The following is a 54,643-nucleotide window of genomic DNA, read 5'->3' on the forward strand; positions in this document are numbered from 1 at the left end:
TGATCCCGCAAAAATCCACTCAACAACTCACGACCCTCAACCGTACCTACAACAGCACGACCGTTCACAGTCATCGAGACCTGTGGCATGAAACCCTCCCTTTTTGATTGTCTTCCCTGCGCCGAGTTAAACACGGCAAATTCCGTTTGAGAACAAAAATATCGCGATGACCGGCCTTGCAGCAGTGCCACCCTGCGGCACGAAATCAGGCATTCCGCCCGGCACGCGGCTGCGGCCGGGTCGGGATTTCCTTGAGCAGTCCGCCGACCCCCATACAGGCGATATCGCGGCCTGATACCGGTATGCCACAGGCCACCCGGGACAGCACCCAATCCGCCCCGTTCAAGGCCGGAGACCGGGCGCAACCGGGCAGGCCGATGACCGGCCGATCCCCGAGTGTGCCCAGAAACAGGAGGTTGCCCGGGTCAACGGGCATGCCGAACCGTTCGACCTGTCCGCCCGCAAGGCGGAGTGCGGACGGCGCCACGTCCTCGGGATCCGAAGTGGCCGATCCAGTGAGGATCATCACAAGGTCTCCGCCTATGCCTGGCAGCACGGCGGCAAGTTCCGCCTGGTGATGCGCAACCGTGCGCACCTCGACCAGCGTCATGCCCAGCGCCTCGACCCGCCCCCGGATCGACGCGATACCCTTGTCATTGCTGGGCCCCCCGGGGATATCGGTGACGACAAGGCTTGCAGTCCTGTATACCGGCGCTGCAACGCGGATCGCCGCATGAGCGGCTGCGGCGGCCCGGTCGACATCCACCTGCGGAACTGCATAGGAAATGACCTTGATCGTCGCCACCATGCCGCCCGGCCCAATCTGCTGATATTGCGGCACCGTCGCCACGGTGATCATCGGATGCACCATGTTGAACCGTTCGATCGCATCGACATCCAGCATCACCACGCCCGGCCCGTCAGCCAGCAGGTTGACACGGCCAGTAAAGGCATCGGTCACGCGCAGACCCATCGCTGCCGGGTGAGGCGCCAAGGCCGCCGCCAGTTGGCGCGCGGCCGCGTCTTCGTGGCAATCGCCCGGATCAAGCCGGGCAGCGATCACATCCGTAATGCCAACCGCATTCAACTGCGCCAGATGGGCCGTTTCCAGCCTGAGCCCCTTGCGCAGCTTTTTGTCACCGGCCTTGACGGAATGCGCCAGGATCGCCCCTTCGGCATCGGCTATGGCCAGGGGACCAAACTTCATGCCCTGCCCCGCAACACGGCCGTCATCTGGGCCAGGGTGGCAACCGCGATCTCGGCCGGACCAGCGGCGCCGATATCCAGCCCGATGGGGCCGTGAATCCGCGCGATCTGCGCCTCGGTAAAGCCCGCCTGCCGCATACGCTCCACGCGTTTTGAATGCGTGCGTGTCGAGCCAAGCGCGCCGATATAGAACACATCTGCGGTCAAGGCTGCTTCCAGCGCCGGATCGTCCAGCTTGGGGTCATGGGTCAACAGCACCAGCGCCGTGCGCGGATCAAGCCCCAGTTGGGCCACCGCCTCGTCCGGCCAGTCATGCAGGATGGTCTCGCCCGGAAACCTGTTCTCGCTGGCAAAAGCTTCGCGCGGGTCGATGATCACCGGGTCATATCCCGCGATCCGGGCCATCGGCACCAGCGCCTGCGCGATATGCACCGCCCCCACAACGATCAGCCGCAGCGGCGGGTTGTGGACCAGCACGAATGTTTGGCCATCTTCTTCGAAACCCGAACGGTCCATCCGCATCCGGTCGGGATAGGCGCCGCGCTTCAACGCGCGGTGGCCGGTTGTCAGGTTCACCTCATAGGCCAGCGCCTCGCGGCGACCGCGGGCGGTAACCAGTTCTGCCAGCATCTCTTCCGAAAGGATCTTGCCGACCGGTTCAACCAGTACCCTGATGGTGCCGCCACAGGCCAGACCGACGGCAAATGCGTCTTCGTCGCTGACCCCGAATTCCAGCAACCGGGCCTCGCCCTCGTCCAGTGCTTCCAGCGCCTCGACGATCACCGCGCCTTCGACACAGCCGCCGGAAACCGATCCCTGAATGCGACCATCGCCCCCGATCACCAATTGCGATCCGGTTCGGCGCGGGGCGCTTCCCCAGGTCTCGACCACGGTGGCCAAGGCCGCACCCAGCCCTTGCCGGTGCCATTCCAGAGCTGTCTCCGGACAGTTGTCAAATCGTTCCATGCCTGCCTCCCCCCTGTAAGTATGGTGAGGAAGGCGACCAATTCAATGGTGCGAAAGTCGGCCTTGCCGTCTGTCGCAACAAAGGCCCGGCAAGAGTGGTCTCGCCGGGCCGGGAACGGGCATTGCCATCACCAATCAGCGCGAGGTCATACCTGACCTCGCCCGCGGCGCGGACTTGTTCATTCAGCCGGAGCCGGTTGCGCCACCTCCCGACGCACAAGCCGTTCCGGCAGCGCAAAGGCGAGCGCCACGAAACCGAGGCCCAGCACCAGCCCCAGGATATCGCCGGGAAGTGCGGTCAGACCTTCGTACTTGGAGCCGGGCACGGTTCCCAGCGTCACCGCCCCGCCTGCGATCTTGTCCAGCAAACCCGAAGCCTTCCACGCCGGGTAGGTCAGCATGTAGGCGGCCGCGCCGAGCAATCCGCCAGCGACGAAGAACAGCGCATCCTTGCGCCCCGAAGCCAGCGCCACCACACCGGTGCCCGGACAATAGCCCGAGGCGGCCCAACCGGCCCCCAGCATCAGCCCACCCAGGAACACGCCGACATAGGCAGTCTTGACCGACATATGGCCGACCTCGACCAGGCCCAGCATCTGACCCCCGAACATCAGCGCCGACCCGGTGCCGATGGCCAACAGAATCGACTTGGCCAAGCGCAGATCGGTCAGGTTCAGCATACGGTTGATCGCGTTGGGGTTAGAGGCGCCAACCCGATCCAACACGGCACCAAAGGCAGCCCCAATAACAACAGCGAGTAGAATCGAGGACATGGCTCAGGCCTCCTTGCGAAACATCAGGATGGAAACGGGAATCGCGGCGGCAAAGGCTCCGGCGGCAAAGATGTAGCCGCTCAGCGCGGTCTGCATCATTCCCGACATCATATGCCCCGAGGTACAGCCCCCCGCCAGCCGTGCGCCATAGAGCACGACGAACCCGCCCAGAAACGAAACCGCATATCGCTTGAACGTACTGTCCCCGAAATTGGCGCGCCACACCTCGGGAATGTTCCGTTCGCTTTGGCCAACCCCGCCGCGCGCCATCGCCGACAGGAACCCGCCCAGCATCATCGCCAGCACGAAGATGAAGGAATAGTTAAGCGGATCGGCTACCGACTTTGCATATTTGCCACCCGATTTCGCAAGATACGCGTTGGTCGAAGTAATGCCGTCATCGGTCTGGCTCACCAGATCCGGGTTCACCAGATCGCCAATGATCCCATCGACGATGACAAACTGTGTCGATACCCCGATCGGCTTGACCAGCAGGACGGCGGCAAAGAACACCAGCCCCAGCAGCAAGCCCCCCGCCTTCCAGTTCAAAGACATGTCTCTCTCCTCAAATCGCTTACATTCCAATTTTCGTATACCTTAATTATTCAAATGTTTGCATGACATAGATCAAATAGACGGATCGCTGGCGCTATGACATAAATCAAATACACTGTTTCAATCCCTCCCTATTGAGGGTCTTCACATTTACGTGAGAGAACCTGTTCGATCGCCAGAAAGGACCGAACAAATGAGGCCAGAATCCAGCCCAGCCACACCTTATACGCCGGCGAAACGCGACGAGCGTCGCGCCTTCATTGCCCTCGCGGTCTTTCTGGCGCCCGCCCTTGCGGTCGCCATTGTCGGAGGATTGGGCTTCATCATCTGGATGTCGCAATTGATCTACGGACCGCCTGCGGGCTGAACCCATGTCTGCTGCGCGTTTTGCAACATCCGGCCGCCGTTCCGTTCTGACCGGTCGCGGCGCCGTCATTCGCCCCCCCTGGAGCACCGAAGCCTCGGTCATGGAAAAGTGCACTAGTTGCGGGGACTGTGTCGCCGCCTGCCCCGAAGCAATCCTGGTGCCCGGCCCCGGACGGACACCTGTGGTCGATTTCAGACAGGGCGAGTGTACGTTCTGTGGTCGATGCGCCGAAACCTGCACCGAGGCGGTCTTTACCGACGTCAGCGAACGGCCCTGGACATTGGTCGCGTCCATTGATCCCGGCTGCATGATGACCTCGGGCATCAGTTGCCAATTGTGCCGGGACAGCTGCGAGGAACAGGCCCTGCGACTTGACTTTACTCAACGCCCCGTGGGCCGCATCGTCATAAAGGCAGAAGCATGCACAGGCTGCGGCGCCTGTCTGGCCACCTGCCCGGTGGACGCCATCACCCTGAGCCCGAACGAGACCGCCAATGTCTGACGTCACCCACATTTCCAGCCTCTTGCTGACCGCCGAACCGTCGCGCATCGCGTCTGTCGTTGCCGAGATCGAAACCTGCGCCGCGGTCGAAGTGGCGCTGACCGATCCGTCGGGCAAGATCATCGTCACGCTTGAGACGCCCAGCGAGGCCGAGATTGTCGGCGAGCTCAACAGGCTCAGCCTGATCGACGGCGTTGTCAGCGCCGCCCTTGTCTATCACCAGTCCGAAAGCGGACTGTCCCCAATCGGTCAATAGCCGGACCCCGAGGAGGTATCCATGCCAAACCTGACCCGAAGAGATGTCATCAAGGCCCAGGCGGTTGCTGCCGCGGCCGCAGCCGCTGGCCTGCCGATACCGGCAGCCGCCCAGAACCTGGTGACCGATGCCCAGTTGACCGATCTGAAATGGTCCAAGGCCCCTTGCCGCTTCTGCGGCACAGGCTGCTCGATCATGGTCGCGACCAAGGCCGGCCGTGTGGTCGCCACTCATGGCGACGCCGAGGCCGAGGTGAACCGCGGCCTGAACTGCGTCAAAGGCTATTTCCTGTCCAAGATCATGTATGGACAGGACCGTCTGACGCAGCCGCTGCTACGCAAGTCGAACGGCGCCTACGACAAGAACGGCGACTTCGAACCGGTTTCGTGGGACGAAGCTTTCGACATCATGGCCGAGAAGTGGAAAGCCACGCTCAAGGCCAAGGGACCGCAAGGGATCGGCATGTTCGGCTCGGGCCAGTGGACGGTCTGGGAAGGCTACGCCGCCTCGAAACTGATGAAGGCGGGCTTCCGCTCGAACAACATCGACCCCAACGCGCGCCATTGCATGGCCTCGGCTGTGGTCGGTTTCATCCGCACCTTCGGCATCGACGAGCCGATGGGCTGCTATGACGACTTCGAACACGCCGACGCCTTCGTGCTCTGGGGTTCGAACATGGCCGAGATGCACCCGATCCTGTGGACCCGCATCGCCGACCGCCGGTTCAGCCACCCGCATGTCAAGGTCGCGGTCCTGTCCACGTTCCAGCATCGCAGCTTTGACCTGGCGGATATCCCCGCCGTGTTCACCCCGCACACCGATCTGGTAATCCTGAACTACATCGCCAATTACATCATCCAGAATGGCGCGGTGAACCAGGACTTCGTGGCCAAGCACGTGAACTTTGCCCGCGGCGCCACCGATATCGGCTATGGCCTGCGCGACAGCCATCCGTTGCAACAGGCCGCTGCGAACCCGAACTCGGGCAAATCCGAACCGATGAGCTTTGACGAGTTCGCGGAGTTCGTCTCGGAATACACCCTGGAAAAGGCTGCCGAGATGTCGGGCGTTCCCGCCGAGACGCTGGAGAAGATCGCCGCGCTCTACGCCGACCCCGACACCAAGGTTATGTCGCTCTGGACCATGGGCGTGAACCAGCACACCCGCGGTGTCTGGGTCAACAACATGATCTACAACATCCACCTGCTGACCGGAAAGATCTCGCAGCCTGGCAACTCGCCCTTCTCGCTGACCGGCCAACCCTCGGCGTGCGGCACCGCGCGCGAGGTCGGCACCTTTGCCCACCGTCTGCCCGCCGATCTGCTGGTCGCCAAGCCCGAGCACCGGGCGTATGCGGAAAAGATCTGGAAACTACCCGCCGGTACCGTGCCGGAATGGGTGGGGGCCCACGCCGTCTTGCAGAACCGCAAGCTCAAGGATGGCGAGATCAACTGCTACTGGGTGCAGGTCAACAACAACATGCAGGCCGCCCCGAACATGATGGAGGAAGGGCTGCCGGGCTACCGCAACCCCGACAACTTCATCGTGGTCTCGGACGCCTATCCCACCGTCACGGCCGAAGCCGCCGACCTGATCCTGCCCACCGCGATGTGGGTCGAAAAGGAAGGCGCCTATGGCAACGCCGAACGCCGCACCCAGTTCTGGTACCAGTTGGTCAATGCCCCGGGCGAGTCCAAGTCGGACATGTGGCAACTCGTCGAATTCTCCAAGCGCTTCACCACAGACGAGGTATGGCCAGCAGAAATTCTGGACGCAAACCCCGACTACAAGGGCAAGACCCTGTTCGAGGTGCTGTTTGCCAACGGCCAGGTCGACAAGTTCGAAATGACCGAGAAAGCCAAGGAATACGGCAACCACGAAAGCGAGGATTTTGGCTTCTACATTCAGAAGGGTCTGTTCGAGGAATATGCCGAATTCGGGCGCGGACATGCGCATGACCTGGCCCCGTTCGACATCTATCACGAGGTGCGCGGCCTGCGTTGGCCGGTGGTCGATGGCAAGGAAACCAAGTGGCGGTTCAAGGAAGGGTCCGATCCCTATGTAAAACCCGGCTCGGATTTCGATTTCTACGGCAAGCCCGACGGCAAGGCGGTGATCTTTGCCCTGCCCTATGAGCCACCAGCCGAAAGCCCCGATGCGGACTATCCGCTCTGGCTCAGCACTGGTCGGGTTCTGGAGCACTGGCACTCGGGTTCGATGACCCAGCGCGTGCCGGAACTGCACAAGGCGGTGCCCGATGCGCTGGTCTATATGCACCCCGACGACGCCGAGGCCATGGGCGTGCGGCGCGGCTCCGCCGTCAAGGTCGAATCCCGGCGCGGACACATCATCAGCCGGGTCGAGACCCGGGGCCGTAACAAGCCGCCCAAGGGGCTAGTCTTTGTGCCCTGGTTCGATGCGCGGCAGTTGATCAACAAGGTGACGCTCGATGCCACCGATCCGCTGTCGAAACAGACAGACTTCAAGAAATGCGCCGTGCGCGTCGTGCCGGTGGGAGTGTGACCATGAAACGCAAACTGACCCTTGTCGCCGCCCTTGTCCTGGCTGTTGCCGGTTCGGCGATGGCACAAACCTCGATCGCGACCCTGCGCGGCGGCACGCCGCTTGACACTGAAAGCGAACCGCCGGCAATGGCAAAGGAGATCAACTCGGATCTGCGCCAGGTGCGCAACTATCCCGAGCAGCCGCCGCTGATCCCACACAAGATCGACGGCTACCAGATAGACCTTAACGCCAACAAATGCTTGTCCTGCCACAGCCGCGCGGCGGTTGAGATCAGCCAGGCGCCGATGATCTCGATCACCCACTTCATGAACCGGGACAACCAGTTCCTCGCCTCGGTCACACCACGCCGGTACTTCTGCAACCAGTGCCACGTGGTGCAGACAGACGCCCGGCCGCTGGTCGAGAACGGGTTTGTCGATATCGACCAGGTGCTGGACTATGTGAAGAACAACCAGGGGAGCTCTGACTGATGCTGGGGTTCCTGAAACGGCTCTGGGCCACGATACGGCGGCCAAGTGTCCATTATTCCTTGGGTTTTCTGACCATGGGCGGGTTCGTGATGGGCATCGTGTTCTGGGGCGGGTTCAACACCGCGCTGGAACTCACCAACACCGAGACCTTCTGCACCTCGTGTCACGAGATGCGCGACAACGTCTATGCCGAGCTGAAGACGACGATCCACTATACCAACCGCTCGGGCGTGCGGGCGACCTGCCCGGACTGCCATGTGCCGCATGACTGGACCAACAAGATTGCGCGCAAGATGCAGGCCAGCAAGGAGGTCTGGGGCAAGATCTTTGGCACCATCAGCACGCGGGAGAAGTTTCTCGACAAGCGGTTGGAGCTGGCGCAGCACGAATGGGCGCGGCTGGAGGCCAATGACTCGCTGGAATGCCGCAACTGCCATTCCGACGAGTCGATGGACATCACCCGCCAGAGCGCGCGGGCGGCGGACTTCCACCAGCGGCTGCTGTTCACCGGCGAGAAGACCTGTATCGACTGTCACAAGGGGATCGCCCACCAGCTGCCCGACATGGGCCAGGCGAGCCTGCTGATCGGCGCCGGATCGGCCCAGGAGGTAAGCAGCTATCTGGACCGTTGAGGTCGCTTGCCGGGCCAGCACCGGCGGGTTAGCATGAAACTGACACGGGCGGCCTCTGTGCCGCCCGTTTCCTTGTAATGCTTTGTTTTATAGGAGAAATAGAATGTACAAAAAGACGTTCGCAGCTCTTGCGATGGTCGGAACGAGTTTTGCCGCCACAATCGCCCTGGCGCAAGAATTCCAACCCTACGGCAGCGTCGAAGGCTGGAATGTCTTTGTCGACACGGCCAAGAAATCCTGCCTGATCGAGAGCGTGGATGCGGCCGAGAACGTGGTGCAGATGGGGCTGACCAAGGACCGGGGCGTCGCCTATATCGGTGTCTTCACCAAGGCCGAAACCGGCATCAAGAAGGGCGAAGCCGAACCCATCGCGATCCTGCTGGGCGAAAAGCTTTTCATTGGCGAGGCCACGGGGATGCGCGGCAATATTACCAAAGGATATTCAGGGGGTTACGTGTTGACCGACGATCCGTCGGTGGTCGAGGCGGTGGCCAAGGAATACGAGATGATCGTATTTCCGGAAAAGGCCTATACCTTTGCCGTGAACCTCACGGGCACCTACAAGGCCATCGAGATGGCGCGCGAGTGCAACGCCAAGCAACTGGAGTGAATGGCCCCGTTTTGACCGTTTTGTACCTGCGCCAGACGGGCGATTGACCGTTTTGTACAGCGCGGAACACACCCGTATTTTCCCGCCCTGGATACTCGGCTCTGAAACCCGGAGCCGAGAACAGGGGTCTCGTCAAATGGCGAGGGCCAACCGGACCCGCCACTTGCACCGAGCCAAACGGCGACCGGTTTGCAGGTATGGCGAACTCGCCTCGCGCCTATTCGGGTTTGCGACAAATGATCTGAACCGGTTGGGTCCTTCGCTCCTCGATATTCCGTGCGGCGTTCTTCACGATCTGGGGGGCCAGTTCACCCAAAAGAATATGTGTGCCGAAAACCGGCGCTTCACCCTTGGCCGCGAGCGCCATGGCGGCCTTGTATCCTTGCAGGTATTTCTCACCGGTATCCGTAACCTCGATATTCCTGAAACCGGTTTCCTTGAGGATATCCACCGTGTCCGACGGACGCATCAGATAGGCCCCGCTGCCGTCTTCGGACCAAGGCACCGGATGGTGCGGTTCGCCCACCGGGCCCAGCCCGTGTTCGGTGAGCGCAAAAAAGGCGCCGGGCTTCAGGACCCGAAAGGCCTCGGCGAAAAAGGTGGTCCGGTCCGGCACGTTCATCAGGACGTGCTGGCTGTATCCGCCGTCGAAGGTCTCGTCCTTGTAAGGGAGGTTCTGACCATCGCCATGTTGGCATCTCACGGCGTCCTGCATCGCGACCAATGCGCTTAGCTTGTTAGCGGCGTCGATGAAGGGCGCGGTGATGTCTATGCCCTCGACGCGACAGTTGAAACGCTTGGCCAGGTACCGGGCGGGGCCGCCAATGCCGCAGCCGATATCGACAAGGGTGTCGCCCTCTCGGATGGGTAAGGCATCTGCAAGCTCGACGGTGGCCGGGAACCCCCGCGCATGGAAATGGTCCACCGGTGCGAGTTGTTCGATGGTCAGAGTATTGGGATCAATCCCGGCCAGTTCCATCGTTTCCAGGATACGGGAATAGACATCTCCCTTGCCCCAATGATCGGAAATCTCTTGTGCTTTGGTCATTTGCCCTCCTGTTTGCAAAGTCACGATACCACAGTTTCGGAGGTCTTTGCAGGTCCGCACCTGAGCCGTTGCCCGGCGGCCAAACGGCATCAACCCGGCGGTGTGGTGACTTTGGCGTTAACCCTCGCGGATTGCCGCCATCAGCCGCGCCTTTTCGCCCACGTCGTCGGGGCGCGAGATGACTTCGGCCAGTTCTTCGAGCGAGGCGATGGAATGGCCCGCGCGGAAGCTGTCGACATGGGGCAGCATAGCGCGGATGCCGCGCGCCTTGGGGGCAAACTCGGACCAGCGCAGGAGCGGGTTCAGCCAGATCAGGCGCCGCGAGGACAGGTGCAGGCGCTCCATCTCGGCGGCAAGCGCGCCCGGGTCGTCGCGGTCGAGCCCGTCGGTGATCAGGAGCACCACTGCGCCCTGCCCCATCACCCGGCGCGACCAGTCGCGGTTGAAGGCGTGCAGGCAGGCGCCGATGCGGGTTCCGCCCTCCCAATCCTGGGCCTCGGCCCCGGCGGACTTCAGCGCGGCGTCGACATCGCGGGTCTTCAGATGCCGGGTGACATTGGTCAACCGCGTGCCAAAGGTGAAGGCATGCACCTTGGCCCAGCCCTGCCCCTTGGCGTTGGACACGGCATGGAGAAAATGCAGGATGATCCGGCTATATTGACTCATCGAACCGGAAATATCGCAAAGCACCACGAGGTTTGGCCAGCGCGGGCGCGGTTCGGCCCGGGCGATGCTGTGCATCTCGCCTCCCTGGCGCATGGCGGCGCGCAGGGTGCGGGCGCGGTCGATGCGGGGACCGAGAACTGCCGCCTGTTTGCGGCGCGAAGGGATCGGTTTCACCGGCAGGCTGAGACGGGCCAGCATGCGTTTGGCGCGGGCGACCTCCTCGGTGCTCATCTGCTCGAAATCGAGTGTCTTGAGCTTTTCCTCGGCGGACATGGTGAGCGAGGCATCAACCTCGATCAGGGTTTCCTCGCCCTCCTTGTCCGGTTCGGGTTCGGGCAATTCGGGCTGGATGCCGTCGAGCAGCGCCTCGGCGGCGCGTTTCTCGGCCGCCTGGGCGCTGCGTTCCTCCTGCACGCCGCGAATGGCGGGCAGCATCATCGACATCATGTGTTCGAGATAGCGCGGGTCGCGCCAGTAGAGGCGGAAGACCTGGGCAAAGACGGCGCGGTGTTCGGGGCGGTTCACGAAACAGGCGTGCAGCGTCCAGTAGAAATCGCGTTTCTCGGTAAACCCCGCCGCCTCGACCGCGCGCACCGCGTCGATGACGCGGCCCGGCCCGATGGGCAGGCCCGCCTTGCGCAAGGCCCGGGCGAAATGGATGATGTTCTGCGCCAGACGCGGATTTTCCGGCAGGACAAGCGGGGCGTATTCAGGCATGCGGCCTTCGCGGGGGCTCTGCCCCCGCACCCCCGGAGTATTTCGGACCAGAAAGAAGCATCAGGCGGGTTCCAAGGAGGCCTTGGCCTGGTCGAGGATGCGCTTGGCTTCGGAGCCTTGCAGTTTCTGGATATCGTCCTGGTATTTCAGGATCGCGCCCAGTGTGTCGGCAATGACCTCGGGGCTCAGGTCGATCACATCGAGTGCGAGGAGGCACTTGGCCCAGTCGATGGTCTCGGCCACGCCGGGTTTCTTGAACAGGTCCTCGGTGCGCAGGGTCTGGACGAAAGCCACCACCTGGCGCGAGAGGGTTTCGGCGGCCTCGGGCGCGCGGGCGTGCAGGATTTCGACCTCGCGGTCGAAATCGGGGTAGTCGACCCAGTGATAGAGGCAGCGGCGTTTCAGGGCATCGTGCACCTCGCGCGTGCGGTTCGAGGTGAGGATGACGATGGGCGGCTCGGGCGCCTTGACGGTGCCAAGCTCGGGGATGGTGACCTGGAAATCGGAAAGCGCCTCCAACAGGAAGGCCTCGAAAGGTTCATCGGTGCGGTCAAGCTCGTCGATGAGCAACACGGGCGCGCCCGCCGGGTCGGGGCGCATGGCTTGCAGGAGCGGTCGTTCGATCAGGAACTCGTCCGAGAACAGCTCTGTCTGGAGGGCTGTGCGGTCGGCGCCGCCAGCGGCCTCGGCGGTGCGGATGGCGACCATCTGGGCGGGGAAATTCCAGTCGTAGACGGCCGAGGCGGCATCGAGCCCCTCGTAACATTGCAGGCGGATCAGGCGGCGGCCCAGGGCGGCGGCGATGGCCTTGGCGATCTCGGTCTTGCCGACGCCCGCCTCGCCCTCGAGAAACAGCGGCCGGCCGAGGCGCAGCGACAGGAATACCACGGTGGCCAGCGCCCGGCCGCAGACATAGCCCTGTTCGCCCAGCATGCGCTGGACGTCGTCGATGGATTGGCCTTTGGTCATCTGCTGCCTCCGCTCGGGTTTCCCGCTCTGGCCCAATGGGGCATCACCCCGGCGCCGCCGTCAAGCGGCAGTGTCCCGGTTTTACTCCTGTCGGGATGCGACATAAGTCGAATGCTTAGGCGAATGTTGACGGTTGGGCGCTCAAATGGCATCACTTTGGAAACAACGAGGGGGCGGAAAAACCGTCCGCGACAGGCGATGACAGTGAGACTTGTATCAGTGACCCGCGGGTACGGGGCCGGTCCATGCGGATAACGGCCGTCACCTGTGTCAAGAACGAGGGGCCGTTCCTGCTGGAATGGATCGCCTTCAACCGGCTCTTGGGCGTGACCGATTTCCTGTTCTACTCCAACGATTGCAGCGATGGCACCGACCGGCTGCTGGATGCGCTGGCGGGGCGCGAGGATCTGGAGGCGCTGGCCGGGCGGGTGGTGCATCTGCCGAACCCCGCCGAGGGGCGCAATTACCAGATGGAGGCGCTGAAGGATGCCGCCCATCAGAAGGTGGTGAAGCGCGCTGAATGGGTCTGGATCGCCGATGTGGACGAATTTCTGAACATCCATGTGGGTGATCACACTATTCCAGCGCTGATCGAGGCCTGTGGCGATCCGGCGGCGATCTCGGTGCATTTCCAGTTTTTCGCCAACGATGGCATCGACGCATTCGAGGACCGGCCGGTAATCGCGCAATTCACCCGCAGCCACAATCCCGACATCTGGTGCGGCGAGACCGCGATCGAGGTCAAGTCGCTGACGCGCAAGGATTTCCCCTTGCAGTATTATGGCGCGCACCGGCCGTTTTTCAGCGAGCGCAAGGGCGACAAGAAGACCCTGGCCTGGACCGACGGATCGGGGCGCAAGGTGCCGCACCGGTTTCTGGTGGCTGCCAATCCGCGCCGCATCCGCAAGTTCCCGGCAAAGGGCGCGCGCGATTTTGCGACGCTGAACCATTACGCGCTGCGCTCGCTGGACAGCTACCTGGTCAAGAACGACCGGGGCGACGTGAACCGCGAGAACCGGGCGTTTGACGATACATACTGGCGCGAGCGCAACGATCCAGCCTGGCAGGATGCCAGCATCGCGCGCTATCTGCCCGCGCTGGAGGCGGCGCTGGAGGCGCTGAAGGCCGATACCGAGATCGGCGCGCTGCATGCCGAGGCAGTGCGACTCCATCGCGAGAAGCGCGATGCGCTGCTGGCGCAGCCCGCCTATATGCAGATGCAGGAGCAGCTGCGCCGGGCCCGCACGCTGCCGCCCGAGGAAGAGGCGATGCTGCTAGAGATGGGGATGCTCTGACGTGGCACGTCTGAGGGTCATCAACCTGGGCCTGCCCAAGTCGGGCACCACGACGTTGGGCGTGGCCCTGCGCGCCTCGGGGCTGAAGGTGGCGGACTGGAAGGTGCGCAAGTTCCAGTCGGCCAACCCCGAGGTGGCGCGGCATTTCCTGGGCGATCTGATGTATCGCGGCTATTTCGAGACCGGCGATCCGCTGCACCTGCTGGGTGAATTCGACGCGCTGAGCGAGATCAACGTGGTGGGTGGCGATCTGAACCGCTGGCCGCAAACCGACTGGGGCCTGTTGTCGGCGATCATAGAACGGCATCCGGGGGCAAAATTCATCCTGTCCTATCGCGATGCCGAGGCGCAGGCCGACAGCATGATCCGCTGGACCAACCTGGGCCGCAAGCGGTTGAAGATGTTCGATGTTCCGGGGCTGCCGGGGACATATGGGCGCGAACCGGGGGATCTGGTGCGCTGGATCGACGGGCACAACCGGTTCTGCCGTCAGGTGTTTGCGGGCAATCCGAGTTTTCTGGAATACGACATTCTGGACGAGGAAGCGCCGCAGAAGATCGGCACATTTCTGGGCCTGCCGATCCGGTGGTGGGGCAAGGTCAACGACAATCCGGCGGACGAGGCGGCGGAACCCGCCCCGGCCGCGGGCGACAGTCAGGACGAGTGATGCGGATCATCCTTCATATCGGGCCCGAGGTGGCGGGTGCGGCGCGGATACAGGGCATTCTGGATGCCAAACGCGATGTGCTGCGCGCACAGGGCGCGCTGTTCGCGCGCAGCCCCGGCACCCGCAATCACATGCGGCTGGCGATGGCGGTCAGCGATCCGGGCCATGTGGACCTGTTCCGCTATAACCGGGGCTTCACCGCGCCCGAAGCGCAGGAGAAGCTGCGTGAGGGCGTGATTGAGGCGCTGACGCGCGAGGTGGAGGAGGCAAAGCCCGAGACGCTGATCCTGTCAGCGGCGCAGATGGCGACTTCGTTGCATCGCCCGTCGGAGATTGCGCGGCTGCGCGAGATGCTGGCGCCCTTGTCGGAGGATATCGAGGTGGTGGCGGTGGTGGGCGATCCCGCCCGGCTGTTGCTGGCGCATTACGCCGCCCAGGTGTCCGAGGGGCGGGCCACGCCGCTGGACCAGGAGCTGGCGCTGGTGGCCGCGCCCGACTGGTGGAATACGGCGCTGGCGGGCATGCCCGCGATCGAACCGCTGAAAGGCCAGTTCGAGGAGACGCAAGGCCCGGCCTTCTGGCTGGATTTCACCGCGCTCGAGGCGCTCTGGGAAGAGGGGTTCGGGCCGGGTTCGGTCCGGTTCCTGCCCTTTGACCCGGAGATTCTGGCCGGGCATGGGACCACGGATTTCGTGCGCGCCATGTTCGGGATCGAGCGCAACATAGGGCGTGCGGCTGTGGCCGAGATGCCCGCCCTGCCCCCGGCGGCGACGCTGACGCGGCAGCGGCAGTTCAACGAGATCCTGCTGCGCTATATCGCCAGTGGCGACAAGGTGGTCACGCGGCAATTGTGGCGCGCGCTGTTGGATGAGGTTGCGACCGACGGCCCACCGCCCGACGCCGGCGGGCTGGCGGCCCTGTCGGCGCGGTTCCGGGCGGCCAACGCGGCGCTGACGGCGCGGCATCCGGCCCTGACCGAGGCCTGTTTCGCACCGCCGTCGGCGCCTGTGGCCTGGGTCGAGGCGGACCCCGAGCGCGGCTATCGCGCCTCGCAATACCTGCTGGCGGCGCGCTGGCGGATCGACAAGACGACCGAGGAGCATCTGAGCGCGCGGGCCGAACAGATTACCGCCGCCCCCCTGCCCGAGCCGCTGGTGCGGGCCGAGGAGGTGGTTGCGGAAGACGCGCCCGAGGATGGCACGCTGAGCCCGGCGGCGCGACGGCTGATGCCGCCGGCGGCGGTGGAGAATTACGAGAAGCTGCGCAAATCCTCCTTTGCCCCGCATAACCGGATCGGCGCGGTGGACGAGGAACAGCTGGCCGCCGCCTTCACCCCCGCCAAGCCGCGCAAGTTGGCCAAGGGTAAGACCGGCAACCTGATCGTGGGCTGCATGAAGAACGAGGCGCCCTATATCATCGAATGGGTGGCCTATCACCGGGCGATCGGGGTGGATAATTTCCTGATCTACACCAACGACTGTTCCGACGGCACGGACGATATTCTGGGTCGATTGCAGGAGTTGGGTGTCCTTCAGCACCGCAATAACGACAAGTGGAAGGGCAACTCGCCCCAGCAATACGCGCTGAACCAGGCGTTGAAGGAACCGGTGCTGAAGAACAGCGACTGGATCATCCATATCGACGTGGACGAGTTCATCAATATCCGCTGCGGTAATGGCACGCTGGATGATTTCTTTGCCGCCGCGCCGGATGCCACCAACGTGGCGATGACCTGGCGGCTGTTCGGCCATAATGGCGTGACCGGGCTGAAGGACGAGTTCGTCATCGACCAGTTCGACGCCTGCGCGCCGAAATACTGCCCCAAGCCGCACACGGTCTGGGGGTTCAAGACCATGTTCCGCAATATCGGCGCCTATGAGAAGATCAGCTGCCACCGGCCCAACAAGCTGGACGAAGAGTTCAGTGACAAGGTGAAATGGGTCAATGGCTCGGGTCAGGACATGACCGGAGAGGTGCTGAAATCGGGTTGGCGGAATTCCAAGAAATCCATTGGGTATGATCTGCTCCAGCTCAATCATTACGCGCTGCGCAGCGCCGAGAGTTTCCTGGTCAAGCGCCAGCGCGGGCGGGCACTGCATGTGGATCGCTCGATCGGGCTGAACTACTGGATCCGGATGGACTGGAACGACCACCGCGATGTCACGATAAAGCGCAACCTGCCGCGACTGCGCGAGGAATACGACCGGCTGATGGCCGACGACACGCTGCGCGCGTTGCATCAGGCCGGGCTGGACTGGCACCGCGCCAAGGCCGAGGAGCTGCACGGGATGCCCGAGTTCGAGGAGCTTTACGAACAGGCGCTGGAGGTGCGGTTGAGCGGAACGGAACGTGTCGCTTATGCGCTGGCGCTGGATGTGGAGAGCTGAACCATGGCGGACGGGACCCGGACGGACGACGGCAAGTTCATCACCTCGCGCGGGATGCGGTTTCCGCTGGATGCGGATATCCTGCCGAAACGGGTGCGGGTGCTGCTGCGCACCGATGGCTACGAGGCCAAGGAGGCGCGCGCGGCCTATCGGCTGGTGCAGGAAGGCGACGTGGTGATGGAACTGGGTGCGGGCATCGGGTTCATGTCGACGCTGGTGAGCACCAAGACAAAGGCCGCTGCGGTGCATTGTTTCGAGGCCAATCCACGCTTGATCCCCTATATCGAGGCGGTGCATGCCGCCAATGGCGTCACCAACGCGCAAATCCATCATGCTCTGCTGGGGACCAAACCGGGGCGGCGGGCGTTCTATCAGCGTGCCTCGATCCTGGACAGTTCGCTGGAGGTGCTGCCCGAGGATGACGACACAGTGGATAAGGTGCCGGTGCCGGTAATGGACGCCGCCAAGGCGCTGGCACGGATCAAGCCCAGTGTGCTGATCTGCGATATCGAAGGGGCCGAGGCCGATCTGTTGCCCGAACTCGACCTGAGCGATCTGCGCGCGGTGCTGATCGAGCTGCATCCGCAATGGATCGGTAAGAAGGGGATCGCCCGGGTGTTCGAGGCAATGAGCCGCGCCGGTCTGGTCTTTTTCCCGCGCTGGTCGCAGGGTAAGGTTGCGGTATTCCGCAGCGATTGGTGAGGGCGCATGCGTATACTGGCCGTTCTGACCGTGCGCAACGAGGCGGCGTTTCTGCTGGAATGGCTAGCCCATCACAGGGCGGTTGGCTTTACCGATTTCTTGGTGTTTTCGAACGACTGCCAGGATGGCACCGACGCAATGCTGGACCGGCTGGCGGAAATGGGTCAACTGGTGCATCTGCGCAACGATGGCCCTTATGACAAGGGCGGCATCCAGTTCACCGCGCTGAAATCCGCGTCCAAGCACAAGCTGGTGAAACAGGCAGACTGGATCCTGCCGCTGGACGTAGACGAATTCGTCAATATCCACGCAGGTGACGGAACCGTGCCCGACCTGCTGGCCGCCCTGCCCGAGGCAAGCGCAATCACCCTGACGTGGCGGCTTTTTGGGAATGCCGACATCACGCGCTTTGTCGATGAGCCGGTGACGGGCCAGTTTACCCGTTGCGCGCCGGAAATCCTGTTCTGGCCATGGCGGGCGTCGATGTTCAAGACGCTATACCGCAACGATGGCATTTACCGGAAACTGGGCGTGCACCGGCCGCGCAACCCGGTGACCGAGCGGCTGGAGCAGGCGCGCTGGTTCGACAGCCACGGGCGCGAGCTGGATGCGCAGTTTCGAGAAAGCCGCATCTTTTCCAGTTATGGCCGAGCGAATTACGGGCTGGCGCAGCTGAACCACTACCCGCTGGGCGCAATGGAAAGCTATGTGCTGAAGGCTGACAGGGGCCGCGCGGTGCATTCCGACCATATGCTGGACGTCGATTACTGGGTCGAGCGTAATTTCAACACCGACATGGATACCTCGATTGCCCGGATGGCGGAGCGATCCGAGCCGATCCGGCGGGAGTTGATGGCCGATACAAAACTGGCGCGCCTGCACAAGCGCGCGGTGGCCTGGCGGCAGAAACGCTTTACCGAGCTGATGAAGCAGGAGCCCTATCGCGCGCTTTTCGCGCGACTTTTGATGACGCCGCCATCGAGGCTGATCAACGCCGCCTCGGCCCGCACGCTGGTGGGGTTTGCCAATCTGGGCCGGATGGAGGCCGCCGGGAACGGCCCGGAAAACGGCCCGAAACCGGCCTGAGATTTGCCCAATTTGGCCTCAATTCGTCGATAAATCTTGATCCCGTAACCGGTCCGCCGCGAGGCCGGAGGTTCGAGGATCAGTTATGCAGGACGCACAGACAAGCATCGACGACTCCATCGCCGGGTTCCGCCGCGAGGTCTGGAAGCAAAAACTTCTGGAACAGGCTGAGGCCGAAGGCATGGCACAGGACCTGGGCGAGCGTCATTTCGCGACCTTCATCGACCGTGATGCCACGCTGATCGTGACCTTTGAGACCGCCGAGGGCATCCGCGCCATGTCGGAATCCCATCAGCCGTTTGGTTTCGAGTTGGTGAAGTCCAAAGGCTGGTCGCATCTGTGCATCATTTCCGATGGCGATACCTGGTTCCGCGACCCCAAGGTCTATGGTTTCTTCGACCGGTTGATCGACGACGGCTTTTTTGAGGATTTCAGCCGGGTCGTGTTCTACGGCGCCGGTCCCTGCGGCTATGCGGCGGCGGCGTTTTCCGTGGCGGCGCCGGGTGCGACCGTGGTTGCGGTGCAGCCGCAAGCGACGCTGGATGCCCGCATGACCGAATGGGACGACCGGTTCACCGAGATGCGCCGAGTGTCGTTCACCGACCGCTATGGCTATGCCCCCGATATGCTGGACGCGGCCGACCATGCCTTTGTCCTGTATGACCCGGCCGAAACGTTGGACGCTATGCATGCGACCCTGTTCCAGAGGTCGAACGTGACCCGGCTACGGATGCGCTATATGGGCGCCGAGTTGCAGGCGCGGCTTTTGGATATGAGCCTGCTCTATCGCATCTTGATCCTGGCGGGATCCGGCAAGCTGAATTCGAGCAGCTTCTTTCAGCTCTACCGCGCTCGCAGGTCTTATCCTCGCTATCTCAAGGGCTTGGTGGCCGTTCTTGACCGACAGGGCCGACCCTATCTGAACATGGTCGTCTGCCGCAACGTGATTGCGCGGATGCCCGCGCGGCGGTTCCGCCGCCGTCTGGAAGAGTTGGAAGAAGACGCGCGCGCCGGAAAGTTCACGCCGCCCCCCGGTCAGGTCTGAGATTTCAGCAGACGCTTGCGGATGTGATGACGCCAGCGATGCGTGATCCGCAGCCAGAACAGAATCAGCGGCGCCATTGGGCCTGCTGCCTCGATCTCGATCCGGTCGATCAGGCGGGCGCGGCCGCCCTGCGACTGCACCTCCAACTCATGCACCATGCGGCGCATGCCATGGCCGATCTCCTCGGAGATCATGCGCCGAGCTGCGGCGTCGAACAGGGTCACGACCATCCGGTAGGGTTGCGACGGGAAGAGGCCCAGCAATGACAGGTCGACGTCGATGATCTGCCCCTGGCGGACCTGGCCGGAAGGCAGATGATCCAGCCGCATCCACGGCTGGATCACCGCATCCAGCGTGTCGAGATCGGTGACCAGCCGGAACAGCCGGTCTGGATCGGTGTCATAGGTATGTTCCAGTGTCAGCCTGCGGCGCATCACGTCCCCCTACCGGGCCAGACTGCCGCGCGCGCGGGTCACTGAGAACCGCGCAAATTGCCTCGCCCCCTTTCCCGAATGCCGCACCTGTGCTAGCGGGGCGGCATGACCCAGAGCCTCACGATCCGCCGCCCCGACGACTGGCACCTGCATCTGCGCGACGGCGCCATGCTGGCCGCCGTCCTGCCCGAAACGGCGCGCCATTTCGCCCGCGCCATCATCATGCCAAACCTGGTGCCGCCGGTGGTGACCGGGGCACAGGCCGCCGCCTATCGCGGCCGGATACTGGCGGCGCTGCCCGAGGACATGACGTTCAAGCCTCTGATGACGCTTTACCTAACCGAGCAGACCGATCCAGACGATCTGGCGGCGGCCCATGCAAGCGGGCTGATCACCTCGGTCAAGCTCTACCCGGCGGGTGCCACCACCAATTCCGCTAGCGGCGTGAAGAATTTTGACAAGGTGCGCCCGGTGCTCGAACGCATGGCCGAAATCGGCTGCCCGCTCTGCGTGCATGGCGAGGTCACGGATCGCGAGATCGACATTTTCGACCGCGAGGCGGTGTTCATCGACCGGGTGCTTGACCCGATCCGCCGCGCGACACCAGGACTGCGCGTGATCATGGAGCACATCACCACAAAGGACGGGGTCGACTATGTGGCATCGCACTCCGAGGGTCTGGGGGCGACGATCACGGTCCAGCACCTGATGTTCGACCGCAATGACATGCTGGTGGGCGGTATGCGCCCGCACTACTATTGCCTACCGATCCTCAAGCGCCGCCAACACCGCGAGGCGCTGGTCGCCGCCGCCACCTCGGGCGATGCCCGCTATTTCCTCGGCACCGACAGTGCGCCCCATCCGACCCACGCCAAGGAGGCAGAATGCTGTGCCGCGGGTTGCTTCACCGCGCCCATCGCGCTCTCCTGCCTGGCGCATGTGTTCGAACAGGCGGGCGCATTGGACAAGCTGGAAGGTTTCACCTCGCTGCATGGTCCCGCGTTCTATGGCCTGCCCGTCAATGACGACATGATCACGCTCAGCAAGCTCGACCCGCTCGACATCCCCAAAACCCTGCCCGCCGGGGACCACACCGTCACCGTGTTCGATCCCGGCGTCCCGTTGCATTGGAGCGTCTCCGCCTGACATTCAAAAATCGCGGCGAGTGCCGCGCCCGGTCCGACCAGTCCCGCGCAAAGTCGTGAAAGTCTGGCTAGGGCACGGCGCGTGCGCTAGCATGATGGCAATTCAAGCCACAAGCCCGATTTCGCACAATGCCTTCGCCAAAAACTCAGTAAATCCTCCAGATCGCGCAAAGCATCGCCTGCCAGGTCGGGCACGACATGCTGCGGCGGCTGATCGAGGCGCTGAGCTTGTATCTGGATACGGCCTTTGTCGCCGTCACCTATGGTGAGGGCGTTCCGCCCACCCACGCGCGCGCACTCTACGCGCTGCGCGGACAGCAGGCCGTGCATGATCTGCGTTACCGGCTCGAGGAAACCCCGTGCGCTCAGGTGTATCGCGGTGAAACCGTGACGATCCCTTGCGATATCGCCGAACTCTACCCGAATGAAGCCGCCTACGAAGGCTACATCGGCATCCCTCTGCGGGATACCGAAGAGCAAACGATCGGGCATCTCGCCATCTTTTCCAATGATCCCATTGTCGAGACAGAGTTGGCCACTGCCATCGCCCGGATTTTCGCCCAGCGCGCCGAAGCCGAATTGCGCCGATTGGCGTTCGAGGTCGAAAGGCAGGAAATGATCGCCGAATTATCCGACCTCAATGCCAGGTTGCAGCGCGGATTTAATCGGTTGCGACACGAGAACGCCCAGAAAACCAGCCTGATGGGCGTAATTGCCCACGACTTGCGCGGCCCGCTTGCGGCAATCATCGCCCAGGCTGAACTGGGTCAGCAACACGGCGTGATGGAAGTGCCCGATCTTGCCCGCATCGCGGTTGGTTTCGACAAGATTCTGAACGGAGCCGAACGAATGTCCGACCTGATCTTGGCGACACTGGAGCGGGTGCGTGCAGAAGGCGATGCCTTGGTGCTTTCGTATCGCACTGTCGATCCTTCTCGGCTGATCGACATTGCCGTCGCAGCTAATTGCGATGATGCGCGGCGCAAGAATGTTGCTCTTTCTTTCACTACGCCCGAGGACAGTTCCATTCAGGTCGAGGCCGACGATACCTACCTGATTTCTGCTGTCGATAACCTGATCCGCAACGCAATCAAATACACCCGCCCCGGCGGTTCTGTCGATGTCACCATGGCCGTTGCCGACGGGGAATTGTCGATTGTCGTCACCGATACCGGCCAGGGCCTGACCCAAAACGACCTGCAACTGGTCTTTGGCCGCTTTCAGACCCTGTCGGCCATACCCACCGGCGGCGAAACCGCGACTGGTCTGGGGCTAGCCAATGTGCGCCAGATCATGCAAGCGCATAATGGCGCCGCAACCGCGCACAGCGCTGGCCGCGACAAGGGAAGCCGGTTTTGCCTCAACCTGCCCTTGCGCCAACCTGAAACGCCAAAGCCTGCTTGAACATGGTAGGGTCGTCGGGCTATGCCAGCGCACGACACAGCGCCGCACAGATCCGAACCAGAGAACATTGCCATGATCCCCGCTTCCTATCCCACCCGCGAAGAAATTGCCCGCCTGTCCGCCCGCATGCTGCTGGAAATCGGCGCGGTGAATTTCAACACCAAAGAGCCCTATTTCCTGGCCTCGGGCCTGCCCTCGCCCAGCTATATCGACTGCCGTAAGCTGATCTCCTTTCCGCGCATCCGTTCGACCCTGATGGATTTCCTGACCGTTACCGTAATGCGCAACGCAGGGTTCGAGGCCTTCGACAATATCGCGGGCGGCGAGACGGCCGGTATCCCTTTTGCAGCGCTGGTGGCCGAGCGGATGGCGCTGCCGATGACCTATGTGCGCAAAAAGCCAAAGGGCTATGGTCGCAATGCCCGAATCGAGGGCGCGATGAGCGAGGGGCAGCGGGTGCTGCTGGTCGAGGATTTGACTACCGATGGCGGCTCGAAACTGTCCTTTGTCGATGCGATCCGCGAGACCGGCGCAAGCTGTGGCCATACGGCGGTGATCTTTTACTACGACATCTTCCCCGAGACGGAAAAGACGCTGGGAGATCACGGGGTTGCGCTGCATTACCTGTGCACCTGGTGGGATGTGCTGGCCGAGGCGCGCATCCAGGGCGCGTTTGACGCGACGACGCTGAACGGGGTCGAAGCGTTTCTCAAGGATCCGCGCGCCTGGCAGGCGGCCCACAAGAGCTGAGCCCGGACGTAAGGGAAACCGGGCGCCGCCTTGCCGGTTGGCGCCCGCATTCTACCATATGTTGACGCGCACCCACCTTTTCCGCCAAGATAAGGGGGTTCGGAGATATACACAGCATATCCCCAGAAAACATACATCTTGGCCGACTCGCGACGCTCGGCTATGACCTCTGACCCAAGAGGCGGTAGAGCAGCAATGAACGAAATCACCACAATCGGACAGACGTCCGCCGAGGTTCAGAACCCCGATACCATGCCGCATTCGGTCGAGGCCGAACAGCAGCTGTTGGGCGCGATCCTGACCAACAACGACCTTTACGACCGGGTCGCCAACATCATCGGGTCCGAGCATTTCTATGACCCGGTGCATGCCCGCATCTGGGAGGTGGCCGCGGCGCGGATCGCCAAGAACGCACTGGCCTCGCCTGTGACGCTGAAATCCTTCATGGCCGAGGATGCGGGGCTGGCGGAACTGGGTGGCGCGGCCTATCTGGTCAACCTTGCCGGTGCCTCGATCAGCGCATTCGCCGTGCGCGACTATGCGCAGATGATCTATGACCTGGCGATCCGGCGCGAGCTGATCCGGCTGGGCCGCGACATCTCGGACAAGGCGGCGCGCGTCGATGTGGCGAGCGAGCCCAAGGAGCAGATCGTCGAGGCCGAACAGAAGCTTTACAAGCTTTCTGAGCAGGGCCAGACCGACAGCGGTTTCAAGAGCTTTCTCAAGGCGGTGACCGAAGCGGTCAATGTTACCAACCAGGCCTATCAGCGCGGCGGCGGCATGGCCGGAATCTCGACCGGGCTGGTCGATCTGGACAAGCAGCTGGGCGGGTTGCACCCGTCCGACCTGATCATCCTGGCCGGGCGTCCGTCGATGGGCAAAACCTCGCTGGCAACCAATATCGCGTTCAACGTGGCCAAGGCGTATAAACGCGGATTGCGCCATGACGGCACCGAGGGCGCGGTGGATGGCGGCGTGGTGGGCTTCTTCAGCCTGGAAATGAGCGCCGAGCAGCTGGCGGGCCGGGTTCTGGCCGAGGCCTCGGAAATCTCCAGCCACAAGATCCGGCAGGGCGACATGACCGAGGGCGAGTTCCGCCGGTTTGTCAACGCCGCCAAGGATCTGGAGGCCTGTCCGCTGTTCATCGACGACACGCCCGCCCTGCCGATCAGCCAGCTTGCCGCCCGGGCGCGGCGGCTGAAGCGGACGCATGGGCTGGACCTGTTGGTGATCGACTATCTCCAGCTTTGCCGGGGCATGGCCGAGAACCGGGTGAACGAGATCGCCGAAATCTCGATGGGAATGAAGGCCATCGCCAAGGAGCTGAACATCCCGGTCATCGCGCTGTCACAGCTCTCCCGTCAGGTGGAGAACCGCGACGACAAGCGGCCGCAGCTGAGCGACCTGCGGGAATCGGGCTCGATCGAGCAGGATGCCGACGTGGTGATGTTCGTGTTCCGTGAGGAGTATTACAAGGAACGCGAGAAGCCCGGCGATCACGAGCTGGACAAGATGGAAGAGTGGAAGACCGCGATGGAGCGGCTACATGGCAAGGCCGAGGTGATCGTGGGCAAGCAGCGTCACGGCCCGATCGGCACGGTCGAGCTGTCGTTCGAGGCGCAGTTCACCCGCTTTGGCAACCTGGTAAAGCCCTGGCAGCAGGGCGGCGAGATCGAAGGATACTGAACTGTCGCGCGTCGGCCGCTGTAGGGTGGGCAGTTCTGCCCACCGCACGCACGGAGATTTCCCGGGAACTGGCAATGGTGGGCAAGACTGCCCACCCTACGGACCTGCTACTCAACTCCGGCGCAGAACTGACCAGGCGACCGCCCCGCCAAGCGCTATAAATACCATTCCAAAACAGGTGGTTATGGCGCGTTTTGCACGCGAAAACACGCGCATTGCCTGGCCGGTGGAGAACACCGTGGCGGTAATCGAATGCAGGCAGATCGCCAGCACACCACAGAAGGCGACGATCAGAACCAGGAACCAGCCGGGCGCACCTGCCGGGACCGCCGTGGTCATCACCGAGCCCCAGAACAGCGCCACCTTGGGGTTGGTCAGGCTGACGATCAGACCCTGGCGCAGACCGCGACCGGGGGCGGGTTCTGCCGCCACCACCACCTCTTGCCGCCGGGCGGCGGCGGCAAGGGATTTGCAGCCCAGCCAGATCAGATAAGCGGCACCGACAAGTTTCAGCATCAGCATCGTGCTTGGGACCAGGTCGAACAGGGTTGCCGCCCCGGCCACGGCCAGCCCGGCCCAGAGCGTTGCCCCGATCGACAGACCCAGCGCCAGTCTCAGCCCTTGTGCCCGCCCGTGGGAGAGTGACGCACTCATCACCGCCAGCATGTTCGGCCCCGGCGTGATCCAGCCCAGGAAGTTGACGATCAGGATGACACCGATGGTGTTGAGATTTTCCATGCGCGGGCTCCGAACCGTGCGTCAGGTCAGGATCGCAGGAAATAGAACAGGGTCAACAGGATACCAAAGCCAATGACCGCGCCCCGCAACAGGCTCTGCGGGATGTGCCGGGCCAGAGTGCCGCCACCATACCCGCCCAGCGTGGCGCCCGCCATCATCACCAGCGCCTCGGGCCAGGCGACGGCGGCGCTGAGGCCGTAGATTGCCACCGCCAGCACGCTGATCCAGCCGATAACCGCGTTCTTGACCGCGTTGGCCAGGTGGAAATCCTCGTATCCGGCAAGGATCAGCGCGGCGAGCATGATCTGCCCCAGTCCGGCGCCAAAATAACCGCCATAGACCGAGAACAGAAACAGCATCGCCCAGACGGCCCCCTGTCCCAGCGACCGGGCGGCGAGCCAGCGGCGCAGGCGCGGGGCAAAGGCAAAGAGCGCGGTGGCGCTGGCCATCAGCCAAGGCACAAGACGCTCGAAGAGGCCCCCACCCAACCCCACCAGCAACAGCGCGCCCAGCACCCCGCCCGCGCCGCAGACCGCCAGAAGCGGCCCGAGCGCGCGGCCGATGGCGCGCAGTTCGGCCCGATAGGCGGGCAGCGCGGCGAGGTTTCCGGGGACCAGCGCCACGAAATTGGTGGCATTGGCGACCATCGGCGGCAGGCCCACCGCCATCAGCGCCGGAAAGGTGAAAAAGGTGGCGCCCCCCGCCACGGCATTCAGCGCCCCGGCCAGCAGGGCCACGGCAAACAGCGCACCGGCAATGATCGGGTCAGGCAGGGCCATCCACCGCATCTGAGCGCCAAGCCGGCGCGCTGGCAAGGGGCTTGACGCGAACCCGACCGCTTGTCACTGATCGACATATGATGTTGCGTCTTTCCCCCTTGCCGCGCCGGGTGATCCTGGCCCGGCATTTCGGCCACCGCCGCAAGCGCTTTGCCGGTTAGCGACGGGTCTCGCACGCCCGTCCCCCCTGACCAGCAAAAAGAGAAAGACATGACCGAATTCACCGAAATCCCTGTCATCCGGCTGGGCCAGCGCCCTGACGCCGAGATCGCCGCCGATTTCCGCACCGCCTATGGCACCACCGGCTTTGGCTATATCACCGAGCATGGCATCGACCCTGACCTGATCGCGGCGCTGTTCGACGCCTCGCGCCGGTTTCACGCACTGCCGATGGAGCGGAAAATGGCGGTGGCCGTGGACCGCAGCCATCGCGGCTATATCCCGATCAACACCTCGACCGATGTGAACTCCACCCTCGCCACGGTGACCAAGCCAAACCAGTCGGCCAGCTTCATGATGATGCGCGAAGACAAGGTCGCCCGGCCAGAGGAATACCTGTCAGGCCCGAACCGCTGGCCCGAGCTGGAGGGGTTCCGCGAGGTGCTGGAAGCCTATGCCGGGGCGATGACGGCCCTTGGCAATCGGCTGATGAAGATCGCCCTGCAAGCCGCTGAAGTCACGGATATAAGCGTGATGCGCGCCTTTGACACCCCGACCATCTGGTTGCGCCTGCTGCACTATCCGCCCCAGCCTGCGGCCAGCCCCGAGGACCTTTACGGTTCGGCGCCGCATACCGATTTCGGCTGCCTGACCCTGTTGGTGCAGGACGATGTCGGCGGCTTGCAGGTCAAGACACCTGCTGGCAACTGGGTGGATGTGCCACGCCTGCCGGGGAGCATCGTGGTCAATGTCGGCGACATGTTGCATCGGATGTCGAACGGCCGGCTCTTGTCGACCCCGCACCGGGTGATCAACCGGTCAGGTCGCGAACGGTACAGTTGCCCGTTTTTCTACGATCCGCATGTGAACACGGTGATTGAACCGCTGCCCGGAACCGGAGCGCCAAAGTTTCCACCTTTGAAGTTCGCTGATTTTTTGCGATCGGAGTTGGAAGCGGCTTATGATGCGCATAAACCCGCCAACGATCAGGGTGTTTTCCCTTGACCTCTGGCCTTGCCATGGCATGAACGGAACATGAGCACCGCACATCTGACCATCGACCTCGACGCGCTTGCCGACAATTGGCGGGCGCTGGACGCACGCACCAAGTCCGAGACCGCCGCCGTGGTCAAGGCAAACGGCTATGGGCTGGGGGCGGGCCGCGTCGCGGCCCATCTGGCCAAGGCGGGCGCGCGCAGCTTCTTTGTCGCCGCCGCCGAGGAAGGCGTGGCGGTACGCGAGGCGGTTGGCCCCGGCCCGATGATCGGCGTCTTTTCCGGGCATATGGAGGGCGATGCCGCCACCCTGCGCGCCAATGCGCTGACCCCGATGATCAACTCGGTCGATCAGATGCTGCGCCATGTCGAGCGCCTGCCGGGCCACGGGTTTGGCATCCAGCTTGATACCGGGATGAACCGCTTGGGGCTGGAACCCGACGACTGGGCGCAACTACGCGAGATCGCATTGGGCCAGAAACCGGTTCTGATCATGTCGCATCTGGCCTGCGCAGATGAGCCGGGACATGAGATGAACCAGATACAGCTTCGTCTTTTCAAGGAGATGACGAACGGAATTGATGTTCGCCGTTCTCTCGCGGCCACCGGTGGCATCCTGCTGGGGCCTGAGTATCACTTTGACATGTGTCGCCCGGGCGTCGGGCTTTATGGCGGTGAACCGTTTGACGAGGCCAAGGCGGTGGTGACGCTTGACCTGCCTGTGATCCAGGTGCGCGACGTGGCCAAAGGTGAGACCGTGGGCTATTCCAACACCTGGACCGCCACCCGGCCCAGCCGAATCGCGACCGTCGCGGCGGGATATGCCGATGGCCTGCACCGTGCGCTCGGGCACGGGATCGAGCTTTATGCGGGCAAGACCGCCTGCCGGGTCGTCGGGCGCGTCTCAATGGATCTGATCACCGTCGATGTTACTGATCTGGATCACGAACCCGACGCGCTGCAAATGCTCAACCGGCTTCAAACCGTCGACGACCTGGCCGAGGTGGCCGGCACAATCGGATATGAGGTTCTGACTTCGCTGGGACAGCGGTACCGGCGAACCTATCTGGCGCGGGCCGAGGCGGCTGAACGCGCGATCGAATCGATCCGTGACAAGCTGCTGCGCGTCAAACCCGGCCTGATCTCGGAAAGCGCCGCGGAATGAACCCACTAGACCTGTTGGCACGGCTGGGGCGGCTGGTGATGTCCGTCATGGCCAGTTTCGGGCGCGTGACGCTCTTTACCCTGGATGCGGTCAGCCACATCCTGCGCCCGCCCTATTACCCTCGCGAACTGGGCGTGACGCTGCTCAACATCGGCTGGTTGTCGCTGCCGGTGGTGGGCCTGACCGCGATCTTCACCGGTGGCGCGCTGGCCTTGCAGATCTATGCCGGTGGTGCCCGGTTCAACGCCGAGGCCGTGGTGCCGCAGATCGTTGCCATCGGCATGGTGCGCGAGCTGGGGCCGGTGCTGGTGGGGCTGATGATCGCGGCGCGCGTCACTTCCTCGATCGCGGCCGAGATCGCCACGATGAAGGTGACCGAGCAGATCGACGCGCTGGTTACGCTGTCGACCCATCCGATGAAATACCTGACCGCGCCCCGGGTGCTGGCGGCGCTGATCACGGTGCCCATGCTGGTCGGCATCGGCGATATCATCGGCATCATGGGCGGCTATACGGTGGCAGTGCAGAATCTAGGCTTCAACGCCGCCGCCTATCTGCAAAACACTGTCGATTTCCTGGAAACCCGCGACGTGGTCTCGTCGCTGGTCAAGGGCGCGGTGTTCGGCGTCATCGCGGCGGTCATGGGTTGTTACTATGGTATGAATTCGGGCCGTGGCGCCCAGGGCGTGGGCCGCGCCACCAAGGGCTCGGTCGAGGCGGCGGCGGTGCTGATCCTGGCCGCCAACTTTGTACTCACGGGGGTGTTCTTCTCGATATGATCCGAATGGAGAATGTCCACAAGGCGTTTGGCGACAACCGCGTTTTGCAGGGAATGACCTTGGAGGTGCCGCGCGGCACCTCGACGGTAATCATCGGCGGGTCGGGCACCGGCAAGTCGGTGGCGCTGAAATGTGTGCTGGGGCTGATCAAGCCCGACAGCGGCAAGATCTATGTCGATGGCAAGGATGCCGCCGATACCGGCGACCGCGACGCCTTTCTGGCCCGCTTTGGCATGCTGTTCCAGGGCGGCGCCCTGTTTGATTCGCTGCCCGTGTGGCAGAACGTGGCCTTTCGCCTGCTGCGCGGCTCGCTGAAACGTCCGGTGGACGAGGCCCGCGCCGTCGCCATCGAGAAACTGCGCCGCGTCGGGCTGAAACCGGACGTGGCCGACCGGCTGCCCGCCGAGCTGTCGGGTGGCATGCAGAAACGCGTAGGCCTCGCGCGCGCCATCGCCGCCGAGCCCGAGATCATCTTCTTTGACGAGCCCACCACGGGCCTCGATCCGATCATGGCCGGCGTGATCAACGAGCTGATCCGCGAGATCGTGACCGAGATGGGCGCCACCGCGATGACCATCACCCATGACATGACCAGCGTCCGCGCGATTGCCGACAACGTGGCGATGCTGCATGGCGGCGTGATTCAATGGACCGGTCCGGTGGCGCAGATGGACGACAGCGGTGATCCTTACCTGGACCAGTTCATCCATGGCCGTGCAGAAGGGCCGATCGAGGCGGTGCGCTGACGCTGCAAGACGCGCTAAACGCCCGGCATGCCGGTAAACCCCTCCTCCACCCATTCCAACGCCTTGCCGCGCACCTCCTCGGGCAGGGTTTCGGCGCGCCGGGTTTCGAGGTTGAGCAGCACGCATTTGAACAGCGTGTGAAACGCCTCTTTTCCATCGGCCGCCCGGAACAGCCGATGCCGGAAGGTCAGGGACTTGCCGCCGAAATCGACCACGCTGGTGCGCATGAATATTGCGTCTCCGGCGGCCAGTTCGGCCAGGAAATTGCTGTCGGCATGGACCACGGCAAAGGACAGGCGCCGGCCGCTGCGCATATCGTCGGCGGTCAGCCCCATTTCCGACTGGGCCGCAAAAACTGCATCCGAACAGGCCGCGAAATAACGCGAGACATTCATATGGCCCAGAAAATCACAATCTGACGGATCGACCACCGACCGAAACGACACAAAATCTGACATGCCCACCTCCTCTTTTCCCCGTTCATCATAGCAGGTTTCACACCGCTCAAGGCTTGTGGCCATGTGGATGGCTGATTAGGTCGGTTATCGCAAACAATGAGACATTCCGATGATCCTCCGCCTCGCCACCCTCTCGCTGCTGGTCCTCTACCCCATTGCCTGGTTCGCACCGCTGATGCGGGCGGGGCTGCTGCCGATCTTCGGCCTCTCTGAGATCAGCGTGATCACCGGGCTGCAAAGCCTCTGGGCCTCGGATGTGGCGCTGGCCCTGATCGTCACCGCATTCGCCCTCTTCGCCCCCTATCTCAAGACCATCGGCACCGCCCTGATCCAGTGGAACCTGCTCGATCCGCGTGCCCAACCCGCCCTGCATATCCTGGGCAAGCTCGCCATGGCCGATATCTTCCTCATCGCGCTCTACATTACCCTGGCCAAGGGCATTTCCTATGCCACCATAGAGGTCGCCTGGGGCCTCTACCTGTTCACCGGCTGCATCCTGACGTCCATCACACTGGGCCTGCTGACCGAACGCCAGCGGCAAAAGGCACCATAACCCCTTCCTCTTGCTCCAAATATCCCGGAGCGCGAGGCAGAGCCTCGCAAGACACCGCCGCGCCAGCGGCGCCCGGCCCAACGCCCGCAGGCGTCCCGCCAGGGGCGCCCGAGGGGGGCGGGAGCGCTCCACTCTTGAGGTGTCGCCAAAGACAGGGCACTAAGCGCATATGGCAAAACCCTCTTTCTCCTGCTCCGCCTGCGGGGCGTCCTTCACCAAATGGTCGGGCCGTTGCGAAGACTGCGGCGAATGGAACACCATCGGCCAGTATGCGGGCCTGTCGGTCGGCCCGGCCAAGACATCGCTGGGCGCCAAGCGGGGCCGGGCCGTTACGCTTACCGATCTGGCCTCGGACGAGACCCCGCCGCCGCGCGCGTGCTCGGGGATAGACGAGCTTGACCGGGTACTGGGCGGCGGTCTGGTGCCCGCCTCGGCGATCCTGGTGGGCGGCGATCCGGGTATCGGCAAATCGACGCTTTTGTTGCAGGCCGCTGCCGCCTTTGCCCGCAAGGGCCTGAAAACCCTCTATGTCTCGGGCGAAGAGGCCAGCGCCCAGGTGCGCATGCGCGCGCGTCGGCTGGGCCTGGCGGATGCGCCGGTGCAACTGGCCGCCGAAACCAACCTGCGCGACATCCTCACCACGCTCGAGGCCGAGAAGCCGGGTCTGGTCATCATCGATTCGATCCAGACCATGTGGGCCGACAATGTGGACAGCGCGCCGGGCAGCGTCAGCCAGGTGCGCGCCTCGGCGCATGAATTGACCACATTCGCCAAGCGCACCGGCATTTCGGTGATCATGGTGGGCCATGTCACCAAGGACGGCCAGATCGCCGGCCCCCGTGTGGTCGAACACATGGTCGACACCGTCCTGTATTTCGAGGGTGAGCGCGGCCATCAGTTCCGCATCCTGCGCAGCGTCAAGAACCGGTTCGGCGCCGCGGACGAGATCGGCGTGTTCGAAATGACCGGCGCGGGCCTGGCGGAGGTTACCAACCCCTCTGCCCTGTTCCTCAGCGAGCGTGGCACGCCCAGCCCCGGCTCGGTGGTCTTTGCCGGGATCGAGGGTACCCGCCCCGTGCTGGTCGAGTTGCAGGCCCTTGTCGCCCCCTCGCCCCACAGCCAGCCGCGCCGTACCGTGGTGGGTTGGGATGGCGGGCGGCTGGCGATGATCCTCGCCGTGCTCGAGGCGCGCTGCGGCATCCCCTTTGCTGGGCTCGACGTCTATCTGAACGTGGCGGGCGGGCTGAAGATCTCGGAACCCGCTGCCGATCTGGCGGTGGCCGCGGCACTTCTCAGTGCGCGCGAGGACCAGGCGCTGCCCGCCGATACGGTAGTTTTCGGCGAAATTTCCCTCTCTGGCGCCCTGCGTCCGGCCAGCCAGACCGAAAACAGGTTGAAAGAAGCGCAAAAACTTGGTTTCACCTCTGCCATCGCCCCGGCGGGCGGCAAGACCGCCGCCGGGACGGATATCGCGCTGAAACGACCGTCGGATCTGGTGGGATTCGTCGGCGAGTTCTTCGGGGCGGGATAGAATTGCCCCCAGCGGGCACCAAGGAGCAAACAGGCGAGGGCCATGGAAGGTTTCACCATCATCGACGGGGTCGTGGCCCTGATCATCGTTTTGTCCGCTCTGCTGGCCTATGCGCGTGGGTTCATGCGCGAGGTTATGGCAATCGCAGGCTGGGTCGCGGCGGCTGTTCTGGCCTTTTTGTTCGCACCCAAGGCGATGCCGCTGATCCGGGAACTACCGGTCATCGGCGAGTTCTTAACCGACAGCTGCGAATTGTCGGTCATTGCAGCCTTTGCGGCGGTGTTTGCAGTCGCGTTGGTGATCGTGAGTTTCTTTACCCCGCTGTTCTCCTCGCTGGTGCAACGCTCGGCGCTTGGCGGGCTGGATCAAGGGTTGGGGTTCATCTTTGGCGTGGCGCGCGGCGTGCTGCTCGTGGCGATTGCTTTCTTTGTCTATGACACCGTTATGACCGGTCAGAGTTTCACCATCGTCGACGAGAGCCGCTCGGCGCAGGTCTTTGCCCAGATGACTGGCAAGATCGAGGAACAGAACCCCGAGCAGGCCCTGGGCTGGATCACCCAGCAATACGAGAACCTAGTGGGTACCTGCTCCAAGTAATCCACTCCCCCAACCGAACCGATTCGACCCGCGCAATGGTTTGCGCGGGTTTTTTCTTGGTTAACAAACCCTTGCGCCGCGTTCGCTGATATCCTGGAATACCCTTTCGGGTCCGGGCTCTGTCCGCAAAGAGGAAACGGTACTTTGATTTGGCCGCAATCATGTCGAAAATTCGGCGGAGTTATGCAGCCATCCTCAGAGCAGTCCAGAACAGACGTCAGCGACAGGAGGACACCAGATGCTGCTTTCCCACCATACCGCTTTTGCCAGATTCGCCCCGGTTGACCTCCCCCTTGCTGGGATGACCAGCGGCACCCTGCTTGAAACCACACAAGGCTGGGCGCCGGTCGAACAGCTGCGGGCCGGAGACCGCGTTGCCACAGGTGATGGCGGTTTTCGCGCGGTGCTGGCCATTGAAAGCCGCGACCAAGAAGACACGCCGCTTTGGCATGTGCCTGGTGGAACGTTTGGCGCCTGTTCGAACCTGCTCCTGACCGAAGGCCAGTATCTGGCGGTAGGCGGTCGGGATTGCCGACGCCTGTTCGGCTTGCCGACAGTGTTGGTTCCGGCTGGCGCGCTGGCCGGGTTTAAAGGAGCGCGCCGTATTGAACCCGCTCAGGTGCGTACCTATGCGCCACGTTTTACGACCGAGGAACTGGTCTGGGCGCAGACTGGTCTTCGCATCCTCTGCCCCGGTACGGATGGCGAGCCCCATTACAAGCGCCTGAACTACGGGCAGGCCCGTGCACTCTTGATGATGATGGCCGATGGTAAGCTGGGGGCCGATCTGGCGGCCTGAAAGATGCGGGTGCGGCAAAAGAATTCATGATCCTTTCGTGACAGCCGGGGTTTGAGGCATTATGTGGTGGCCTGACCTGAAACGGAATCGGAGCTGCCCCCGTGCAAAGCCCGCAGACGCCCGCCCCGCGCTTTCCCATTGCCCATCCCTTTGACGACGACAAACTGCGCGAGGAATGCGGGATATTCGGGGTGATCGGTGTCCAGGACGCCGCCAGTTTCGTGGCGCTTGGCCTGCATGCCCTGCAACACCGGGGACAAGAGGCGGGCGGCATCGTCACCCATGACCCGGTCCAGGGGTTCAACTCGGCCCGCCGCTTTGGCTATGTCCGCGACAACTTCACCTCGACCACGGTGATGGAGACCCTGCCCGGCCCGCTGGGCATCGGGCATGTGCGCTATTCCACCGCCGGGTCCAAGGGGCAGACCCAGATCCGTGACGTGCAGCCGTTCTTTGGCGAGTTTGCCATGGGCGGCGCGGCGATTGCCCATAACGGCAACATCACCAATGCCAATGCTTTACGACGGGAACTGATCGAGCGCGGTTCGATCTTTCAGTCCTCGTCGGACAGCGAATGCATCATCCACCTGATGGCCCGCTCCTTGCAGCGCAACATCCCCGAGCGAATGGAGGATGCGCTGCGCCGGGTCGAGGGCGCGTTTTCGGTTGTCGCGATGACGCGCACCAAGCTCATTGGCGTGCGCGACCCGCTGGGCGTGCGGCCGCTTGTGCTGGGTCGGATCGGCGACGGCTGGGTGCTGTCCTCGGAAACCTGTGCGCTGGATATCATCGGCGCCGAGTTCATCCGCGAGATCGAACCGGGCGAGATGGTGGTGATCACCGCCGAGGACGGGGTGCAGAGCCATTTCCCCTTCCGCCCGCAGCCGTCCAAGTTCTGCATCTTCGAACATGTCTATTTCTCCCGCCCCGATTCGATCCTGGGCGGGCGCAGTGTCTATGAAACGCGCGAGGCGATCGGCCGCGAACTGGCCAAGGAAAGCCCGGTCGAGGCCGATCTGGTCTGCCCGGTGCCCGACAGCGGCACCCCGGCGGCGATCGGCTTCTCGCTGGAAAGCGGCATTCCCTATGCGATGGGGATCATCCGCAACCAGTATATGGGCCGCACCTTTATCGAACCGACCGAGCAGATCCGTAACATGGGCGTGCGGCTGAAGCTGAACGTGAACCGGGCGCTGATCCGGGGCAAGCGGGTGATCCTGGTCGACGATTCGGTGGTGCGCGGTACCACCAGCCGCAAGATCAAGGACATGATCCTGGACGCTGGCGCCAAGGAGGTGCATTTCCGCATCGCCAGCCCGCCCACCGCCTGGCCCTGTTTCTATGGTGTCGACACGCCCGAACGCGAAAAACTGCTGGCCGCCACCATGACCGAGGACGAGATGCGCGTGCATCTGGGGGTCGACAGCCTGAAATTCATCTCGCTCGACGGGCTTTACCGCGCCGTGGGTGAGAGCAAGGGCCGCGACAAGGCTTGCCCGCAATATTGCGACGCCTGCTTCTCGGGCGAATACCCGGTCACGCCGTCCGACATGATCGACAAGGGTTTCGAACTCAAAGCCGCCGAGTAACCCTCAGGGCGCGGCGGCTTCCTGCTCATAAGAGGGTTGCCTCTGGCCCCTGCCCGCCCTGCCTGTTAGGCGCCGGGGCAAAGCAGACAAACAGGCGAATCGATGGCGAACAGCAAGGTCAGTTCGGCGGCAACTCAGGCCGCCGATATTCAGAAGAACGCGTTGACGGTCCTGGGCATCTTTGGCCCCACCGACGACATGCGCGCCCTGGTGCGCCTGCCAGGCGGCAAGGTCGAGCAGGTGGCGCCCGGCGACAAGCTGCGCGCGGGCGAGATCCTCGCCATTGATGACGAGGGTCTGATGCTGCGGCATGGTGGCCAGACCCGGCGGCTTGCCATCCCCGGCAGCTGAACGCTCTTGACGGGCGGGCGCGGCGCGGTCAAACCGCACGCATGACACAAGATACCAAACTGGCCCTGATCACCGGCGCCTCGCGCGGTCTGGGCGCCGCGCTGGCCGAAGCGCTGGCACCCACCCATCATATCGTGGCGGTGGCCCGCACCACCGGCGCGCTGGAAGAACTGGACGACCGTATTCGCGCGCGGGGCGGCAGTGCAACGCTGGCACCGATGGACGTCACTGACCCGGCCGCGATGGCGACGCTGTGCCGGGGCATCCACGACCGTTGGGGGCGGCTGGATCTGTGGCTGCACACGGCCATCCATGCCGCGCCATTGAGCCCTGCGAATTTTGTCGATGCCAAGGACTGGACCAAATCGATCGCAGTGAACGCGACCGCCACGTCGGTTCTGATCCCCTATGTCGCGCCCCTGTTGGGAGAGACCGGTCAGGCGGTGTTTTTCGACGATCCGCGCGCGGGCCAGAAGTTCTTTGGCGCTTATGGCGCCACCAAGGCGGCGCAGATGGCGCTGGCCCGCAGCTGGGCCGCCGAGACCGAGCGGACCGGGCCGAGAGTTCGGATCGTAGAGCCCGCGCCAATGCCAACCGCGCTGCGCGCCCGTTTCTTTCCCGGTGAGAACCGCGAGTCCCTGACTCCCTGCGCGGACGAGGCCGGACGGATCGTTTCAGTGTTGTAATTGACCCTGCTGTCCGGCGCGGTGTCGCTGTCCTAGCGGCAGATTGGCAGGCCGACCGACAACGACCCGTCCGACCCGTAGAGGGTCCCGTATTTCGGACGGCAGGTCGGTGCACCGGATTTGACCGCGGGTTTTGGCGGCGTTGGGTCGGGCGCCGCTTGTTGGACCGTCGCCGTTGACGTGGTCGACGGTTTGCGCGCCGTTGTCGTTTTCCGCGCCGGTTTTGGCGTCGGCTGGGCCGCGGCACAGATCACCTCTTCGCTCTGCTCGACTACTTTCAGTACCGCAGCGAACACTTCGGCGTCGGCGTTGCTGTCAAGGTGCAGGTCGGTTCCGGCCGCCTCGTTGAACCGGACCAGCGCGGCCAGCGAGCCACGCCCCCAGATGCCGTCCACCGAACTGCGATAACAGCCGCGATCCTTCAGCGCCGCTTGCACGGCGCGCTTCAGCTCGTCCCGGCTCAGCGCCGGAGCCTGCGGCTGGGGCGCGGGTTGCGGTTCGGGCACAGGAATGGCCGGGATCTGGACTGCGGCTTGTTGCTGTTCGCCCGCAGGCGGGGCAACGGAAGTAGTCACCGGTGCGGGGTCTGTGGCACGCTCGGCGGTTCCGGTCTGTGGTGGCAGTGCCGCAATTTTCTGGCCCGCCAACTGGGCGCGCGTGCGCTGCGCCAGCAGATACAGCAGTTGCGAAGACTGCGAGGCATGGGTTTCAAGGAACGCGTCCCAGGCCTCGACCGAGCCCGAAAATTCCGCCATGGCGTAGTCGCGCAGCATCTGCTCCTCGTCATGAACCACGGGTTTTTCCGTGGTCACCGGCGCAGGTGGTTCAGGTTTGGTCGAGTTGGGATTGATCACCACCTGTTCGGCGCCAAGTGAGGAATAGACAAACGGCACCGCGCCGGGGACGGTACGGTTCAGCTCGTCCCGCACTGCACCAAGCAGGATGCGCACATCTGCCGGTGGCAGATCCAGCGCCTTGAGAAAGGCCGAGGTAAAAGGCGAATTATGGCCCGCGGGACCATCGGGGGTCACCTCGCCTGCGGCGGCGGCATAGGCGATGAGGGTGGCGGCCTCGGCGTTCGAGACGATGGCCAGTCCCTGGCCTATGTTGCGGCCACGGTTTTCGCGCTGCATCTTTTGTACAAACGGATTGTCGCGGCAGGCGTCCAGCACCACCATCTTGAGCTTCTTCGCCCCCGAGAGCTGCCGCAAAACCACGTCCATGCCGATCATTTCCAGGTCGGCATCGCGCTCGTCCGAAAGGCGCGCGTCGACCGGGATCAGGAAGTTCTGGCCGCCCACCTCGATACCGTGACCGGCATAATAAACCATGGCGACATCGGCGCGGTCGGCCCTGTCGCGAAAGTCGCGCAGGGTGTTGTAGAGCGCGCTGCGGGTCAGGTCGGTGGCCTTGACCACGTCGAACCCCTGCTTGCTCAGCGCCGCCGAGACAGCCTCAGCATCGCGGCCGGGATTGGCCAGCGGCGCCACGTTCTGATAAGATGCGTTGCCGATGACCAGGGCCACCTTCTCTGCCCAAAGAACGGCGGGCAACAGGCTGAAAAACAGGGCAAAGACAAGTCTGAGCATAAAATCCCTCCCCCCCTCAAGAGAGGTTGGTTCAGTCTGCCACAGTGTCGGTTACCGATCAACCGGACCGGATCAGATCGCCACGCCCTGCCGTCCGGCCGGATCGACGAAGAACTGCCAGGTAACGCGGACCGAGAGTGCACAATGTAAGGCGAGAGCAAACAAAGTCGACAAAGGTACAAGCACGCAAGTAGCACAGAGTTGATGAAGATCGACCGAATTACCTCACAGTCATCCCTATGAAAACCATATTTCGCATTTGCTTCATTAACAAATTATGTAAAATCCAAAATCCAAAATCCAAAGTCTCAACTCAAGCCAAAGTCTTGTTATGCACTCAATCTAATACTCCATCCTTTAACTTTCCGGAGAAAAACTTGTAAAACCGAAGCAGTATCATCGTCATCACACCCAGAACCAAAGGCTCGATTGCATCCGGCACAATCGCCCCTCTCAAAACCCAATAACAAAAGCACAGCCAAACTAGAATGAAGATAAGTCCGATAACTATTTTCATGGACACGCCCCTCTTCATCCGGTCGCAGTCAGTATCACCGACATGGGAAACTGTAACTTAACAACCTGTATACTGCCTCGACTAAATCCATACAACCACAATAGTTATCACCATCACCGGCGGAAGGAATATATGCGTGCTAACGGCGGCAACTTGACGGCTGACACCTGACGGACAAACAAGTTGAAGCGATTGAGGATTTGGACATCAGTCATATTGCTGAGAATATGGCGCCATCTAATGGAAGAGGAAGCAGCTCCACTAAGTAAATTGTTGTTGGTGTGGAAGCTACAGGAGAACCTCATTAAACCATTGCTGATGGCGAAACAGTCTGCGAAATAATCCTTGGATTTTCCAGCAACCTAACAGAAATTGATCTGCTTGACTTACACTTACAAGCATTAGGAGTAATACTTGCACCCAGCGCCTCTTAACTAAGTCTCTGACTCTTGTTTGTTGAGCGAATTAAACTGAGTACAGGTTAATAATTTATTGGAGTCAGCGAAGCAGCGTTTATTTCAAAATGACGTTCACTGGCTCCAAAAAACCGGAATAATCCTACACTTACGCCCAAGCGTTTCATTCAAATCTGACGCCCTGCCGTCCGGCCAGATCGACGAAGAACTGCCAGGCAACGCGCCCGGACCGGGCGCCGCGCGTCGCCTGCCATTCGATGGCCTCAGCCCGCAGGGTATCGGGCGCGACGGACACACCATATGCAGCGCAATAGCGGTCTATCATCGCAAGATATTCGTCCTGATCGCAGGGATGGAAGCCAAGCCAGAGACCGAAGCGGTCGGAGAGCGAAACCTTTTCCTCGACCGCCTCAGAGGGGTTGATGGCGCTGGAGCGTTCATTTTCGATCATGTCGCGGGGCATCAGATGGCGGCGGTTGGAGGTGGCATAGAACACCACATTCTCGGGCCGCCCCTCGATCCCGCCGTCCAGAACCGCCTTGAGCGACTTGTAATGCTGGTCGTCATGGCTGAACGAAAGATCGTCGCAGAACAGGATGAAACGTTGCGATGCGCTGCGCAGGTGGTTCAGCAGGCGCGCGACCGAGGGCAGGTCCTCGCGCTGAAGCTCGACCAGTTTCAGATCCGGGAATTCAGGCTGAAGTGTGCCGTGCACCGCCTTGACCAGGCTCGATTTTCCCATGCCACGCGCGCCCCACAAAAGGGCATTGTTGGCCTTGAACCCGGCAGCGAAACGGCGGGTGTTGTCCAAGAGCGTATCGCGCGAGCGGTTGATGCCCACCAGCAGGTCGAGATCGACCCGGCTGACATCGCGCACCGGTTCCAGCCGTTCCGGCCCGACATGCCAGACAAAGGCCGGCGCGCTGGCGAAATCGGGGGCGCGCAGGGGGGCGGGCGCCATGCGTTCGAGGGCCTCGGAAATACGGTTGAGCGCGTCGTTGTCCATGTCTCTCCTCCCTGCGGTCGGGCACAGAAACCATGTTCGCGGCGGCGCGGCAAGGGCCGGATTGACCGTTTTGTACCTGTTCCAGAGGGGGAAATGACCGTTTTGTACAGCCTCAGACAAGGCGCGAGACGGCTTGATCCGCGCGGACCCCACTTACACTCTGCAAGTCCGGGGCAAGCGGAGGGCGTGATGCTGGGGTTTCTGACATTGATACTGGTGTGCCAGCTGGCCGGGGAACTGACGGTGGGCGCGCTGGGCCTACCGGTGCCGGGTCCGGTTCTGGGCATGCTGGCGCTGTTCGCGCTGCTGATGATCCGGGGCGAGGTGCCCGAGGCGCTGGAACAGACGGCGGGCGGATTGCTGCGGGCGATGTCGCTGCTGTTCGTGCCTGCCGGGACCGGGGTGATGCTGCATTTCCGGCTCTTGGGCGAGGCGCTGGTGCCGCTGGGCGTGGCGCTTGTCGTCAGCACGCTGGCCACCATCGCGGTCACCGGCCTGTTGATGCGCTGGCTGGGCCGGAGAGAGCCGAGAGATGGATAGTCTGGCCGAAACCTGGGTCTATCTCAGCGCCTCGCCGCTGTTTCATCTGACGCTGACGCTGGTCGCCTTTCAGGCGGCAAGCTGGCTGTTCGAGCGGGGGGGCCGCAGCCCGTTCCTGAACCCGGTGCTGGGCGCGGTGCTGATCGTGGTGGCTGTACTGGTGTTGACGGGGACGGATTACGGCACCTACTTCCAGGGCGCGCAATTCGTGCATTTCCTGCTGGGTCCCGCGACCGTGGCGCTTGCCGTGCCGCTCTACCGTCAATGGCACCGGGTCCGGCGCTCGGCGCTGGCGATCACGGTCAGCCTTTTGTGCGGGTCGCTGACCGCGATTTTGACGGCGGTCGCGGTGACCCGGCTGATGGGCGGATCGGAGACGCTGCTGGCCTCGGTCGCACCCAAATCGGTGACGGCGCCGGTGGCGATGGCCATTGCCGAGGAACTGGGCGGGCTGCCCTCGCTGACGGCGGTGCTGGTGATCGTGACCGGGATCTTCGGGGCCATGTTCGGGCCAATGCTGCTGAACCTGCTGGGCATCCGCGACTGGCAGGCGCGCGGCTTGGCGATGGGCACGGCCAGCCACGGCATCGGCACCGCGCGCGCCTTGCAGGTGAACGAAACGGCGGGCGCGTTTTCGGGGCTGGCCATGGGATTGAACGCGGTGGCCACCGCGCTGCTGCTGCCGCTGCTCTGGGCACTGCTTGTGCGGTTCGGTCTGGTCTGAGGCGGCCCGTGCGCCTCTTGGGGTTTGTGGTTTGATCGCCAGACCGGGAAAGCCACTTGGCCTTGCGTGTCTGCCTCAGACGTTTGTCTCAGCTCTGTCGGTGCGATTAGTTGAAGTGGCAGGGCTTTGGGGAGGCGGACGTTGCCGCAATCACCAGATCACCACGTGGACGAGACGACAACCCGGCCGAACATCCTGGTTCGTTCGATTGCCGGTCTGTCGGTTTCGATCCGGCTGAAGCTGCTGTCGGCCTTTCTGGGTGTCACTTTGTTGATGGCCGGGCTGGCCTGGATCGGGTTGGAGACTCTGCGGCAGGCGAACGACAGAACCGAGAGATTGTTGCGCGATCAGGCGCGCATCGCCTTTTTCAACGATCAATACCTGTATCTGAGCGATCTGGTGACCCTGGCCACGGCGATAGCCATCGACCCAAACGATGTGCAGCAGCAGAACGCCAGCGGGTTCTTTATCAACACCTCCTTTCTTCTGGTCGAAGGCACCAACAACCTCGTCTTTCACACCGGTCAGGGGCTCAGGACGATCGGACGCGCCGGACTGCCGGACTGCCGGACAATGCGGAAATCTCGGCGCAGCGGGCAAACGCAAAGCGGTTGCAGGAGATTGCCCGGCGCGCAGGCTCCTTGCGCGAGAGCAAGGATTACAAGTCGGCAGGCACGATCGCGCGCCAGACCTTTTTGCCCATCGCGCTGCGGATGCAGCGGGGCGCCTATTCCAAGGTACAGGTAATCGAGGCGGAAATGGCCGAAACGGCGAAATCGACGGCGCTGGCCTATGAGGCCTCGCGCGAGATGGTCATCGCCTCGGCCCTGGTGGCGATTGGCGTGGCCTTTCTGCTTGGCTATGCAATTTCCGGGTCGCTGATCTGGCCGGTCCGGCGGATTGGCCGGACCCTGAACGCCATCGCGGGCGGCCGGTTCGATGTGCGGGTCACGGTTCCCAACCGGGACGAGTTGGGGGATCTGGCCCGCAATGTGAACGCGACCAGCCAGCGGCTGGGGGAGCTTTATGCAAAGGTCGAGGCACAACGGGCGGAGCTGGCCACCGAACACGCGCGGTCCGAGAGGTTGCTGCGCAACCTTTTGCCCGAGCAGATCGCCGCCCGGCTCAAGGACGATCCGACCCAGACAATCGCGGACAGCCTGCCGCTGGTGGCGATCCTGTTTGCCGATATCGCGGGCTTTACCCCGCGGGCCGCAAAGATGACGCCGGAGGAGATCGTCAATTTTCTCAATGGCCTGTTCTCGGTCTTCGACGAACTGGCGCAACGGCACGGGCTGGAAAAGATCAAAACGATCGGCGATTCCTATATGGTGGCGGCAGGCGCGCCGGAGGCCTGCGACGATCCGGTGCACAGGGTCGCGGAAATGGCGCTGGATATGCTGGATGTCGCCCGGACCTTTGCCGGTGGTGTGGACATCCGGATCGGCCTGCATGCCGGGCCGGCGGTGGCCGGTGTGATCGGCCACCAGAAGCTGTTCTATGACATCTGGGGCGAAACGGTGAATATCGCCAGCCGCATGGAAAGCCATGGCGAGCCGGGACGCATACAGGCGACAAAGCCAGTGCGTGACCAACTGGCGGGACGCTATGGGTTCGTGCCACGGGGGCAAATCCACATCGATGGGGTCGGACCGATGCAGACCTGGTGGCTGGCGGGGCGCTTGGGGGACACCGGACCGCAGGCAGAGGCGCCCTCCAGACCCCGGACGTAAAAGGGCGCGCCGATATCGGCGCGCCCTTTGGTCATCTCCAGACGCCTGACGCCTACTTGCTCTCTTCCTCGTCGAACTCGGCCATCAGCGGATCGTCGAATTCCTGTTCGTCGTCATAATAGCCGTCGGCGCGCAACTGAGCCTCGCGTTTCTTTTCGACCCGGGCCACCAGAAAGATCGAGATCTCGTAAAGCCCGTAGACCACCACGAAGAGGATGAGCTGGGTCACCACGTCCGGCGGGGTCACCAGGGCCGCCAGCACCAGGATCGCCACGACGGCGTATTTGCGCACGCTGCCCAGCCCCTCGGCGCTGACCAGACCGGCCTTGCCCATCAGGGTCAGCAGAACCGGAAGCTGGAAGCAGAGACCAAAGGCCATGATGAACTTGAGCGTGATGTCGAGCGATTCGTTGACCTTGCCGAAGAAGGTGATCCTGACCCCATCGGAGGTTTCGGGAACCACCGCCACGTCTGCTGGCACGTCCCCCGCCGCCCCCGACAACAGGTTGGCAAAGATCGAGCTGACATCGGCAAAGCCCAGGAAGAACTGCATCGCCAGCGGCGTGACCACGAATTGCGCGAAGGCCGCACCCAAGAGGAACATGAAGGGCGAGGCGATCATGAAGGGCAGGAACGCGCCCTTTTCCGACCGGTAGAGCCCCGGCGCGACAAAGCGCCAGAGCTGGTAGCCGATCACCGGAAAGGCCAGTGCGAAACCGAACACCATCGAAATGCGGAACAATGTGAACAGGTATTCCTGCGGCGAGGTGTATTGCAGCGTCGGTGACGGGTCGCCCAGCTCGCGCAGCGTCGCCTCGATCGGCGCCAGCAGGAATTGCAGGATCGGCTCGGCCACGACAAAGGCCAGCACGATCCCGACGATAAAGGCGATCACCGCACGGATCAGCCGGGTGCGCAGCTCGGCCAGGTGTTCGATCAGCGGGGCGGACGTGTCGTCGATCTCGTCTGTCTTGCTCATGTCTCGGTTCCGGGTTTCAGCGCGGCCTCGGCTTCCTGAGCCTTTTCAAGCTCGGCCGTGGCCTCGCGCAGGCGCCGTTCCGCGGCGGCGCGGGCGGTGGCGGCCTGGATCTTCTTGGCCTGCTCGGCCCGCTCGGTCGCCAGTTTGCCGGTCTCGGTGCCGGGGTCGTATTTGGTCGGGTCCACGCCGGTGCGCAGATCGCTGGCGGCCTTGCGCACCCCGTCGAGCGCCGAATCCACCGGGTTGGTGGCGGCCTTGAGCCCCTTGGAGATCTCCTTGACCCCGGCCTCGTCGGCGGCATCGTTCATCGCCCGGCTGAATTCACGCGCCAGCCCGCGGGCCTTGCCGACCCAGCGACCGACGTTGCGAAACAGCACGGGCAGGTCCTTGGGCCCCACGACGATCAGCGCCACGACGCCGATCACCAGAAGCTCGCTCCAGCCCAGATCGAACATATGCGGTTACGCCTTGTCCTTGTCGGTCTCGGGCGAGACGTCCTTGGCAGTCTGGGCCACGTCTTCCTCAAGCTCCTTGGTGCCGTCGCTGACACCCTTCTTGAAGGCGGTGATGCCCTTGCCGACCTCGCCCATGAGCGAGCTGATCTTGCCGCGGCCAAACAGCACGAGGACCACGACGGCGATGAGCAGAAGGCCGGGAAGGCCGATATTGTTGAGCATGGATCGTCTCCTTTGTCGTCATCGGACGCGCGGGCGCGCCTCCGGGCATGTCTCTGATCCCGGGTCTAGCGCGGGCGCGGGTGACGGCAAAGAGGGCGCGGTGCCGCGCGTGCCGCGATCGGGGCGAAATTTGCGATTTTGCCGGGGGGGCTTGATCCTCCTGACAGGTTTGTGTCAGTTGACGGTGGATATCACGGGAGCATCGCAACATGGACAGAAGGATATCCCATGACCGAGACCGTCGAGATCGTCACCTTCGCGCTGAACCCCGATGTCAGCGCCACGCGTTTTGTGGAACTGAGCCAGCAGACCGAAGACTTTGTGCGCGCCCTGCCCGGCTTTCTTCACCGCAGGCTGAGTCGGGGGGTCGACGGGCGCTGGACCGACTGTGTGGTCTGGACCGATGCGGCGGCGGCCGAGGCGGCCGCGCGCGCCTTCGAAACGGCGGATTGCGCGGCGGCGTTGATGGCCGCGATTGCCCCCGACAGTCTGAGCATGCGGCACGAGGCGGTGCACTGGCGGATGTAATCTGCGGATGCGAAAGGACGGGTCATGCGCCGTAGCGACCGCCTGTTCGATATCATCGGCATCCTGCGCGACGGCAAGCTGCACCGCGCGCAGGATATCGCGGACCGGCTGGAAGTGTCGGTCCGCACCATCTATCGCGACATGGACACGCTGGCCGCCTCGGGCATCCCGGTCGAGGGCGAGCGCGGCGTGGGTTACATGGTGCGCGAGCAGATCACCCTGCCGCCGCTGAACCTGACCCCCACCGAGCTGGAGGCGCTGAACCTCGGTATGGCGATCGTGGCAGAGGCGGCAGATCCGGAATTGAAGGCGGCGGCGCAAACGCTGGCCGACAAGATCGACGCGGTGCTGCCCATCCGCACCATTGCCGAGGCCGATGCCTGGAAATTCGCCGTCTACCCCTTTGCCGACGCCGCGCGCGGCCTGGCGCATATGCCGCCGATCCGGGCCGCGATCAAGGCACGCCAAAAGCTGCGGCTGAGCTATCGCCGCATCGACGGGGAACTGACCGAGCGCGTGGTGCGGCCGCTGCATATGGAATATTGGGGACGGGTCTGGACCCTGACCGCCTGGTGCGAGCTGCGTGAGGGGTTTCGGGTGTTCCGCATCGACCTGATCGAGGCGGTTGCCCCATTGCCGGAACTGTTCCGCGACGAGCCTGGCAAGACCCTGGCCGATTACCAACCTTGAGCGGGGGCTGGGGCGCTGCCCCCCGTCCTGCGACGCCCGCCGGAGTACTTCCGGCGAAGTGAAGACGGGCACCGTTGCAGCTTCTTTCTGGTCAAAAATACTCCTGCCGGAGGCACGGGCCGCAAGGCCCGTACATTTACTTCAGATAGGGTTCGGGGTCGAAACTGTCGAAGCCCTTGCGCACTTCGAAATGCACATAGGCATTGTCGCCCTCGCGCAGCCGGGCGATTTTCTGACCCCGTTTCACGGTGTCGCCCTTGTTCACCTCGATGCCGTCAACATTGGCATAGACGGTCAGCAGGTTGTCGGCATGCCGGATCACCACTATCGGCACCTGATCGGCATCCGCCGTGATCGCGGCGACGGTGCCACCTTCGGCGGCGTTGACGGCGCTGCCCGGGGCGCCCGCGATATCGATCCCTTCGTTCTTGCCCTTGTCATAGGGTCGCACGATCTTGCCTTTGACCGGAAAGGCCAGCTGGGCTTTGCTGCTGGCTGTGGGTTGCCCCACGGACACATCCGGAGCGGCAGGCGCGACGGCAGCAACTTTCTCGTCGGGCAAAGGTTTTGTGGCCGAAGGTGGTGTGGGAGTGGGCGACCCGGCGCCGGGCGCAGTTGTGGCGGCCGCGACGGCGGCAGGAGCCGCTGCCTGTTGTTTTGGCGCCGGCTGGTCCTTGACCGGGATCAGCAGGTACTGTCCCTCGCGGATGGCAAAATCGGAGCCGAGCCCGTTCCATTCGGCCAGCGCGTTGACCGGCACCTGGTAGAGGCGCGAGATGGTATAGGCGGTCTCGCCGCGCGCCACCTTGTGCCGGACCGGTTCCGGACCGCTGGGTTTGGCAGCGGCAGGTTTGGCGGGTTCCAGCGTGGTGGTCTGGACCGGCGTCGTATCCGGCGCCCGATCGATGGCGCTGCCGGCAAGGGCCGCTATATCGACATTGCCGCCCTGCCCTGTTGGTTCGGCCACGCGACGCGGCAGGGCCAGCACCTCTCCCTCGCGCAGGCCATCGCCCGGTTGCAGCCCGTTGAACCGCGCCAGTTCAGCGGCAGGCAAACCGACCCGGTCGGCGAGCGCGGTCACGGAATCGCCACGCCGGGCAACCGCCACCTGGTAGTTGGGGTAGGAGATCACCCCGCGCTCGTCCGGGCGCGGGCGTGGCGCGGTCTTGGCCGCCTGTGCGGCCTCGGTGGTGTTGAAGGCGCCAATCTGGCCCCGCAGATCATAGTCGAGCGGCCCTTCGCAGGCAGCAAGCAGCGCCAGCGCGGCACAGGCCAGGGTGGGTCTGGTCAGGGTTCGGAACGAAACACGCATCTCATAATCCTCAATGCTGCCCCCCATGTGGTCCGGGGGTTCGCGTCAATCAACAGGGTCCGGGCGACAGGGCCCGGGCGTCTCAGCCATCCTTGCCCAGCCCTTCGAGCAGCGGCACGAAACGGACCGGGCGCAATTCGTCATAGTCAAATCCAGTCTCGTGGCGACGGACCCGGATCAGGGTCTGCACCGTATCCGACTGGCCGACGGGCAAAACCATGATACCGCCGATCTTGAGTTGCGCCAAGAGCGGGCCAGGCGCATCCTCGGCAGCGGCGGTGACGATGATGCGGTCAAAGGGGGCCTGGTCGGACAGGCCAAAGGAACCATCGGCGGTCATCGTGGTGATATTGACCAGTTGCAGGCGTTGGAACAGGGTCTGCGCCTCGCGCACCAGGCGGGCGTGGCGGTCGACGGTATAGACCCGGCGCGCCAGCTTGGCCAAGATCGCGGCCTGATAGCCCGAGCCGGTACCGACCTCGAGCACCTTGTCGCGCGGATGCACCTCGAGCGCCTGGGTCATCAGCCCGACAACCGAGGGCTGGCTGATGGTCTGACCGCAGGCAATGGGCAGCGGCATGTCCTCGTAGGCGCGTTCGGCGAAGAGGCCGCGCACGAAAAGGCCGCGATCGACCTCTTCCATCGCCGCCAGCACCCGCCGGTCGGTCACGCCCTTCGACCGGAGCGCGAACAGGAACTGCATTTTGGTTTCGGCGTCGGGTCCGCTCATAGGGTGGCCTGCAATGCCTCCAACGTGTCTTCGGCGGTCAGGTCCGCGCGCATGGGCGTGACCGAGATATAGCCGTCGAGATTGACGGCGGCATCGGTGCCGGGCGCGGTACGCGCCTGCTGGTCGCCGCCCTTGATCCAGAGGAAGCGCTTGCCCGAGGGTGACAGATGCGGTTCGACCGCATAGCGCGAGCCCTGGCGAAAACCCTGGCGGACGACCTTGGTTCCCTTGACCTCGGCGGCAGGTACCGGCGGAAAGTTCACGTTGAAGAACAGGCGGTAGTCGGGCCGTTCCTGGGGCCAGGCGGCGAGGATGCGGCGGACCACCTCGGCGCCGTGGGTCTGGGCGATTTCGAAGGGATCTTCGCGGCCATAGTTGCGCGGGCCAAAGAACTGTGACAGCGCAATGGCGGGCAGGCCCTGAAGCGCCGCCTCCATCGCGCCGCCGAGCGTGCCGGAATAGAGCGCGTTCTCGGCCGAGTTGTTGCCCCGGTTCACCCCCGACAGCACCAAGTCGGGGGGCGCGTCCTTCATCACGTCATGCAGGCCCGCCAGCACGCAGTCGGCCGGGCTGCCTTCGGTCGCGAACCGGCGCGCGCCCAGTTTGGCGATCAGCATCGGATGGGTATAGCTGATGCAGTGACCCACGCCCGACTGTTCAAAGGCCGGGGCCACGGTCCAGACCTCTCCCTCCGGGCCGGCGAGGTCGCGGGCCAGTACCTCGAGCGCGGCCAGGCCCGGCGCGTTGATGCCGTCGTCATTGGTGATGAGAATGCGCATGTCGTCCTGCCCCGTTTTGCCCTTGATAGACGCGGGTCACCCGCACGGCAAGCGCGGCAGGCCGCCGTTCTGCGGCATTCCTGTATCAGTCGGCGGCAAAACCGCACCGATCAGAGGGGGAGAACCAGAATTTTGCAAAAATTCTGGGCACAAAAAATCTCAGATTTTTTGGCGCCCGACCGGGGCCGGGAAGACGAAGCAGCGGTCGCGGCGGATGGTCAGCCACATGACCCGGCCGGGTTCGGGGATGAACACGTTGGGTACCGTGGCCTTGAGCATCGACCCGTCGAAATCCATCCGGAACTCGACCAGGCTCTCACCGCCCAGAAAACGCGCCCGCTCGACCACACCGCGCGCCGCGACCCCGTCCGAGGGCGTGGGCAGCGGCCCCTTGCCACCCCGGTCGAAGTCGAGCTTCACATGCTGGGGGCGGAAAACGATGTCGACATCGGTGCCGTCGGGGATGCCGGGCGCCAGGAACTGGCCAAAGGGGGTGGCGGCCAATGCGCCGTTGACCTGCGCCTTGAGCGTATTCACATCGCTGAAGAAGGCCACCGCCGCCTTGTCCACCGGGCGGGTATAGACGTTGTAGGGCGCGCCCTGCTGTACGATCCGCCCGTCGCGCATCAGCGCGATCTCGTCGGCCATGCGCATCGCCTCTTCGGGCTCGTGCGTGACCAGCAGCACGGCCGCATCCTCTTCCTTCAGCAGCGCCAGCGTGTCGTCGCGGATACCGTCACGCAGCCGGTTGTCGAGACCCGAGAACGGCTCGTCCATCAGCATGATGCGCGGCCGTGGCGCCAGGGCGCGCGCCAGTGCCACCCGTTGCTGCTCGCCCCCCGAAAGCTGGTGCGGATAGCTGTCGATGTGGCGGCTCAACGACACGCGGGCCAGCAGCTCCTCGACCCGGGCGCGTTTCTCCTCGCGGCTGCCCTTGAGGCCAAAGGCCACGTTGCCCGCCACGCTGAGATGCGGAAACAGCGCGAAATCCTGGAACATCAGCCCGATCTCGCGCCGCTCGGGCGGGACGCGGAACACCGTGTCGCAGATCAGCTTGCCATCGACATGGATCTCGCCGCTGTCCTGCATCTCGACCCCGGCGATCATCCTGAGCGTGGTCGACTTGCCGCAGCCCGACGGGCCCAAGAGGCAGGTCACCTGCCCGGCGCGGATCGACAGCGACACGTCATCGACCACCGGCTGCCCGTCGAACACGCGCACCAGATTGCGGATCTCGAGCCGCGGAGGGGTTCGTCCTGCCGTCACCTGTCGGGCCTCGCTGCCTATCCCTAGCCTTTTGGTCGGGAGTTCAGGCCGGGGATAGCAACCCCGCCCCGTCAGTGCAAGGCACCCCTGTCAGCAACAGCCGCCCGAGGCCGGTGCCGGTGCCAGCCCGTTGAACGGCGAGTTGCCGCCGCATCCGGAAAAAATGCCGTAATGGGTGGAGAAATCGCCGATGAACTCGAAATGCGGCGCAAAGCGCGTCTCGGCCAGCATGCGCCAGGTATTGCCGCAGACCGGGAACACCTTGCCGGTCTCGATCACATGATGGTCGTCCAGCACGAAGGTATGCGGCGCGTTGGGCACGGTGCCCTTGTAGATCACCGCCTGGCCGTAGTCCTCGCAGGCCGGTTCCAGACCATCCAGGCTGAACAGGCGATAGGTGGCGGAGAGGAAACGGATCGGCCCCAGCCTCTCTTGCAGCGCCGGGTTGCCCACATTCAGCGCCCGGCTTTCCACCATGCGCGGGTCGCCGAACCCGGCCTGCCGCGCCAAGGTCAGGAAATCGTTCCAGTAAAGCGCGCCGGACAGGCATTCGCCATAGAGCACCTCGTCCTCGGCCAGCTCTGCCGGTATGCGGCGGTCGGCATAGACATCCGAGAAATACATCTCGCCGCCCGGTTTCAAGAGCCGCTGCGCGCCGCGCAACACCGCCGCCTTGTCGGTGGCCAGGTTCAGCACGCAGTTCGACACGATGATGTCGAAGGAGCCGGGTTCCAGCGGCATGTCGTCCAGCTTCTCTATGAAGCCCAAGTGAAATTCGGTGTTGGGCGCGTCATAGCCGAATGCTTCGGCATGATAGGCGCGATGGCCGCGCGCTACGTCCAGCTGCGCCTGGGTCATGTCGACACCCACCACCGCGCCCTGCGGCCCCACCAGGGCCGACAGCGCATAGACATCGCGCCCCGCACCGCAGCCCAGATCGAGGATGCGCGCGCCCTCCAGCGCCAGGGGCGCGATCAGGCCGCAGCCGTAATAGCGCGCCATCACCTCGTCATGCACCTTGGCCAGCACCGGTTTCAGATGCGCGGGCATCTCTGCGGCGGTACAGCAGGCGTCGGTCTGCAAATCCGAGGTGCCCTTCAGTACCTCGCCGTAATAGGTCTGCACCGCCTCGTGTTTCATCGCTGGCCTCTTGTTCCTCACGCGCAACAGCTATCGCAACGCCTCAGTCCACGCAATCGAACCTACGAAAGCGTGACCCTGTCTTCATTTCGCCGGAAATACTCCGGGGGAGGCGCCCGGAACGGGCGGCGGGGGCAGCGCCCCCTTACGCTTCCAGCTCGAAGACACCCATCGCCCGGACCCGGCCGTTGACCTGCACCTCGACCCGGTGCGGCCCGGGCACAAGGGTGAAGGTGCTGGCGTCGCCTTTCAGCTTGTGCCGCTTGTCCAGCCGTAGACGGCCACCCATCAGAAGGGCCTGTTTCCACTTGTGGACCTTGGCCGACACCTTGCCGCCGGGGCGTTGGAAATACACGATGTAATCGACCAGGACCGGCAGGTCCGCCTCTCCCTCCAGCTCCACGCCCAGGGTCAGGTCCGTGCCGATACGGGCTCTGGCCGGCAGCTCCAGCATCGCCGTGACCGGTGCGCCCGGATCATAACCCAGCATGGACATGGCGCCGGGATGGCCCGCCTTGACCAGCCCGCGCAGGGCGTGGGCGGTGATCCATTCGCGCTCACCGGTACTCTGCCGCGCGGACGCGCGCCAGTTTGCGAGCCGGTCCAGCACCAGGTCGGGGTCCTTCTTCGTTATGTCATTCAGGTGGTTGGCCACCGAGCGGGTGACATAGCGGGTGGGATCGGCGTGCAAGTGGTCCAGCAGCGGCAGGGCGGCATCAAGCGGCAGGGCAATGCCCGCGCCCCAGGGCAGGCGCGGGCGGGTGCCCTCGCTGACCAGCCGCCGCACATGATAGCTGTCATGCGCGCACCAGTCGCGCATCCGGTCCAGAACCAGATCGGGCCAGCGGTTCAGGAACGGGCGGATCGCCCATTCCATCGAAAACCGCTGGGTGAGTTCGGCCAGGAGATCGAGCGCCATGCCCGGGTGCTCGATCCCGACAGAGGCCACCCATTCGCCCAAAGGCGCAAAGATGAAGTCGCCGAAATCGTCGTCCGACAGGTTCGGGTCGAGCGGCGGCGGCAGGGCGTGCAGGATCGCTGCCGCCACTTGCGGCAGCTCCCCCGGCAGGCTGTCCATCAGGCAGGCCGCGATCCAGTCGATGCGCTGTTTCAGCTCCAGCTCGGGCAGGCGCTGCATCACCCGCGCCTCGAACTCGGCACCGTCGAAATCCGGCCCGTCGAAAAGACCGGCGAGATAGCCGACCTTTTCCGCGTTAAAGAGCTGGTCCTTGAGCGAAAACCCCTGCGCCATGCCCTACATCGTCAGGTTGGTGCCGCCGCCGTCGTGCAGCAGGTTCTGGCCGACGATGAAGCCCGCATGCTGCGAGCAGAGAAAGGCGCAGGTGGCGCCGAATTCCTCGGGCGTGCCATAGCGGCGGGCGGGAATCGTGGCGGCGCGCTCGGCGCGCGCCTCTTCGAGCGAGATGCCTTTTTGCTGCGCCACCGGGCCATCCAGCGCATTGGCGCGATCGGTGGCATGGATGCCGGGCAGCAGGTTGTTGATCGTCACGCCAAAGGGCGCGACCTGGCGCGAGGTGCCCGCGACATAGCCCGTCAGCCCGGTGCGGGCCGCATTCGACAGTCCCAGTGCCGGGATCGGCGCGCGCACCGATTGCGAGGTGATGTTGACCACCCGGCCCCAGCCCTTGTCAATCATGCCGGGCAAGAGCGCCTTCATGAAGGCGATGGGTGTCAGCATGTTGGCATCGAGCGCATGGATGAAATCGTCGCGGTCCCAATCCGACCAGAGACCCGGCGGTGGGCCGCCTGCGTTGGTGACGAGAATATCCACACCCTGCGTGGCCTCGATCACCTGCGCCTGCCCTGCCTGGGTGGTGACGTCACAGGCAACGGTGGTGACCGTCACCCCATGCGCCGCGCGGATCGCCTCTGCCGCAGCCTCCAGCACTTCAGCGCCGCGCGCGTTCATCACCAGATCGACGCCCGCCGCTGCCAGTGCCTGGGCACAGCCCAGCCCTAACCCCTTGGACGAGGCACAAACCAGCGCTCTCTTGCCTGCGATACCCAGATCCATCACCCGCTCTCCCTGCTTGATGTCCTTGATCGCGAGTTAGCACCAAATGCCCGCAGATCACCACCCGCCTGACTGAGAACCGTCATATTTTGGTGTCAAACTGGATTGCACTTGCGCCACCTAATCTGCAAATGGAAAATGAAAACCCTACCCCGCAGCCTTTGTTGGACATCGTGACCAGACACGCTCCCGCCCAATCCGTACCCGTGTACCCTGCCCGCGCGTTTCGGGTAACGAATGGCGCCAACCAGGGGGATGGAATCGCGCCGATGGACGAACTGATGCTGGACGATGTCTATGGCCTGGCCCAAGATACGCAGCGGTACCGCCTGGGATTGGAGGTGCTGGCGGACGGTGCCTTCGTGGTCGCTGAGGACACTGAGTGCGGCAGGCCCGGCCATATGCTGCACCTAGATTGCGCGCTGAGCCTGATGAGCCCCGACGGCACGACCACAGATGCCATCGTTCTGGTCGAGGTGGATGGTGATGGCCATATCGCCGATGTCTACCTGCTGCCGCTGGCGCCGCTGGCGGCAAAGACCGATTACACGCTGGTGGGGATGGATGGCGACAACGCGCGGCAGAAGTTCGCGCAGGTGACCTGTGTCTCGTTCACGCGCGGCACCCATATCACGTTGGCCTCTGGCGCGCAGATGCCCATCGAAGAATTGAAGGTAGGTGACCGGGTGCTGACCCGCGACGACGGGGTGCAGCAGGTGCGCTGGATCGGTCAGAGCACGGTGCGCGCGGTGGGTGATTTCGCCCCCATCGTGATCCGGGCCGGGACGCTCAACAACGAGAACGACCTGGTGGTCAGCCCCGATCACCGGCTGTTTGTCTATCAGCGCCGTGACGAGATCGGCGCGGGCCAGCCGGAACTGCTGGTCAAGGCGCGGCATCTGGTCAACGGCGATACGGTGTTCGTGCAGGAAGGCGGATTCGTGGATTATTTCCAGCTGCTGTTCGACCGCCACCACATTATTTATGCCGAGGGGATCGCCGCCGAGTCGATGCTGCTCGACCCGCGCACCCGGCCCGCCCTGCCCGACGGCCTGATCGAAGATGTACGGCCGCTCCTGGACCAGCACGGGCGCGGCGACGGGCACGGGGTGGACGTGTCCAAGCGGCTGTTGGACCGGCCCGACGCCATTGCGCTGCTGAAGAAAGCCTCGACCAACCGCTAGAGCGCCCAA

57 protein-coding genes and 2 pseudogenes are annotated in these 54,643 nt (G+C 63.6%); 34 read left to right on the forward strand and 25 right to left on the reverse strand.

What is annotated here, in order from left to right:
• The 5 genes and pseudogenes from OEZ49_RS16950 to OEZ49_RS16970 form a co-directional block, all read right to left on the reverse strand.
• Window positions 1-89 (reverse strand): annotated as a pseudogene (locus tag OEZ49_RS16950) ((2Fe-2S)-binding protein); the annotation flags it as partial.
• A 116-nt stretch (window positions 90-205) separates the two neighbouring features.
• On the reverse strand, window positions 206-1,207 hold the full coding sequence (locus tag OEZ49_RS16955; protein ID WP_263389427.1) for a molybdopterin-binding protein: 1,002 nt from the start codon (window positions 1,205-1,207) through the stop codon (window positions 206-208).
• On the reverse strand, window positions 1,204-2,172 hold the full coding sequence (locus OEZ49_RS16960) for an XdhC family protein (protein ID WP_263389428.1): 969 nt from the start codon (window positions 2,170-2,172) through the stop codon (window positions 1,204-1,206). The genes OEZ49_RS16955 and OEZ49_RS16960 overlap by 4 nt, the downstream gene beginning before the upstream one ends.
• Window positions 2,173-2,351: 179 nt before the next feature.
• On the reverse strand, window positions 2,352-2,945 hold the full coding sequence (locus tag OEZ49_RS16965) for a YeeE/YedE family protein (protein ID WP_263389429.1): 594 nt from the start codon (window positions 2,943-2,945) through the stop codon (window positions 2,352-2,354).
• A 3-nt stretch (window positions 2,946-2,948) separates the two neighbouring features.
• A complete protein-coding gene (locus tag OEZ49_RS16970; protein WP_263389430.1) occupies window positions 2,949-3,500 on the reverse strand; it encodes a YeeE/YedE family protein in 552 nt (183 codons plus the stop codon).
• 193 nt (window positions 3,501-3,693) lie between these two features.
• Between OEZ49_RS16970 and OEZ49_RS16975 the strand changes: the two genes are divergently transcribed.
• The 7 genes from OEZ49_RS16975 to OEZ49_RS17005 all read left to right on the forward strand — a co-directional run bounded on the left by OEZ49_RS16975 (window position 3,694) and on the right by OEZ49_RS17005 (window position 8,863).
• Complete coding sequence (locus OEZ49_RS16975; protein WP_263389431.1) at window positions 3,694-3,867, forward strand: periplasmic nitrate reductase, NapE protein; 174 nt, start codon at window positions 3,694-3,696, stop codon at window positions 3,865-3,867.
• 4 nt (window positions 3,868-3,871) lie between these two features.
• Window positions 3,872-4,369, forward strand: a complete 498-nt coding sequence (gene napF, locus OEZ49_RS16980) for a ferredoxin-type protein NapF (protein ID WP_263389432.1) — start codon at window positions 3,872-3,874, stop codon at window positions 4,367-4,369.
• Complete coding sequence (locus tag OEZ49_RS16985; protein WP_164128311.1) at window positions 4,362-4,625, forward strand: chaperone NapD; 264 nt, start codon at window positions 4,362-4,364, stop codon at window positions 4,623-4,625. Before napF ends, OEZ49_RS16985 begins: the two co-directional genes overlap by 8 nt.
• Before the next feature lie 21 nt (window positions 4,626-4,646).
• Window positions 4,647-7,148 (forward strand): nitrate reductase catalytic subunit NapA, encoded by a 2,502-nt coding sequence (napA, locus tag OEZ49_RS16990; RefSeq protein WP_263389433.1) that lies wholly within the window; start codon window positions 4,647-4,649, stop codon window positions 7,146-7,148.
• A gap of 2 nt (window positions 7,149-7,150) precedes the next feature.
• Window positions 7,151-7,621 (forward strand): nitrate reductase cytochrome c-type subunit, encoded by a 471-nt coding sequence (locus OEZ49_RS16995; protein WP_263389434.1) that lies wholly within the window; start codon window positions 7,151-7,153, stop codon window positions 7,619-7,621.
• Window positions 7,621-8,253, forward strand: coding sequence for a cytochrome c3 family protein (locus OEZ49_RS17000; protein WP_164128314.1), 633 nt, complete (start codon window positions 7,621-7,623; stop codon window positions 8,251-8,253). Before OEZ49_RS16995 ends, OEZ49_RS17000 begins: the two co-directional genes overlap by 1 nt.
• 103 nt (window positions 8,254-8,356) lie before the next feature.
• Entirely contained in the window at window positions 8,357-8,863 is a 507-nt protein-coding gene (locus OEZ49_RS17005; RefSeq protein WP_263389436.1) for a hypothetical protein, read from the forward strand.
• A 217-nt stretch (window positions 8,864-9,080) separates the two neighbouring features.
• Here the strand turns inward: OEZ49_RS17005 and OEZ49_RS17010 are convergent, their stop codons facing one another.
• The 3 genes from OEZ49_RS17010 to OEZ49_RS17020 all read right to left on the reverse strand — a co-directional run bounded on the left by OEZ49_RS17010 (window position 9,081) and on the right by OEZ49_RS17020 (window position 12,263).
• Entirely contained in the window at window positions 9,081-9,911 is an 831-nt protein-coding gene (locus tag OEZ49_RS17010) for a class I SAM-dependent methyltransferase (RefSeq protein ID WP_263389437.1), read from the reverse strand.
• 117 nt (window positions 9,912-10,028) lie between these two features.
• The gene (locus OEZ49_RS17015; RefSeq protein ID WP_263389438.1) at window positions 10,029-11,294 is read right to left on the reverse strand and encodes a vWA domain-containing protein; all 1,266 of its coding nucleotides are present in this window, start codon (window positions 11,292-11,294) and stop codon (window positions 10,029-10,031) included.
• Between the two features lie 60 nt (window positions 11,295-11,354).
• A complete protein-coding gene (locus tag OEZ49_RS17020; RefSeq protein ID WP_263389439.1) occupies window positions 11,355-12,263 on the reverse strand; it encodes an AAA family ATPase in 909 nt (302 codons plus the stop codon).
• 245 nt (window positions 12,264-12,508) lie between these two features.
• On the opposite strand from OEZ49_RS17020, the gene OEZ49_RS17025 reads away from it, so the two are divergent.
• From OEZ49_RS17025 to OEZ49_RS17050, 6 genes are all read left to right on the forward strand, one after another.
• The gene (locus OEZ49_RS17025) at window positions 12,509-13,558 is read left to right on the forward strand and encodes a glycosyltransferase family 2 protein (RefSeq protein ID WP_263389440.1); all 1,050 of its coding nucleotides are present in this window, start codon (window positions 12,509-12,511) and stop codon (window positions 13,556-13,558) included.
• Window position 13,559: 1 nt separating this feature from the next.
• Window positions 13,560-14,225 carry a sulfotransferase gene (locus OEZ49_RS17030; RefSeq protein WP_263389441.1) on the forward strand — a complete coding sequence of 222 codons (666 nt, stop codon included), beginning with the start codon at window positions 13,560-13,562 and terminating at the stop codon, window positions 14,223-14,225.
• On the forward strand, window positions 14,225-16,612 hold the full coding sequence (locus OEZ49_RS17035) for a glycosyltransferase family 2 protein (RefSeq protein WP_263389442.1): 2,388 nt from the start codon (window positions 14,225-14,227) through the stop codon (window positions 16,610-16,612). Before OEZ49_RS17030 ends, OEZ49_RS17035 begins: the two co-directional genes overlap by 1 nt.
• Before the next feature lie 3 nt (window positions 16,613-16,615).
• Window positions 16,616-17,314 (forward strand): FkbM family methyltransferase, encoded by a 699-nt coding sequence (locus OEZ49_RS17040; RefSeq protein WP_263389443.1) that lies wholly within the window; start codon window positions 16,616-16,618, stop codon window positions 17,312-17,314.
• A gap of 6 nt (window positions 17,315-17,320) precedes the next feature.
• Window positions 17,321-18,400: a glycosyltransferase family 2 protein gene (locus OEZ49_RS17045; protein WP_263389444.1), complete on the forward strand. Its 1,080-nt coding sequence runs from the start codon at window positions 17,321-17,323 to the stop codon at window positions 18,398-18,400.
• Window positions 18,401-18,485: 85 nt separating this feature from the next.
• The gene (locus OEZ49_RS17050; protein ID WP_263389445.1) at window positions 18,486-19,445 is read left to right on the forward strand and encodes a phosphoadenosine phosphosulfate reductase; all 960 of its coding nucleotides are present in this window, start codon (window positions 18,486-18,488) and stop codon (window positions 19,443-19,445) included.
• Here the strand turns inward: OEZ49_RS17050 and OEZ49_RS17055 are convergent.
• Window positions 19,436-19,879, reverse strand: a complete 444-nt coding sequence (locus OEZ49_RS17055) for an SRPBCC family protein (protein ID WP_263389446.1) — start codon at window positions 19,877-19,879, stop codon at window positions 19,436-19,438. The two genes, OEZ49_RS17050 and OEZ49_RS17055, sit on opposite strands and share 10 nt — an antisense overlap.
• A 105-nt stretch (window positions 19,880-19,984) precedes the next feature.
• Here OEZ49_RS17055 and pyrC point away from each other — a divergent pair, with 105 nt between their 5' ends.
• The 4 genes from pyrC (at window position 19,985) to OEZ49_RS17075 (ending at window position 24,864) form a co-directional block, all read left to right on the forward strand.
• Entirely contained in the window at window positions 19,985-21,025 is a 1,041-nt protein-coding gene (pyrC, locus tag OEZ49_RS17060) for a dihydroorotase (RefSeq protein ID WP_263389447.1), read from the forward strand.
• A 197-nt stretch (window positions 21,026-21,222) separates the two neighbouring features.
• Entirely contained in the window at window positions 21,223-22,428 is a 1,206-nt protein-coding gene (locus tag OEZ49_RS17065; RefSeq protein ID WP_263389448.1) for a sensor histidine kinase, read from the forward strand.
• Window positions 22,429-22,500: 72 nt separating this feature from the next.
• Window positions 22,501-23,178 carry an orotate phosphoribosyltransferase gene (locus tag OEZ49_RS17070; RefSeq protein ID WP_263389449.1) on the forward strand — a complete coding sequence of 226 codons (678 nt, stop codon included), beginning with the start codon at window positions 22,501-22,503 and terminating at the stop codon, window positions 23,176-23,178.
• A gap of 195 nt (window positions 23,179-23,373) precedes the next feature.
• Window positions 23,374-24,864 (forward strand): replicative DNA helicase, encoded by a 1,491-nt coding sequence (locus OEZ49_RS17075; protein ID WP_164128328.1) that lies wholly within the window; start codon window positions 23,374-23,376, stop codon window positions 24,862-24,864.
• 111 nt (window positions 24,865-24,975) lie between these two features.
• Here OEZ49_RS17075 and OEZ49_RS17080 read toward each other — a convergent pair whose 3' ends face one another.
• Window positions 24,976-25,602, reverse strand: coding sequence for a LysE family translocator (locus tag OEZ49_RS17080; RefSeq protein ID WP_263389450.1), 627 nt, complete (start codon window positions 25,600-25,602; stop codon window positions 24,976-24,978).
• Window positions 25,603-25,628: 26 nt separating this feature from the next.
• Entirely contained in the window at window positions 25,629-26,381 is a 753-nt protein-coding gene (locus OEZ49_RS17085; protein ID WP_164128330.1) for a sulfite exporter TauE/SafE family protein, read from the reverse strand.
• Window positions 26,382-26,591: 210 nt separating this feature from the next.
• Here OEZ49_RS17085 and OEZ49_RS17090 point away from each other — a divergent pair, with 210 nt between their 5' ends.
• The 4 genes and pseudogenes from OEZ49_RS17090 to OEZ49_RS17105 all read left to right on the forward strand — a co-directional run bounded on the left by OEZ49_RS17090 (window position 26,592) and on the right by OEZ49_RS17105 (window position 30,225).
• Complete coding sequence (locus OEZ49_RS17090; protein ID WP_263389451.1) at window positions 26,592-27,545, forward strand: isopenicillin N synthase family dioxygenase; 954 nt, start codon at window positions 26,592-26,594, stop codon at window positions 27,543-27,545.
• Between the two features lie 30 nt (window positions 27,546-27,575).
• Window positions 27,576-28,607 (forward strand): annotated as a pseudogene (gene alr / locus OEZ49_RS17095) (alanine racemase); the annotation flags it as partial.
• Between the two features lie 89 nt (window positions 28,608-28,696).
• Window positions 28,697-29,479, forward strand: a complete 783-nt coding sequence (locus OEZ49_RS17100) for an MlaE family ABC transporter permease (RefSeq protein ID WP_263389452.1) — start codon at window positions 28,697-28,699, stop codon at window positions 29,477-29,479.
• Window positions 29,476-30,225, forward strand: a complete 750-nt coding sequence (locus tag OEZ49_RS17105) for an ABC transporter ATP-binding protein (RefSeq protein WP_263389453.1) — start codon at window positions 29,476-29,478, stop codon at window positions 30,223-30,225. Before OEZ49_RS17100 ends, OEZ49_RS17105 begins: the two co-directional genes overlap by 4 nt.
• A 14-nt stretch (window positions 30,226-30,239) precedes the next feature.
• Here OEZ49_RS17105 and OEZ49_RS17110 read toward each other — a convergent pair whose 3' ends face one another.
• A complete protein-coding gene (locus OEZ49_RS17110) occupies window positions 30,240-30,683 on the reverse strand; it encodes an acyl-CoA thioesterase (RefSeq protein WP_164128335.1) in 444 nt (147 codons plus the stop codon).
• A gap of 109 nt (window positions 30,684-30,792) precedes the next feature.
• On the opposite strand from OEZ49_RS17110, the gene OEZ49_RS17115 reads away from it, so the two are divergent.
• The 7 genes from OEZ49_RS17115 to OEZ49_RS17145 all read left to right on the forward strand — a co-directional run bounded on the left by OEZ49_RS17115 (window position 30,793) and on the right by OEZ49_RS17145 (window position 36,789).
• Entirely contained in the window at window positions 30,793-31,236 is a 444-nt protein-coding gene (locus tag OEZ49_RS17115) for a paraquat-inducible protein A (protein WP_263389454.1), read from the forward strand.
• A gap of 169 nt (window positions 31,237-31,405) precedes the next feature.
• A complete protein-coding gene (gene radA, locus OEZ49_RS17120) occupies window positions 31,406-32,767 on the forward strand; it encodes a DNA repair protein RadA (RefSeq protein ID WP_263389455.1) in 1,362 nt (453 codons plus the stop codon).
• A gap of 42 nt (window positions 32,768-32,809) precedes the next feature.
• Complete coding sequence (locus tag OEZ49_RS17125; protein WP_263389456.1) at window positions 32,810-33,364, forward strand: CvpA family protein; 555 nt, start codon at window positions 32,810-32,812, stop codon at window positions 33,362-33,364.
• A gap of 238 nt (window positions 33,365-33,602) precedes the next feature.
• On the forward strand, window positions 33,603-34,163 hold the full coding sequence (locus OEZ49_RS17130) for a Hint domain-containing protein (RefSeq protein ID WP_263389457.1): 561 nt from the start codon (window positions 33,603-33,605) through the stop codon (window positions 34,161-34,163).
• A 101-nt stretch (window positions 34,164-34,264) separates the two neighbouring features.
• Window positions 34,265-35,752, forward strand: coding sequence for an amidophosphoribosyltransferase (gene purF, locus OEZ49_RS17135; RefSeq protein WP_263389458.1), 1,488 nt, complete (start codon window positions 34,265-34,267; stop codon window positions 35,750-35,752).
• A 102-nt stretch (window positions 35,753-35,854) separates the two neighbouring features.
• Window positions 35,855-36,103, forward strand: coding sequence for a hypothetical protein (locus OEZ49_RS17140; protein WP_164128341.1), 249 nt, complete (start codon window positions 35,855-35,857; stop codon window positions 36,101-36,103).
• A 41-nt stretch (window positions 36,104-36,144) separates the two neighbouring features.
• Window positions 36,145-36,789: an SDR family NAD(P)-dependent oxidoreductase gene (locus tag OEZ49_RS17145; RefSeq protein WP_263389459.1), complete on the forward strand. Its 645-nt coding sequence runs from the start codon at window positions 36,145-36,147 to the stop codon at window positions 36,787-36,789.
• Between the two features lie 32 nt (window positions 36,790-36,821).
• Here the strand turns inward: OEZ49_RS17145 and OEZ49_RS17150 are convergent, their stop codons facing one another.
• Together OEZ49_RS17150 and OEZ49_RS17155 are read right to left on the reverse strand one after the other, a co-directional pair.
• Window positions 36,822-38,378, reverse strand: coding sequence for a caspase family protein (locus tag OEZ49_RS17150; protein WP_263389460.1), 1,557 nt, complete (start codon window positions 38,376-38,378; stop codon window positions 36,822-36,824).
• Window positions 38,379-39,474: 1,096 nt separating this feature from the next.
• Window positions 39,475-40,317, reverse strand: coding sequence for an ATP-binding protein (locus OEZ49_RS17155; RefSeq protein ID WP_263389461.1), 843 nt, complete (start codon window positions 40,315-40,317; stop codon window positions 39,475-39,477).
• Window positions 40,318-40,506: 189 nt separating this feature from the next.
• Between OEZ49_RS17155 and OEZ49_RS17160 the strand changes: the two genes are divergently transcribed.
• Both OEZ49_RS17160 and OEZ49_RS17165 read left to right on the forward strand, forming a co-directional pair.
• Entirely contained in the window at window positions 40,507-40,857 is a 351-nt protein-coding gene (locus OEZ49_RS17160) for a CidA/LrgA family protein (protein WP_263389462.1), read from the forward strand.
• Window positions 40,850-41,581 carry an LrgB family protein gene (locus tag OEZ49_RS17165; RefSeq protein ID WP_263389463.1) on the forward strand — a complete coding sequence of 244 codons (732 nt, stop codon included), beginning with the start codon at window positions 40,850-40,852 and terminating at the stop codon, window positions 41,579-41,581. The genes OEZ49_RS17160 and OEZ49_RS17165 overlap by 8 nt, the downstream gene beginning before the upstream one ends.
• Window positions 41,582-41,731: 150 nt before the next feature.
• On the opposite strand, the gene OEZ49_RS17170 is transcribed toward OEZ49_RS17165, so the two are convergent.
• Window positions 41,732-42,100, reverse strand: a complete 369-nt coding sequence (locus OEZ49_RS17170; protein WP_263389464.1) for a hypothetical protein — start codon at window positions 42,098-42,100, stop codon at window positions 41,732-41,734.
• Between the two features lie 122 nt (window positions 42,101-42,222).
• Here OEZ49_RS17170 and OEZ49_RS17175 point away from each other — a divergent pair, with 122 nt between their 5' ends.
• On the forward strand, window positions 42,223-43,314 hold the full coding sequence (locus OEZ49_RS17175; protein ID WP_263389465.1) for an adenylate/guanylate cyclase domain-containing protein: 1,092 nt from the start codon (window positions 42,223-42,225) through the stop codon (window positions 43,312-43,314).
• A 52-nt stretch (window positions 43,315-43,366) separates the two neighbouring features.
• Here the strand turns inward: OEZ49_RS17175 and tatC are convergent, their stop codons facing one another.
• Genes tatC through OEZ49_RS17190 form a run of 3 tightly spaced genes read right to left on the reverse strand, consistent with a single transcriptional unit; the run spans window position 43,367 to window position 44,970 of the window.
• Window positions 43,367-44,293, reverse strand: coding sequence for a twin-arginine translocase subunit TatC (tatC, locus tag OEZ49_RS17180; RefSeq protein ID WP_263389466.1), 927 nt, complete (start codon window positions 44,291-44,293; stop codon window positions 43,367-43,369).
• On the reverse strand, window positions 44,290-44,748 hold the full coding sequence (tatB, locus tag OEZ49_RS17185; protein ID WP_263389467.1) for a Sec-independent protein translocase protein TatB: 459 nt from the start codon (window positions 44,746-44,748) through the stop codon (window positions 44,290-44,292). Before tatB ends, tatC begins: the two co-directional genes overlap by 4 nt.
• 6 nt (window positions 44,749-44,754) lie before the next feature.
• Window positions 44,755-44,970, reverse strand: coding sequence for a twin-arginine translocase TatA/TatE family subunit (locus tag OEZ49_RS17190; RefSeq protein WP_164128350.1), 216 nt, complete (start codon window positions 44,968-44,970; stop codon window positions 44,755-44,757).
• A 228-nt stretch (window positions 44,971-45,198) separates the two neighbouring features.
• Here OEZ49_RS17190 and OEZ49_RS17195 point away from each other — a divergent pair, with 228 nt between their 5' ends.
• Both OEZ49_RS17195 and OEZ49_RS17200 read left to right on the forward strand, forming a co-directional pair.
• A complete protein-coding gene (locus OEZ49_RS17195) occupies window positions 45,199-45,498 on the forward strand; it encodes a hypothetical protein (RefSeq protein WP_263389468.1) in 300 nt (99 codons plus the stop codon).
• A gap of 24 nt (window positions 45,499-45,522) precedes the next feature.
• Entirely contained in the window at window positions 45,523-46,188 is a 666-nt protein-coding gene (locus OEZ49_RS17200; RefSeq protein WP_263389469.1) for a helix-turn-helix transcriptional regulator, read from the forward strand.
• Between the two features lie 136 nt (window positions 46,189-46,324).
• On the opposite strand, the gene OEZ49_RS17205 is transcribed toward OEZ49_RS17200, so the two are convergent.
• The 7 genes from OEZ49_RS17205 to OEZ49_RS17235 form a co-directional block, all read right to left on the reverse strand.
• Window positions 46,325-47,500 (reverse strand): LysM peptidoglycan-binding domain-containing protein, encoded by a 1,176-nt coding sequence (locus OEZ49_RS17205; protein WP_263389470.1) that lies wholly within the window; start codon window positions 47,498-47,500, stop codon window positions 46,325-46,327.
• A gap of 82 nt (window positions 47,501-47,582) precedes the next feature.
• Window positions 47,583-48,230 carry a protein-L-isoaspartate(D-aspartate) O-methyltransferase gene (locus OEZ49_RS17210; RefSeq protein WP_164128354.1) on the reverse strand — a complete coding sequence of 216 codons (648 nt, stop codon included), beginning with the start codon at window positions 48,228-48,230 and terminating at the stop codon, window positions 47,583-47,585.
• Entirely contained in the window at window positions 48,227-49,009 is a 783-nt protein-coding gene (gene surE, locus OEZ49_RS17215; RefSeq protein WP_263389471.1) for a 5'/3'-nucleotidase SurE, read from the reverse strand. Before surE ends, OEZ49_RS17210 begins: the two co-directional genes overlap by 4 nt.
• 159 nt (window positions 49,010-49,168) lie before the next feature.
• Entirely contained in the window at window positions 49,169-50,275 is a 1,107-nt protein-coding gene (locus OEZ49_RS17220; protein WP_263389472.1) for an ABC transporter ATP-binding protein, read from the reverse strand.
• A 90-nt stretch (window positions 50,276-50,365) separates the two neighbouring features.
• A complete protein-coding gene (locus OEZ49_RS17225) occupies window positions 50,366-51,415 on the reverse strand; it encodes a methyltransferase domain-containing protein (RefSeq protein ID WP_263389473.1) in 1,050 nt (349 codons plus the stop codon).
• Window positions 51,416-51,560: 145 nt separating this feature from the next.
• On the reverse strand, window positions 51,561-52,667 hold the full coding sequence (locus OEZ49_RS17230; RefSeq protein WP_263389474.1) for a hypothetical protein: 1,107 nt from the start codon (window positions 52,665-52,667) through the stop codon (window positions 51,561-51,563).
• A gap of 3 nt (window positions 52,668-52,670) precedes the next feature.
• A complete protein-coding gene (locus tag OEZ49_RS17235) occupies window positions 52,671-53,450 on the reverse strand; it encodes an SDR family oxidoreductase (protein ID WP_263389475.1) in 780 nt (259 codons plus the stop codon).
• 131 nt (window positions 53,451-53,581) lie between these two features.
• On the opposite strand from OEZ49_RS17235, the gene OEZ49_RS17240 reads away from it, so the two are divergent.
• Window positions 53,582-54,634, forward strand: coding sequence for a Hint domain-containing protein (locus OEZ49_RS17240; protein WP_397545682.1), 1,053 nt, complete (start codon window positions 53,582-53,584; stop codon window positions 54,632-54,634).
• Window positions 54,635-54,643 lie beyond the last annotated feature (9 nt).

The organism is Ruegeria marisflavi, from assembly GCF_025673445.1.
GTDB lineage: Bacteria > Pseudomonadota > Alphaproteobacteria > Rhodobacterales > Rhodobacteraceae > Ruegeria_B > Ruegeria_B marisflavi.

What these genes read in the sequence shown, in the direction of transcription:
- OEZ49_RS16955 (WP_263389427.1), bottom strand. Translation starts at nt 1,207, where the DNA reads ATGAAGTTTGGTCCCCTGGCCATAGCCGATGCCGAAGGGGCGATCCTG.
- OEZ49_RS16960 (WP_263389428.1), bottom strand. Translation starts at nt 2,172, where the DNA reads ATGGAACGATTTGACAACTGTCCGGAGACAGCTCTGGAATGGCACCGG.
- OEZ49_RS16965 (WP_263389429.1), bottom strand. Translation starts at nt 2,945, where the DNA reads ATGTCCTCGATTCTACTCGCTGTTGTTATTGGGGCTGCCTTTGGTGCC.
- OEZ49_RS16970 (WP_263389430.1), bottom strand. Translation starts at nt 3,500, where the DNA reads ATGTCTTTGAACTGGAAGGCGGGGGGCTTGCTGCTGGGGCTGGTGTTC.
- OEZ49_RS16975 (WP_263389431.1), top strand. Translation starts at nt 3,694, where the DNA reads ATGAGGCCAGAATCCAGCCCAGCCACACCTTATACGCCGGCGAAACGC.
- napF (WP_263389432.1), top strand. Translation starts at nt 3,872, where the DNA reads ATGTCTGCTGCGCGTTTTGCAACATCCGGCCGCCGTTCCGTTCTGACC.
- OEZ49_RS16985 (WP_164128311.1), top strand. Translation starts at nt 4,362, where the DNA reads ATGTCTGACGTCACCCACATTTCCAGCCTCTTGCTGACCGCCGAACCG.
- napA (WP_263389433.1), top strand. Translation starts at nt 4,647, where the DNA reads ATGCCAAACCTGACCCGAAGAGATGTCATCAAGGCCCAGGCGGTTGCT.
- OEZ49_RS16995 (WP_263389434.1), top strand. Translation starts at nt 7,151, where the DNA reads ATGAAACGCAAACTGACCCTTGTCGCCGCCCTTGTCCTGGCTGTTGCC.
- OEZ49_RS17000 (WP_164128314.1), top strand. Translation starts at nt 7,621, where the DNA reads ATGCTGGGGTTCCTGAAACGGCTCTGGGCCACGATACGGCGGCCAAGT.
- OEZ49_RS17005 (WP_263389436.1), top strand. Translation starts at nt 8,357, where the DNA reads ATGTACAAAAAGACGTTCGCAGCTCTTGCGATGGTCGGAACGAGTTTT.
- OEZ49_RS17010 (WP_263389437.1), bottom strand. Translation starts at nt 9,911, where the DNA reads ATGACCAAAGCACAAGAGATTTCCGATCATTGGGGCAAGGGAGATGTC.
- OEZ49_RS17015 (WP_263389438.1), bottom strand. Translation starts at nt 11,294, where the DNA reads ATGCCTGAATACGCCCCGCTTGTCCTGCCGGAAAATCCGCGTCTGGCG.
- OEZ49_RS17020 (WP_263389439.1), bottom strand. Translation starts at nt 12,263, where the DNA reads ATGACCAAAGGCCAATCCATCGACGACGTCCAGCGCATGCTGGGCGAA.
- OEZ49_RS17025 (WP_263389440.1), top strand. Translation starts at nt 12,509, where the DNA reads ATGCGGATAACGGCCGTCACCTGTGTCAAGAACGAGGGGCCGTTCCTG.
- OEZ49_RS17035 (WP_263389442.1), top strand. Translation starts at nt 14,225, where the DNA reads ATGCGGATCATCCTTCATATCGGGCCCGAGGTGGCGGGTGCGGCGCGG.
- OEZ49_RS17040 (WP_263389443.1), top strand. Translation starts at nt 16,616, where the DNA reads ATGGCGGACGGGACCCGGACGGACGACGGCAAGTTCATCACCTCGCGC.
- OEZ49_RS17045 (WP_263389444.1), top strand. Translation starts at nt 17,321, where the DNA reads ATGCGTATACTGGCCGTTCTGACCGTGCGCAACGAGGCGGCGTTTCTG.
- OEZ49_RS17050 (WP_263389445.1), top strand. Translation starts at nt 18,486, where the DNA reads ATGCAGGACGCACAGACAAGCATCGACGACTCCATCGCCGGGTTCCGC.
- OEZ49_RS17055 (WP_263389446.1), bottom strand. Translation starts at nt 19,879, where the DNA reads ATGCGCCGCAGGCTGACACTGGAACATACCTATGACACCGATCCAGAC.
- pyrC (WP_263389447.1), top strand. Translation starts at nt 19,985, where the DNA reads ATGACCCAGAGCCTCACGATCCGCCGCCCCGACGACTGGCACCTGCAT.
- OEZ49_RS17065 (WP_263389448.1), top strand. Translation starts at nt 21,223, where the DNA reads ATGCTGCGGCGGCTGATCGAGGCGCTGAGCTTGTATCTGGATACGGCC.
- OEZ49_RS17070 (WP_263389449.1), top strand. Translation starts at nt 22,501, where the DNA reads ATGATCCCCGCTTCCTATCCCACCCGCGAAGAAATTGCCCGCCTGTCC.
- OEZ49_RS17075 (WP_164128328.1), top strand. Translation starts at nt 23,374, where the DNA reads ATGAACGAAATCACCACAATCGGACAGACGTCCGCCGAGGTTCAGAAC.
- OEZ49_RS17080 (WP_263389450.1), bottom strand. Translation starts at nt 25,602, where the DNA reads ATGGAAAATCTCAACACCATCGGTGTCATCCTGATCGTCAACTTCCTG.
- OEZ49_RS17085 (WP_164128330.1), bottom strand. Translation starts at nt 26,381, where the DNA reads ATGGCCCTGCCTGACCCGATCATTGCCGGTGCGCTGTTTGCCGTGGCC.
- OEZ49_RS17090 (WP_263389451.1), top strand. Translation starts at nt 26,592, where the DNA reads ATGACCGAATTCACCGAAATCCCTGTCATCCGGCTGGGCCAGCGCCCT.
- OEZ49_RS17100 (WP_263389452.1), top strand. Translation starts at nt 28,697, where the DNA reads ATGAACCCACTAGACCTGTTGGCACGGCTGGGGCGGCTGGTGATGTCC.
- OEZ49_RS17105 (WP_263389453.1), top strand. Translation starts at nt 29,476, where the DNA reads ATGATCCGAATGGAGAATGTCCACAAGGCGTTTGGCGACAACCGCGTT.
- OEZ49_RS17110 (WP_164128335.1), bottom strand. Translation starts at nt 30,683, where the DNA reads ATGTCAGATTTTGTGTCGTTTCGGTCGGTGGTCGATCCGTCAGATTGT.
- OEZ49_RS17115 (WP_263389454.1), top strand. Translation starts at nt 30,793, where the DNA reads ATGATCCTCCGCCTCGCCACCCTCTCGCTGCTGGTCCTCTACCCCATT.
- radA (WP_263389455.1), top strand. Translation starts at nt 31,406, where the DNA reads ATGGCAAAACCCTCTTTCTCCTGCTCCGCCTGCGGGGCGTCCTTCACC.
- OEZ49_RS17125 (WP_263389456.1), top strand. Translation starts at nt 32,810, where the DNA reads ATGGAAGGTTTCACCATCATCGACGGGGTCGTGGCCCTGATCATCGTT.
- OEZ49_RS17130 (WP_263389457.1), top strand. Translation starts at nt 33,603, where the DNA reads ATGCTGCTTTCCCACCATACCGCTTTTGCCAGATTCGCCCCGGTTGAC.
- OEZ49_RS17140 (WP_164128341.1), top strand. Translation starts at nt 35,855, where the DNA reads ATGGCGAACAGCAAGGTCAGTTCGGCGGCAACTCAGGCCGCCGATATT.
- OEZ49_RS17145 (WP_263389459.1), top strand. Translation starts at nt 36,145, where the DNA reads ATGACACAAGATACCAAACTGGCCCTGATCACCGGCGCCTCGCGCGGT.
- OEZ49_RS17150 (WP_263389460.1), bottom strand. Translation starts at nt 38,378, where the DNA reads ATGCTCAGACTTGTCTTTGCCCTGTTTTTCAGCCTGTTGCCCGCCGTT.
- OEZ49_RS17155 (WP_263389461.1), bottom strand. Translation starts at nt 40,317, where the DNA reads ATGGACAACGACGCGCTCAACCGTATTTCCGAGGCCCTCGAACGCATG.
- OEZ49_RS17160 (WP_263389462.1), top strand. Translation starts at nt 40,507, where the DNA reads ATGCTGGGGTTTCTGACATTGATACTGGTGTGCCAGCTGGCCGGGGAA.
- OEZ49_RS17165 (WP_263389463.1), top strand. Translation starts at nt 40,850, where the DNA reads ATGGATAGTCTGGCCGAAACCTGGGTCTATCTCAGCGCCTCGCCGCTG.
- tatC (WP_263389466.1), bottom strand. Translation starts at nt 44,293, where the DNA reads ATGAGCAAGACAGACGAGATCGACGACACGTCCGCCCCGCTGATCGAA.
- tatB (WP_263389467.1), bottom strand. Translation starts at nt 44,748, where the DNA reads ATGTTCGATCTGGGCTGGAGCGAGCTTCTGGTGATCGGCGTCGTGGCG.
- OEZ49_RS17190 (WP_164128350.1), bottom strand. Translation starts at nt 44,970, where the DNA reads ATGCTCAACAATATCGGCCTTCCCGGCCTTCTGCTCATCGCCGTCGTG.
- OEZ49_RS17195 (WP_263389468.1), top strand. Translation starts at nt 45,199, where the DNA reads ATGACCGAGACCGTCGAGATCGTCACCTTCGCGCTGAACCCCGATGTC.
- OEZ49_RS17200 (WP_263389469.1), top strand. Translation starts at nt 45,523, where the DNA reads ATGCGCCGTAGCGACCGCCTGTTCGATATCATCGGCATCCTGCGCGAC.
- OEZ49_RS17205 (WP_263389470.1), bottom strand. Translation starts at nt 47,500, where the DNA reads ATGCGTGTTTCGTTCCGAACCCTGACCAGACCCACCCTGGCCTGTGCC.
- OEZ49_RS17210 (WP_164128354.1), bottom strand. Translation starts at nt 48,230, where the DNA reads ATGAGCGGACCCGACGCCGAAACCAAAATGCAGTTCCTGTTCGCGCTC.
- surE (WP_263389471.1), bottom strand. Translation starts at nt 49,009, where the DNA reads ATGCGCATTCTCATCACCAATGACGACGGCATCAACGCGCCGGGCCTG.
- OEZ49_RS17225 (WP_263389473.1), bottom strand. Translation starts at nt 51,415, where the DNA reads ATGAAACACGAGGCGGTGCAGACCTATTACGGCGAGGTACTGAAGGGC.
- OEZ49_RS17230 (WP_263389474.1), bottom strand. Translation starts at nt 52,667, where the DNA reads ATGGCGCAGGGGTTTTCGCTCAAGGACCAGCTCTTTAACGCGGAAAAG.
- OEZ49_RS17235 (WP_263389475.1), bottom strand. Translation starts at nt 53,450, where the DNA reads ATGGATCTGGGTATCGCAGGCAAGAGAGCGCTGGTTTGTGCCTCGTCC.
- OEZ49_RS17240 (WP_397545682.1), top strand. Translation starts at nt 53,582, where the DNA reads ATGGAAAATGAAAACCCTACCCCGCAGCCTTTGTTGGACATCGTGACC.